Origin of the sequence: Bradyrhizobium sp. MOS001, from assembly GCF_004634465.1 — a bacterium.
In the GTDB taxonomy this organism is placed as follows: domain Bacteria; phylum Pseudomonadota; class Alphaproteobacteria; order Rhizobiales; family Xanthobacteraceae; genus Bradyrhizobium; species Bradyrhizobium barranii.
On the sequence record NZ_SPVJ01000057.1, the window covers coordinates 1 to 40,702 of the forward strand.

At 58.2% G+C, this 40,702-nt stretch carries 37 protein-coding genes and 2 pseudogenes; 7 read left to right on the plus strand and 32 right to left on the minus strand.

Going from position 1 to position 40,702, the window contains the following annotated elements:
• The 16 genes and pseudogenes from CT676_RS45635 to CT676_RS38160 form a co-directional block, all read right to left on the minus strand.
• Window positions 1–426, minus strand: a 426-nt coding sequence (locus tag CT676_RS45635) for a cupin domain-containing protein (RefSeq protein WP_275552141.1), incomplete at its 3' end; no start/stop codon positions are given.
• Between the two features lie 394 nt (window positions 427–820).
• Window positions 821–2,224, minus strand: coding sequence for an FAD-binding oxidoreductase (locus CT676_RS38100; protein WP_135216739.1), 1,404 nt, complete (start codon window positions 2,222–2,224; stop codon window positions 821–823).
• Window positions 2,225–2,444: 220 nt separating this feature from the next.
• Window positions 2,445–3,362: an NADP-dependent oxidoreductase gene (locus CT676_RS38105; protein ID WP_135216740.1), complete on the minus strand. Its 918-nt coding sequence runs from the start codon at window positions 3,360–3,362 to the stop codon at window positions 2,445–2,447.
• A 355-nt stretch (window positions 3,363–3,717) separates the two neighbouring features.
• Window positions 3,718–4,047, minus strand: a complete 330-nt coding sequence (locus CT676_RS38110) for a cytochrome c (protein ID WP_135216741.1) — start codon at window positions 4,045–4,047, stop codon at window positions 3,718–3,720.
• A gap of 9 nt (window positions 4,048–4,056) precedes the next feature.
• Window positions 4,057–5,292: pseudogene (locus tag CT676_RS38115) on the minus strand (molybdopterin-dependent oxidoreductase).
• Between the two features lie 158 nt (window positions 5,293–5,450).
• A complete protein-coding gene (locus CT676_RS38120; RefSeq protein ID WP_135216742.1) occupies window positions 5,451–6,416 on the minus strand; it encodes an MBL fold metallo-hydrolase in 966 nt (321 codons plus the stop codon).
• A gap of 355 nt (window positions 6,417–6,771) precedes the next feature.
• Window positions 6,772–6,921 (minus strand): multicopper oxidase domain-containing protein, encoded by a 150-nt coding sequence (locus CT676_RS46160; protein ID WP_275552142.1) that lies wholly within the window; start codon window positions 6,919–6,921, stop codon window positions 6,772–6,774.
• A gap of 19 nt (window positions 6,922–6,940) precedes the next feature.
• Window positions 6,941–7,111, minus strand: a complete 171-nt coding sequence (locus tag CT676_RS46165; protein ID WP_275552143.1) for a multicopper oxidase domain-containing protein — start codon at window positions 7,109–7,111, stop codon at window positions 6,941–6,943.
• 181 nt (window positions 7,112–7,292) lie between these two features.
• Entirely contained in the window at window positions 7,293–7,562 is a 270-nt protein-coding gene (locus CT676_RS45645) for a hypothetical protein (RefSeq protein ID WP_244623421.1), read from the minus strand.
• Between the two features lie 534 nt (window positions 7,563–8,096).
• A complete protein-coding gene (locus CT676_RS38130; RefSeq protein WP_135216743.1) occupies window positions 8,097–8,441 on the minus strand; it encodes a hypothetical protein in 345 nt (114 codons plus the stop codon).
• A gap of 123 nt (window positions 8,442–8,564) precedes the next feature.
• Window positions 8,565–9,356 carry a transcriptional initiation protein Tat gene (locus tag CT676_RS38135; RefSeq protein WP_135216744.1) on the minus strand — a complete coding sequence of 264 codons (792 nt, stop codon included), beginning with the start codon at window positions 9,354–9,356 and terminating at the stop codon, window positions 8,565–8,567.
• 149 nt (window positions 9,357–9,505) lie between these two features.
• Window positions 9,506–9,880, minus strand: coding sequence for a DUF302 domain-containing protein (locus CT676_RS38140; RefSeq protein ID WP_135216745.1), 375 nt, complete (start codon window positions 9,878–9,880; stop codon window positions 9,506–9,508).
• Between the two features lie 209 nt (window positions 9,881–10,089).
• A complete protein-coding gene (gene trpC / locus CT676_RS38145) occupies window positions 10,090–10,914 on the minus strand; it encodes an indole-3-glycerol phosphate synthase TrpC (RefSeq protein ID WP_135216767.1) in 825 nt (274 codons plus the stop codon).
• A gap of 70 nt (window positions 10,915–10,984) precedes the next feature.
• Window positions 10,985–12,157 carry an MFS transporter gene (locus tag CT676_RS38150; RefSeq protein ID WP_135216746.1) on the minus strand — a complete coding sequence of 391 codons (1,173 nt, stop codon included), beginning with the start codon at window positions 12,155–12,157 and terminating at the stop codon, window positions 10,985–10,987.
• A 95-nt stretch (window positions 12,158–12,252) separates the two neighbouring features.
• Window positions 12,253–12,894, minus strand: coding sequence for an HD domain-containing protein (locus CT676_RS38155; RefSeq protein ID WP_135216747.1), 642 nt, complete (start codon window positions 12,892–12,894; stop codon window positions 12,253–12,255).
• Window positions 12,895–12,923: 29 nt separating this feature from the next.
• Window positions 12,924–14,015, minus strand: coding sequence for an RES domain-containing protein (locus CT676_RS38160; RefSeq protein ID WP_167768304.1), 1,092 nt, complete (start codon window positions 14,013–14,015; stop codon window positions 12,924–12,926).
• Window positions 14,016–14,355: 340 nt separating this feature from the next.
• Between CT676_RS38160 and CT676_RS38165 the strand changes: the two genes are divergently transcribed.
• On the plus strand, window positions 14,356–14,772 hold the full coding sequence (locus CT676_RS38165) for a cupin domain-containing protein (RefSeq protein ID WP_135216749.1): 417 nt from the start codon (window positions 14,356–14,358) through the stop codon (window positions 14,770–14,772).
• 123 nt (window positions 14,773–14,895) lie between these two features.
• On the opposite strand, the gene CT676_RS38170 is transcribed toward CT676_RS38165, so the two are convergent.
• From CT676_RS38170 to CT676_RS38185, 4 genes are all read right to left on the minus strand, one after another.
• Window positions 14,896–16,326 (minus strand): PLP-dependent aminotransferase family protein, encoded by a 1,431-nt coding sequence (locus CT676_RS38170; RefSeq protein ID WP_343287566.1) that lies wholly within the window; start codon window positions 16,324–16,326, stop codon window positions 14,896–14,898.
• 27 nt (window positions 16,327–16,353) lie between these two features.
• On the minus strand, window positions 16,354–17,322 hold the full coding sequence (locus tag CT676_RS38175; protein WP_244623424.1) for an NADP-dependent oxidoreductase: 969 nt from the start codon (window positions 17,320–17,322) through the stop codon (window positions 16,354–16,356).
• A 78-nt stretch (window positions 17,323–17,400) separates the two neighbouring features.
• A complete protein-coding gene (locus tag CT676_RS38180; protein ID WP_135216751.1) occupies window positions 17,401–17,580 on the minus strand; it encodes a hypothetical protein in 180 nt (59 codons plus the stop codon).
• A gap of 201 nt (window positions 17,581–17,781) precedes the next feature.
• Window positions 17,782–18,252 (minus strand): hypothetical protein, encoded by a 471-nt coding sequence (locus CT676_RS38185; protein ID WP_135216752.1) that lies wholly within the window; start codon window positions 18,250–18,252, stop codon window positions 17,782–17,784.
• Window positions 18,253–19,708: 1,456 nt separating this feature from the next.
• Between CT676_RS38185 and CT676_RS38190 the strand changes: the two genes are divergently transcribed.
• Window positions 19,709–19,981 carry a hypothetical protein gene (locus CT676_RS38190; RefSeq protein ID WP_135216753.1) on the plus strand — a complete coding sequence of 91 codons (273 nt, stop codon included), beginning with the start codon at window positions 19,709–19,711 and terminating at the stop codon, window positions 19,979–19,981.
• 1 nt (window position 19,982) lies between these two features.
• Here the strand turns inward: CT676_RS38190 and CT676_RS38195 are convergent, their stop codons facing one another.
• The 3 genes and pseudogenes from CT676_RS38195 to CT676_RS38205 all read right to left on the minus strand — a co-directional run bounded on the left by CT676_RS38195 (window position 19,983) and on the right by CT676_RS38205 (window position 22,552).
• Window positions 19,983–20,987: a hypothetical protein gene (locus CT676_RS38195; RefSeq protein WP_135216754.1), complete on the minus strand. Its 1,005-nt coding sequence runs from the start codon at window positions 20,985–20,987 to the stop codon at window positions 19,983–19,985.
• Between the two features lie 352 nt (window positions 20,988–21,339).
• Window positions 21,340–21,618: pseudogene (locus tag CT676_RS38200) on the minus strand (Ku protein); the annotation flags it as partial.
• Window positions 21,619–22,189: 571 nt separating this feature from the next.
• The gene (locus CT676_RS38205) at window positions 22,190–22,552 is read right to left on the minus strand and encodes a PRC-barrel domain-containing protein (protein ID WP_135216755.1); all 363 of its coding nucleotides are present in this window, start codon (window positions 22,550–22,552) and stop codon (window positions 22,190–22,192) included.
• A 137-nt stretch (window positions 22,553–22,689) separates the two neighbouring features.
• Between CT676_RS38205 and CT676_RS38210 the strand changes: the two genes are divergently transcribed.
• From CT676_RS38210 to CT676_RS38220, 3 genes are all read left to right on the plus strand, one after another.
• Entirely contained in the window at window positions 22,690–23,394 is a 705-nt protein-coding gene (locus tag CT676_RS38210; RefSeq protein ID WP_343287567.1) for an NUDIX domain-containing protein, read from the plus strand.
• A 472-nt stretch (window positions 23,395–23,866) separates the two neighbouring features.
• Window positions 23,867–24,883: an integrase core domain-containing protein gene (locus tag CT676_RS45650; RefSeq protein ID WP_135216756.1), complete on the plus strand. Its 1,017-nt coding sequence runs from the start codon at window positions 23,867–23,869 to the stop codon at window positions 24,881–24,883.
• 466 nt (window positions 24,884–25,349) lie between these two features.
• A complete protein-coding gene (locus tag CT676_RS38220; protein ID WP_135216757.1) occupies window positions 25,350–25,709 on the plus strand; it encodes a VOC family protein in 360 nt (119 codons plus the stop codon).
• A 287-nt stretch (window positions 25,710–25,996) separates the two neighbouring features.
• On the opposite strand, the gene CT676_RS38225 is transcribed toward CT676_RS38220, so the two are convergent.
• From CT676_RS38225 to CT676_RS38265, 9 genes are all read right to left on the minus strand, one after another.
• On the minus strand, window positions 25,997–27,328 hold the full coding sequence (locus CT676_RS38225) for a calmodulin-binding protein (RefSeq protein ID WP_135216758.1): 1,332 nt from the start codon (window positions 27,326–27,328) through the stop codon (window positions 25,997–25,999).
• Window positions 27,325–29,820 carry an AAA family ATPase gene (locus tag CT676_RS45655; RefSeq protein WP_244623426.1) on the minus strand — a complete coding sequence of 832 codons (2,496 nt, stop codon included), beginning with the start codon at window positions 29,818–29,820 and terminating at the stop codon, window positions 27,325–27,327. Before CT676_RS45655 ends, CT676_RS38225 begins: the two co-directional genes overlap by 4 nt.
• Before the next feature lie 238 nt (window positions 29,821–30,058).
• The gene (locus tag CT676_RS38235) at window positions 30,059–33,469 is read right to left on the minus strand and encodes a hypothetical protein (RefSeq protein ID WP_135216759.1); all 3,411 of its coding nucleotides are present in this window, start codon (window positions 33,467–33,469) and stop codon (window positions 30,059–30,061) included.
• Between the two features lie 760 nt (window positions 33,470–34,229).
• The gene (locus tag CT676_RS38240; RefSeq protein ID WP_135216760.1) at window positions 34,230–34,574 is read right to left on the minus strand and encodes a KTSC domain-containing protein; all 345 of its coding nucleotides are present in this window, start codon (window positions 34,572–34,574) and stop codon (window positions 34,230–34,232) included.
• 39 nt (window positions 34,575–34,613) lie between these two features.
• Window positions 34,614–35,570 carry a hypothetical protein gene (locus CT676_RS38245; RefSeq protein ID WP_135216761.1) on the minus strand — a complete coding sequence of 319 codons (957 nt, stop codon included), beginning with the start codon at window positions 35,568–35,570 and terminating at the stop codon, window positions 34,614–34,616.
• Window positions 35,557–36,696, minus strand: a complete 1,140-nt coding sequence (gene hxsC, locus CT676_RS38250) for a His-Xaa-Ser system radical SAM maturase HxsC (protein ID WP_135216762.1) — start codon at window positions 36,694–36,696, stop codon at window positions 35,557–35,559. The genes CT676_RS38245 and hxsC overlap by 14 nt, the downstream gene beginning before the upstream one ends.
• A gap of 104 nt (window positions 36,697–36,800) precedes the next feature.
• Window positions 36,801–38,249, minus strand: coding sequence for a His-Xaa-Ser system radical SAM maturase HxsB (hxsB, locus tag CT676_RS38255; protein ID WP_135216763.1), 1,449 nt, complete (start codon window positions 38,247–38,249; stop codon window positions 36,801–36,803).
• Window positions 38,250–38,600: 351 nt separating this feature from the next.
• Window positions 38,601–38,879: a His-Xaa-Ser repeat protein HxsA2 gene (gene hxsA2, locus CT676_RS38260; protein ID WP_135216764.1), complete on the minus strand. Its 279-nt coding sequence runs from the start codon at window positions 38,877–38,879 to the stop codon at window positions 38,601–38,603.
• A gap of 808 nt (window positions 38,880–39,687) precedes the next feature.
• The gene (locus CT676_RS38265; protein ID WP_135216765.1) at window positions 39,688–40,023 is read right to left on the minus strand and encodes a hypothetical protein; all 336 of its coding nucleotides are present in this window, start codon (window positions 40,021–40,023) and stop codon (window positions 39,688–39,690) included.
• A 37-nt stretch (window positions 40,024–40,060) separates the two neighbouring features.
• Here CT676_RS38265 and CT676_RS38270 point away from each other — a divergent pair, with 37 nt between their 5' ends.
• A complete protein-coding gene (locus CT676_RS38270; protein ID WP_135216766.1) occupies window positions 40,061–40,282 on the plus strand; it encodes a hypothetical protein in 222 nt (73 codons plus the stop codon).
• A 234-nt stretch (window positions 40,283–40,516) separates the two neighbouring features.
• Window positions 40,517–40,702: hypothetical protein (locus CT676_RS44920; protein WP_205124625.1), on the plus strand; the 186-nt coding region annotated here is incomplete at its 3' end.

Consider the following 40,702-nt stretch of genomic DNA (forward strand, 5'->3'; position numbering starts at 1 on the left):
GACCGCCGTCACGCGAGCCTTGCCATAGAGCATGTAGGCCCATTCTGACGCCTTATGCCAATGCAGCTCACGCACACCGCCCGCGTTCAGGCGCATATTCACGCCGGCCATGGACTTGGCGATGCCCAGCTCACGCTGCGTGACCTGGCGGGTCCAGCCGCCCGGCTCAAGCCGCATATGGGCGTCCGAGAACGAGAAGCGCAGGTTCGGCAAGGTGCCATGATCTGTCGACGGCGGTACCAGCAGATCCGGGTTCTGCTGATCCCGCATGAGATTGCGCGGACCGGGATCGGTGCCGCCGTGACCCGGTCGCTGTGGCTGAGGAATCGCGCCGCCCACGGTTTGCGCGTGCGCCAGCCCAACGCTCGTTAGCAGACCTCCGGTAGCAGTCGCTGCCAACATATGGCGACGAGAAATGGAATCCATGCGCGGTTCTCCTGCAATTCCATAATGCTGCTGCGCACTAAGCCTGTGCCTGACGTCTCTGTCGTATGGACTTTGCGCTGCTCGTAAGGAAGTGAAACGATTTCACGCGCGAGATGACGACTGTTCACATCGACCGCTCCGGCGCACACGGGCGGGGGCGCGGAACATCTGCCGAGGAAGAACACGACGGGCCATCGCGTTCGACTGGAGCCTCGACTCATGCGGTATGAACTCACAGGCGGAGCTGGAAGCCAGGGACAAGTCGGTCGATTGCGAGCAACTGCTCCGGGTCGAGCCGCATTCCGGCACGACCAATATTCGTAACGCGAAGAGCAAACACTGAATGTCATTCGGCCTACAAATATTTGAATGCCGGTTGACAGCCAGCGTCTAATCAAGCTGCCGGCACCACGTTGTGGTTGAGCCGGAACATATTGGCTGGGTCGTAGGCCTTCTTGATAGACGCCAAGCGCTCGTAGCACTCCGGGCCGTAGATCGCCGCGGCGTCAGCCGCCTCATCTGGCGCGAGGTTGTTGACGTACCGCCGATCGGCCTTCCAGGGCTTCATGCCGTCGAGCAGCTCGGCGACCGATCTTTTGAGTTGCTGCTCCTGCGACAGCGGACCGGCTGCGACGGCTAGCAGGCTGTACGGCAAGCCCCTGGTCGCTACGGCATTGGGTGCCGCCGGCTCCCGGTCCCATCCCCCGCCCAGAGCACGCAGCTCGGCGAGCACCAAGGCGGTTTCGGCGTCCGGACCGACGAGTTCAATCAACTTGTCCTGCGCCTGTGCGGGGAACTCTCGCAGCATGATGCCCCGCTCGTAGTATGGCACCGGGTCGGTCGGCTCGTTGTGGATCGATGCGACCTCGGAGTACGGCATGTCCCGCACGGTATCTAAGACTGCCGGGGCTACCGCTCGCAGCGGCTCTACCATCCGCTCGCCGTCCGCAGTCGTGCCGTTGTAGGCGACCCGCACCGAGACAAGAAACTTCCCGCGCAGAGGCTCGGGCACTTCGAGCATTGATGGCATCCGCATCACAGCGATTGATGTGGTCATTGTCTCTGGTGTGCCTGGATGCCAAGTGGTCCAGGCTCGCAGAACCTCGGCCATCCGCTCACCGGGGAAGTAGATGCCGCCCGCGTAGAGGCGAGACACCGGGAACAGGTTGAATTCCAGGGCCGTGACCACTGCGAAGTTGCCCTTGCCGCCGCGAAGGGCCCAGAAAAGATCGGGTTCGGATGCCGCGTTGACGTGACGCAGTTTGCCGTCCGCGGTGACCACATCGATCGAGCACACGTGGTCGGCGGCGTAGCCGTGGGAGCGGCCGAGGGTCGGGCTGAGCCCGCCACCCAGGGTGTAACCAGCGACTCCTACAGTGGGATTCGTCCCGTTCAGCGGAGCTAGACCGGCTCCGGCCGCCTTCGCAATGACCTCTGACCACAGCACGCCAGCGCCGACTCGCGCCGTTCGGCGGGCCGCGTCGATTGTTATGTCGTTCATACGGTGAGTTGCGATCACAACGGCGCCGTGCGCCTTGCCGACCATCTGGTGACCGGTGTTCTTCACCAGAACCGGCCGATGCTGCCTCGCCGCGAAAGTAACGGCGGCCTGGATATCGGCCGCGTTCTCCGGCACCACGATCAGCGCTGGCGCCAGCTCGTGATTGAGGTTCCAGACGGCACGTTCGTCATCGTATCCCAGTTCGCCCGGGAGTAGAACCGAACCCTCGATTGCGGCCGTGAGAGACGCCGCATCCGTCGGCAACACCGGCGGCAGGCACGAATCGTTGAAAGTCATGACATGCATCCGAGACACGTCCGATGGGTTGAAAAAAACGTCGCTCTTCATGAACCTAAGGTACGATACTGCCTGTCGGTCTTGTCATGACATGCGACACCTGCCTCCGCTCACCGATGCGAGACTGGCCAGTCTGCTTGGGCGAAAGACGTCAAGGACGATCGTCACGATCTATTGCGCGATAATTCACGCGACAGAACCATTCACGCTCGCCAAGTCGTCAAGGAGAAACGTGGATGACGGTTTTACCCGCGCGTCGCTCGGTCGAGTTAAAGGCGGTAACAGCATCGTCGAGGGTTGAGACGTTGCCGATGTTCGTCCGCAGTCGTCGGTCCCGCACCCGCTGGACGATCTCACTCAATTGGGTCCGATCCGGCTCGACAACGAAGTCGACCGTCAGGCCATCGACGGGCCGCGCGTCGGATGGCCCGACGACAGATACCAGCGATCCCCCGGCTCGAATCAGACGTGCGGACCGCTTTCCGATATCGCCGCCGATGACATCGAACACAAGATCGACTCCGCCGACGTCTTCCAAAGCGTCGTTGCCAAGGTCGACAAACTCCTGCGCGCCGAAATCGAGCGCCTTTTGACGGTCGGCCGCGCGTCCGGTGCCGATGACGTAGGCGCCGGCCTCTCGTGCGAGTTGCGTCACCATCGACCCGACTGCGCCGGCCGCGCCGTGCGCGACGACGCTCTGCCCCGCACGAAGCCGCCCGTGCACGAACAATCCTTGCCACGCGGTCAGGCCCGAGATCGGCAGGCTCGCGCCCACCGTGAAGTTGACGTCCCCCGGCAACGGCGCGAGGTTGCGTGCCTCAACGGCTATATACTCAGCCAAGGTGCCGTCGCGATACCAGTCGGCGAGGCCGAACACCCGCTGTCCCACCGACAGCCCCGTCGTACCATATCCGACAGCGGTGACCACCCCGGCGAGTTCGTGGCCGGGGATCGACGGTGTTCGATCACGCTCGAGGCGATCAGTCCAAGTCGAGGGCCACTCCAGCTCCGTCGGGACGAAGCCCGACGCTTGAACTTGAACGATGACGTCGTTTATCGCTGCCTGCGGCTTGGGTCGCTCCACCAGCTTCATCCCGGCCGTTCCTGCTGCCTGGTCCGTCACAGCGATCGCCTTCATGATACTTTTCTCTCGGTCATTTGTCACCTTGGGTTCGGAAGCGCGGCGCGCCGGCGATTGACACAATGTCATCCATTGCGGCATTCCTCATCTCCGAGTCCGCGACCTGCTCGTCAGCATTGATCGAGGCTCCCACTAGTCGGATGGACCAGGATCGACGCGGCTCGCTAAGAGATGCGTCGTGCTTGGTCGTATAACAGTACCAAGATTGCGGATTTTGACTGTACCATCACGCGATGACTGCGCTCCCGATCAACACGAATCGTGCGGTCGGGGCTCCACCAAGCCGTAGGCCGGCCGCGATCGGTAAGCGTATGGATCCAGTCCATATATGACTGCTTCAGTCTGTCGTTCGTCAGTTGGTGCCCTTGGCTTTCGCGAGGAAGTCTACGATCACTGCCACGTCGGCTTCATCGATTGGAGCTTTGTAAACGTTGATCATCTTGTGAACCTCGGCTTCCCAAGTTGCGCGCGGCAGCGCCGGCTGGTTCAGCACCATGTCCGCGGAGTGACAGGCCAGGCAGTTGTTGGTGGTCGCCTCGGCCGTCGAACCGTCCGGAAACAGAGCATCATCCGCGGGAAGATCTACCGTCATCGATTTGATTTCGGCCTGCTCCTGAACCTGTGCCATAGTCGGGGACAGCAGCGCCATCGCCAAGCAGCCGGCTAACGTGCTTGGGCGCATTGATTGCTCCTACGTTGCGTTGACATGGATCGCTTCGATGACGTTGCGCATGAAGCCGCTATTGTTCCAGTTCGGCTGAGACGGCTGGACTTCACCGGCCGCGTTCGTGCAGCGAACCATCAGTCCGTAGCTGCCCTTCTCGGGCAGCAAGACATCAGTTTCCCACCGACGGAAGCTGTATTTGCCGTGATCCGCGCCGAGCGTGGTCGGTTGCCAGGATCGACCGCTATCGGCGGAAAGCTCGACCTTGGCTACGCCCGTATCGCCACCGAAGGCAATGCCGTGCAGCGGCACACGCGCTTTTGCAAGCAAAGAGGCGCCCTCCGTGAGATTGGTGATAAAAGAGCGCGGCGGCATGCGATTGATCGGAATCATCTTCACGCCGCTCTGGTCCGGCACGATGTTGGCATGTGGCGCGTCCGGAATAGTGTAGGCGACCGCCATCCAGTAATTGTCGTCGGGCTTGTCCAGCACCTCGATATCGTTGAGCATCTTGACCCAGTACGTCGAATACCAGCCGGGCACGACCAGCCGCAGCGGAAGGCCGTTCAGAAGTGGAAGCTGCTCTCCGTTCATGGCAAAGGCGATCATCACCTCGCCGTCTCGGGCATGATCGATGGCCAGCGATTTCCTGAATGTCGGTGCGTCCGGCACCGGCGGTTCGTCCAGTCCCTTAAAGCGCACATGGACGGCACCACTCTTGACGCCGGCCCGATCCAGACGTCCTTCAAACGGACGCCCGTCCATCTCGCGTTGCCCATCGCGCCATGAGCCCATTGTGCACCCGGAACGCGCGGCAAGAAGAAGCCCCGTGAATTACCCGAGCACTGGTTGACGGCGGCCAACTCGACGCGTGGCAAGTGGAGAATGTCTTCGATGGAAAGTGACAGCGCTCGGTCCACGTGCCTCCGTACCGACGGCCTGAAACTGCTCACGTCGACCGAATTTGGGATCGCCGACCAATGCCAGCGCACGTAGAACAGATCGTTCGGCGTGAACACGCCCTGATCGAATACCTCAATCGGAGTTTCAAGCAGCGGCGGGCGGCTCCGCTGCAGAATCATGCCCGACTTCTCCGGGAACCGCATGGGTGAGTGGTCGTTGACGCGGTTCGCTCGGCAGCGGCAACTCGATCAATTCGCTCGCAAGAGCCGGTGCGGCCGCGAGCGAGGCCCCTGCGACTCCGAGTTGCCGAAGCAATGAACGCCGCGACAGAACGAGACCCGAGTCCACACTCAAGGGCATGCGACAGCCGACGCTAGGACCATTCGGCGTTCTCTTTGCAGGAAAGCTGTCACGGTGATACATCGATCCCCCTTCTGAACAGAATCACAGAATAACCGTCAGCTTTAATGGACAATCGAATTGAGATTGGACAATCGCGAATCTACGCGCCGCACCGTCTACAATCCTTCGTAGACAAGCTTGGTGAAGAACTTCGGATTGATCACAAATCGCCCCCACTTGTCATCGTAGGCCGCGGTCGGCTTCGCCGCGGTGATTTCTTCGAGGGATTTTCCCTGTGACTTCAGTGCAGCGATCTTGTCACGCACAGTGATCAGCATATCGCGAAATTCAATCAATTGAACTCGGTTGCCAATCGCCCCATGACCAGGAACTAGGATTGTCTTATCCGTGGTGCGTTCGATAACCGTGCTGGCCCAGTTGATCATAAAATTGACACTACCGCCGTCTTCGTTATCGATGAACGGATAGTATCCGTTCCAGAACGTATCGCCGAGGGCGACAATGTCCGCCTTCTCGAAGTACACCAACACATCGCCGTCGGTATGACCTGGGCCCAAATGCTCTATCTTTATCGATTCACCCGCAAAGGTGAGCTCCCTCTCATTGTCCACGATCATCGTCGGGCGTGCGCCGGCTGGAACGGGAGCGAACGTCCAATTCCAGTCGTCCAGGTGAGTGGTCTTCGAAAGATGATTCAGCGTATTACTCTGCGCAATGATCGAGGCGCCGGCTGCATGCATCCACTCGTTTCCGTCGGTATGATCCCAGTGCCAATGAGTATTTACGACGTATTTCAGCGGTGAAGAGCCGATCTTGTCGAGAGTCGCTTGCAACTTGTCTTTCGATGGTTTGATGCCAGAATCTACGAGGAACTTGCCTTCGCTTCCCGATAGAACAACGATATTCCCGCCGGATCCCACTAGGACATTGATGTTGCCGCGCAAGGGTACAGTGATGATATCGCTCTTGGCTCGCTCCAGATATCGCGCGCCGGCCCCGGTATGGAAATAATCTCCTTCCACCGGCGCATCGGCGGTTGCGGATGCAGCATATCCAATTGCAAGAAGGGCCGAACACAGAAATGCGGCGATCGATGGAGTCGCGGGCATGTTTATCCGCATGATCGGGATGTCCTTTGCTAGTGACGCAACCGCGTTGTTGACCAGGTTGTCGACATGATTTCCGCGGATGCATCCTGATGAACATTTAGCGATTACGGAAGTGAAACGAATACATTCTGCGATTGAACGGGCTGCACTCTCATCGGTGGGCGCGTGCGCAAGACGTGACCCGGCTGATCGCGCTGCTACTCCCAGCCCGAAATGCGAGAACGTCTGCGATGTGCCGCTTAAGGCTTTCCGCGCTTCGCCAACCCGTCGTTATTTTGAGAAAATGCAAAGGTTCGACTGGACCATGTCACCTATGGCACTGTCGAGGTTCGGACCGGCGATCGGACACTCGCGGCCTGCCGGCGTATCAGGCAACCACCTCAATGATTCCCATCATGCCTTTGTCTTCGTGATCGACTGCATGACAATGGTAAACGAACCTGCCGACGATCACGGGATCAGTGAACGGGATCACGATCTTGAGTACACTAGGCCACCCGTTTGTCGCGGGCGGCACCGAAAACGTGTCGCGCAGGCTATCGTCGCTCCAGTAAACGCCGCCGGACCTCAGTCACCAGGAACGGTGTTTGGTGAATGTGGAAGCTGTGATACTGTTGATCCTCGTTCACCACCGTCCATTCTTCTGTATCGCCGAGCCAGACGATTTGGTCGGTGCGCCCCTCGTCGACGACGTGGCCATCAATCATGAACGCCGTGCGGTCTTCGGTGCGTGACTAGAGAAGCGCCCGGCGTCGGGCGATCGGTGCCGCGCGAATCTCGTCGATCCATTGCGGACCAGTGACTCGCTGTCGAAGGATTTCGTCCTCGACGCGCGCCGTGCTCGGCAACGATCCACTGGATCTGACGAGCGCCAATAGTCGGACCGGTTCAGGGAGGCGCCAAGCCTCGTTCTGGAATGAGATGGTTCGCATCGGGTATTCCCCTGCCGCGGCCGGACCGCAATTGCGTCAATGCCTCGCCTGACCCGATGAAGAATTCAGTCGCTTTGCGCAACGTATCGCCCAGGCGCACGCGCAGCGTCGGCGGCACATAAGCGCCGTTGTAGAGCAGGCCGGAAAAGGCGCGACCGCCGCCGAGATGCACCGGCCCAGGTGCAGCTGTCATCGTCAAATCGAACGAACCGTTGGCGCTGCGCATTTCTGTTGGCTGGATGAGCGCCTCGGACGTTGGCGAATTGTGCTGCGAGCGCGCCCGCGCCCCAGGCGTGGACCGGCCAAGCGTTAGCAGGCCTCCAGCCGCAGTCGCTGCTCCGACAAGGCGACCGACGGCTTCGACGAACGAACGGCGGTCAAGCGTGGAGGACTGGCGCATTTGCATCGCTTATCACGTGCTTGACTACGGTCAGATTCGTCGGCTCTTCCATAGCGCTAGATTCCATGTGCCATCTACGGGACGGATGGCAGCGGCCGATCGGAACAAGCCGGCGAAGTGCAGCGGACGCGGGTAAGCCAGCTGGACAGTGCTCGGCTGTTCCGCAGTAAAGTCGTCAAAGCCTGCGCCGACGAGATCCATGTTCGCACCTTCGGCAAGAGGCGCCGCGATCGGGTACAAATGCGGAGAAATTCCATTTGTCGTATGTAGTGCGATCGCAAGCCAGATGTTTTGGCTATCGGCTTCCAAAATGCCGTGACTCCGCAAAAACGCGCGTGCCGCGTTTGCGCCATCCACCTCTTAGCGAAGGTGGCTATCCCCATAGTTTTCGGTCAGCCCATAATCATGGAACATAGCCGCGACGTAAAGAAGTTCGTGATCAAAGGCCATGCCCTTGCGCCCACCTGCCAATGCGGCCCACCAATAAAGCCGCATGGAGTGCTGAAACAGCAACTCGCCTTCACTATCACGAATGGTCTTAGCTGCGTCGCGAGCCAATGCGCTGTCAGGAACTTGTATCCCTAGAACAGAAACGATTTCAGCAACGCTCGACGTGCCGGTTTCGGCCCGCCCCTCTTGTGCTGTCGCTGACCCGGCAACCAAAAGCGCAAAGCAAGCACAGATGAGAGTGGCATGACTCTTCACGGCATTCTCCTTCGACGTTCGAGACTAAGGTGCTATTTCCTCTTGAGTACCGGCCTTGCGGCCCATGACCTGGGATTTGCCGTGACGCTGGGCGAATATTGGCGCGCCATCGGGGGGACGAGTCTAACTTGCCTTTGAATACGTGAAGCCGGCATGCTGCAGCTCGACGAGAAAGGCCACAACGCTTGGCACAAGCACAACGCCTGGAATCAGGTTTTTGGTGAGGTCAGCCGCTATCGCGTCGGGAGAGACGTCGGAGAATTCACCCGATTGATGAAGATATCGCGCGATGGCATGAATGGAATCATGACAGCCCAGAAATACCGCTCCTCGCCGCTGGAGTGAGACAATATTGCTGTTTTGCGGACCGTAAAACCCTGTCAGGTCCTGAAGATCATCTCTGGGTGACGCCCCCGGCTTCTCGACGATGAAACTGTTGAAGTCGCCCTGCCCGCCACCGACCTTGGCCAACTTGTACTTCTCCCACGCCGCTTGATTGAACAAAGCTGCGTGAGCGTTTCCGTGAACCGCAGCAACGGCCAGAAAGTCAACGTTCCCAAGCGAGAACACCTGCCCGTTAATGGCCTCACGCATCAGGTTGATCCATGGCGCTGCAAGATCGGTGCTCTCCCATACCTGCAACGCGTGGTACTTGTACGACAACAGCAGGTCAGCCGCTTCGTGGTCCCACGGTTCAGGCGAGGTGAGAATGAAAGGAACGCTCTTAAACCCGCGCCTGCAGGGTGAGTCGGCAAGGGCCTTGCTCAGGTGCAAAAGCTTTATACCGGAAAGCACATGCTCAGAGGACTCCTGTTCAGCAGCTGTCGCTGTGGACGGCGCCCCTAAGAACATGGCGGCTTGGCTAAACACCAAGAGAGCTGTTCTGCGGCTCGCAGATGCGACGATGCTATTCATGTTCGTGGTTCCATGAGCGGTCTGCGCTTCTTCAATTATTAGGGGACGTCGCTTTTACGGCGTTCGTGATAACCCGTTCTGGAGTCAGCTTTCCCGCCATACCCTTAGGCAACCCGTGCTTTCCTTCCAGGTTCGCCGGGGGGCGTAGGTTACGTAGACTTTCCATGCTCACCTTCTCGGACAAGCAACCGCAGCGGAAGCTCGAGCGCGAAGTCTGGAGCGGCTAGCATTAGAGCAGTGCCGCCCTTCGGATTACCGTAGATCAGCACGGTGGTCGGGGGCATATCCAGTCCGACCGATTGCGCTGCAGCATGGTGATCAATGGTCGCAAATATCTTTAAACCGTTCGCTTCAAGAGCCGTGCGCAAGCGAGCGAGCGTCTCGGAAAGCGAATAAATGCTCTCGAGCCTCACTACCTCCTCCTTCGACGTTTCAGTGGCAGCAGCGCTGCACCACGTCGCGGCGTTTGCGAGTACTGCCGCGTACGCGAGCGCAACAATTAAGGTGATCGAGTGCTTCCTCATTTGAGGTTTCCCTGAACTGGACGCTCAGCGCGGGTAGCTGCAGCCGTCACTTTGCGCCCTTTGCAGCGACAAGGAAGTGGAAGAATGTCAGCCGACAGATGAGCACGTTGCATGATGACCAGCACGGGCGGTCGCTGCGCGCAAATGACGGATTGACCAAGCGCTACGTGCCGGATCGCTGGGTGCCGGGATGAAGCCAGGACAAGAGATCAAAGTCCCAGAGGAGCTGGCCCCCCTCCCTCTTCGCGGGCGAGCAGCGCCCGCGTAGCGCTGATCACGTCATCCTGACGCATCAGGCTTTCTCCGACCAGGAATGTCGATATGCCGAGCAGGCCAAGCCGGGCCAAATCTGCTGGCGTGGATATGCCGCTTTCGCCGACGATCAGGCGATCTTTCGGAATCAACGGCGCCAACGCTTCGCTGGTTGCAAGCGTTGTCTGGAAGGTCCTCAAGTTCCGATGATTGATACCGATCATCGGCGAACGCAACCGCGAGGCTCGCTCGAGTTCGTCGTGGTCGTGGATTTCGATCAGCACGTCCATACCATGGTCGAGGGCCGCGGCCTCGATATCTTCGGCGGCGGAATCGTCAAGGGCCGCCATGATGAGCAGAATGCAGTCCGCCCCGTATGCCCGAGCCTCCACCACCTGATAGGTATCGAAGATAAAATCCTTGCGCAGCACGGGAAGGCTCGTTGCGGAGCGCGCCGTCGTCAGGAAGTCCAAGCTTCCCTGGAACGACGGTTTGTCGGTTAGCACAGACAAGCAAGCCGCACCGCCAGCTTCGTAGTCTCTGGCAAGTGCAGGTGGGTCGAAACTCTCGCGTATGAGCCCTTTCGACGGAGATGCCTTTTTGATTTCAGCGATCAGCGCGTACTCGCCCGTCGCCAGCTTGCTGCGGATTGCGGCGACGAACCCCCGCGGAGCCGAAGCGGCCCGGGCGAGCGACAGCATTTGCCCTTCCGAACGGATTTGCCTCGCAGCCTCGATCTCCCGACGCTTGTAGACTTCGATCTTCCTGAGAATATTTGGAATCATTCATCTGCTCCTTCGATACGATAGATCTACAACAGCCCTTAACGCGCGCGTAGGAGCAGGGCTCGCTTCAGCCTCGGCGTGATAAGGCGCGGCCGCTGACCGGCACCGCCAGCAGCGCTGCCAAGCTAAATCCCGTCGCCACCCAGCCGAGCCGCATTACGCCGCCATCCGCGAGAACCAGCGCACCGACCGCAGCGCCGGCCGCGCTGCCGAGATAGATGGCTGACGAATTGAGGGACAGGCCGACCGCAGCGAGATCCGGAATCAGCGCGACCAATCGCGCCTGCTGCGCCGTCATCACCCCCCAGCTGGACAGCCCCCAAAGCAGGATGGCCGGTAGCAGAACGAACATGGCCCGCGCAGGCCCGAGCGTCACACCCAGCGAGAGGACAAGGTAAGCCAGAACGGTGAAGCTGCCACTTACGATCACGGTAAAGTCCGGGCCCCTGTGGTCCGCCATGGCGCCGCCGAGCCGGGTACCGAACGCGCTGGCAAGCCCGAAGCCAAAGAGCACCAGCGCAAGGCCCTGTGGTCCAATCCCGGAAGCATGCGCGAGAAAGACGCCGAGATACGTATAGAGCGTGAATGTCCCGGCGACCGTCAAAACGCTGGTCGCCAAAATCGTCATCACGTCGGGGCGCTTGGCCAACGCCAGGCGTTCTCCCAGACTCGCCGTGATGCCCGGCCGCTGACTCGGCAGCCCGAAGAGGATGCCAAGCAGCGAGAGCGCCGCCATGCCCGCCACGCCGAGGAAAGTAGCGCGCCAACCAAACCGCTCACCAACCAATACCCCGAGCGGCACGCCGGCAACGATCGCTAAGGTCAGCCCATTGGTGACCATCGACAGAGCCCGGCCACGCCGCTCCGGTCCGCCCAGCGCCGCGGCATATCCGCTGGCCGCCGGCATGAAACTGGCGGCGGATAGGGCAAGTAGCAGCCGAGCTGCCAGTAACGCCGCATAACCCGGTGCCATTGCAGCGAGCAGATTCGCGACGCTGAAGCTCGCAATGGCGATCGCGAGCACGCGACGCCGCTCCAAGTGGGCCGTCAGCACCGCCATTATCGGAGCGCCCACGGCATAAGCGACAGAGAACGCGGTGACCAGGTGCCCGGTGGCGGACAAGCTGACGTTCAGGTCTTGCGCCAAGGCCGGCAGCAAACCGGCGATCATGAACCCTTCGGTGCCGATCGCGAACGCTCCGAGGGTTAGCCAGTGAAGTTCGTTTAGCGATCTAGACATCGGTCCTCGCACCAAGACACGGGCACGCTCACATCGGTAACGCGCTGCACGGATTCCCTCACCATGCGGCCCCAGAGACCAGCACCCACGACAGTTCAACTCCGCCAGGGCGCGTTTCGAATTCTACTGCACGCGTTGGGCCGGTGAAATGCGGGGTCGTGTTCCTGGATGTAATCGAAGTTGACGGTGCCGAACGTCGTCGCAGGCTTCTTGAGAGCAGAGCAGGTCTGCGCTTTGATGAAATCATTCTTGAAATTATCGCCGCGAGGAAACGCGGCGATGACTTGATCACGTTGCTCCGATGTGAACTCATCATACCCAATTCCGACGACGTCTACCAATACACCAGCGTTCGTGAGAGCGATCTCGGGCCGCATGAATTGCGGAATACCCGGGGTGGTGTGCAGGGCGATCGCTTCCCAAACCAAATCAGATTTCGGATCGGGAATACCATGACTGCGGAGAAATTCGCGCGCTGCGTCGGCGCCATCGACTTCAAACCGCCTTGTCTCGGTGTGAAAAGCGTCTACGAGACCCAGATCGTGAAACAACGCCGCGACATAGAGAAGCTCCGCGTCGACTTTCAGGTTCTGACGAATGCCTTTCATCGCGCCAAATACAAAGACGCGGACCGAGTGGTTGAACAATAACTCGGATTCATGTTGCCGCACGAGCTCAGCAGCTTCGCGCGCGATCTTGCTATCGGGAATCTTGATGCCAGAAACGATATTGGTCATTTGTCGAACTCCTAGCTCGATAGTTGCGATCAGCGCTGTTTGCGCTGACCGGCCTCCTCCACGGCTTGTTGCATCTGAATCGCCGTGATCACCGATATCGACAACCCGTCACGTCCTTTCTGACGGCACCGTTTCACCGCGAACTCATCCGCCTCGATTTCAACGCGCTTTACGTGATGTACTTTCACGCTTTCAGGCACGATGCGTAAGGCATGGTCGCGCCAATCGGCGTTGTGAGTGGAAACGGGCACTCCCACCTTAAAGATGCCTGAGTCCGGCCGCCCCGGCTGCTGCTCGCTTTTATCTATTTCACTGTGAAATTGCGGCATTTCCTCAAACACTTCGTAGTCTTCCACCCAGCCAGCCTCTGCCCACCGGCCCGTACTCACGCCAATCTCTGTTCCCTCCAGGAAGTTCATTGGCTCGACGCAGGATGCTCCGTGAAAAAGGACGACGCCAAGAGCGTCTCTGACGGAATGCCCCGATGGAAAGATGATGCCATCAATAGGCACCGAAGCCTCTGTTAGAAGAAAGTGAACCATGGCCTCAGCTGCAAGGTAGTCAGAAGGCTCGGCGTCAAACATGACTGACTGCGCGAGACGTTCACTTAGCGATCGTAGAAAAACGGCGACCTCGGTCCTCCCGGCCAATCCGAAGTCAGCGAGGCTTCCCGTGATGCGAACGTTATCAAGAACGGTCAGGTCGAGTAGTCGCAGCTTTCTGATGATCTCGAACTGACCCACAACAATCCGGCTACCAGTAGACGGCCGTGTGCCGGCTATAGCGGCCTTCAGATTGCTGGTAGCGCAAAACGCCAAGATGCCTTCTCCGCTCATGCGACCATCAATCGCCAAGCGCGAGCGCGGCGAGCCGAGGTGGATGTCTGGTCTGCCGAGCGCGGCTTTCAACTTGTCGTGAGATGGAAAGATCTGGGCGCGGAAAAGGGTGTGGAAATCCGCTCCGGGACCGGCGTCCACGACAAGCGAACGGCCTTCATTCGTTTTCAGTTCATCAATACCATCGAAGAGCGATGCGAGATTGCTTGCTGCTGTCGGACTAAAAAAGAGCGCCTCGGTTTTGAGTGAATTCGCTAATCCGGGCCAATCTATGCCTTGAGTCATCCGCGCGCTCCTGGGAAGCATCGAGCCTCAACCGAACAGCAACGGCCGTTCTCTCAGCTGAAGTGATCGCACCCGCCGCTCTCGACAGATTCGCCAAGACGGTTGGTCACGCGAATAGATGCGCCGCACTGCGCCGTGCAACAGTACCAAGATCGCCGATTCTCACTGTACCATAGCGTAGTGACCCGCTCTCAATCCGCTCAGCCGGCTGGATCCTTTCTTTGATAAAAGGGCAAACCGAGGCTGACTTGGCGTGCTTGGTGCACCACTTCGCGTGCATTCTTGGTGCTTTTATTCATCGGCCGACGATCCTATCTGCGTGTAAAAGGAGAAATGCACCATGAAGATGCGAATTTTATTCGGCGCGGCTTGCGCTGCCATGGCAATTGCTGTCGCAACGCCAGCCGCAGCCCATGACGGCGGCGAGACAGTCAAGCCCATCTTCCAGCAGACGATATCCAATATTCCCGGGAAGTCATTGATAGCCGTGGTTGTCGACTACAGGCCGCGAGGCGCGTCTCAGTCCCACACTCACGCCAAATCGGCTTTCATCCTCGGCTACGTCTTGTCGGGAGAAATCGAGTCGCAGGTGAATGACGGCCCCCGGCGCGTCTATCGTGCCGGCGAGAGCTTCTACGAACAGCCGGGCTCTCGGCATCCCGTCAGCCGCAATGCGAGCAAAAGCAAACCTGCAAAGCTCCTGGCGGTGTTCGTTGTCGACACTGACGACAAGGAACTGACCACTCCGGTCAAATGACGCGTCCTCCAGGAGGATATAACCAACATTAATGAGTTAACCAACGCTTTTCACTACGGCACTGTCCGACCCGAAGGGCTTAGGGAATGCCGATGTGTAGAGCTATGTTAAGCAGAGCGGTATTCATCGCGACAATTCCAACAGTCGACGACAATCCACCTTCAGTCGTCGTTCATTGAGATTGGTCACGCCGAGTAGCAGTCCCTGTCGTCTGGAAGGCCGCATGTACCATGGCGACAACGGAGTTGGCGCCATGCCGAGCTGCAGAGCGCGCGAAACGACGTCCAGGTCTGACATTGTGTCGGGAAGCAGGATCGCGACCGCCAGGCCGCCGGTTGCTTGCACCTTCATCGAGTCTGACACGGCATCTTTCAGGCAATTAAGCAAACTTTCCCGTCGGGTGGCGTAGAGCCGCTTCATGCGGCGTAGGTGACGAAAATAATGTCCTTGCCGAAGGAATTCCGCCACGGCGCGCTGCACGGCAGCGGCGGGCGCTGGTGCCAAGCAAGCAGCGAGCTCACCAAACCGCCGACTCAGGTCCGGCGGCGCCACCAGGAAACCCAGGCGCAGCGAAGGACTGATCGTTTTGCTGAAACTGCCAACGTGCAGAACCCGCCCGCCATGATCGAGTGATGCGAGCGCGGGAGCCACCCGTCCTGTCAATTGCAGTTCGCTCAGATAATCGTCCTCGATGATCCAAGCGTCGTTTTGTCGAGCCCAGGCGAGTAGCGCAAGCCGCCGCGACAGCGACATCGTCACACCGAGCGGCGCCTGTTGGCCTGCCGTCACGACCGCCAGCGACGCCCCGGCTGCGGCCCGCACACCGGCCATAACGTCCAACCCCTCCGCATCGACCGGAACCGCCGTAACAAGCATTCCAGCTAGGTTGAGCGCAGTACGGGTGAGCGGAAAGCATGGATCCTCTATCCAAGCTCCTTTCTTGCCAAGCTGAAGCCCTTGGATTACCAGACCGAGCGCCCCGGAAAACCCGCCGGTTACGATGACCTGAGAGGGGTCGCAGCGAATGCCTCGGGCCAGCCCCAAGTAAGCCGCGATCTCCTTTCGAAGCTGCGGATCGCCGCGCGGGTCCGGATAAGTTACCGGCAGCGCCGCAGCTCCCCGGGTCTCACGCACTAGGAGGCGTGACCACAGCTTGAATGGGAAGGCGTCCTGAGAGGGTACGCCCATCTGAAAGACCCGCGGCGCAATTCCGAAATCATAGAAGAGCTCTGGCAGAAGCGGTTCTTCCCGCGACCGATCGGACATTGAGGATCGTAATTGCCGGGCGGCCACACGAGTTCCAGCTGGCCCAAGACCAAGCGCTAACTGCTCCGCGACGAGACGCCCATAAGCTACACGTACGGTCCCGCGAGAGACGCCGAGCTGAGCGGCCAGATTCTGCCAAGAGGGCAGCCGCGAGCCCGAGGCGAGCCGTCCATTCTCGATGCCCTCTCGGATAGCTGAATAGATCTGGGTCGCCAGAGGGATCTTTCTGGCATGATCGAGTTGGATGGAAAGGCCAGCCATCACCGGGCGCCGCGACCGATCTGACATATGAAAGCTCAGCTTAGCGCGTCTATTTTACACACTTAGCACGATCTTTCCCTGCGGCTTCGGTCGTCGGCCATCCAACATCATATGTGCTTCTCGCGCATCAGCGAGAGGCATGATGGCGGATATTCTCGTCTTCAGATCGCCGCGATCGATAAGCGCTGAGATTCTGTCCAAATAAGCCGTCGTGACGTCTACCAAAAAGAAGGTCGCGGTGACGCCATGCTTTTCCGCCAAAGCTTGATCTGGTTGGGACACAGTCGATATCAGCTTTCCGCCCTGCCGCAGAGCCCGAAAAGAACGGGCTTGTGTTTCTCCTCCTATGAGGTCGAACACCACATCAGCGTTCCTTACTTCATCTTCAAACCGTTGCGTTTGATAGTCCACGACCTTGTCCGCACCAAGTGCTCGCACGTATTCGATGTCTTTCGTGCCCACGGTGACCACCGAGCGCACCTTGGCTCGACAAGCGAGTTGAACAGCGAACGCTCCAACGCTGCCGGCCGCGCCGTGGATGAGAACCGTCTGGCCGGCTTCGAGCCGCGCGTGGTCAGACAAGCCTTGCCAGGCGGTCACAGCGACGACGGGAACCGCGGCAGCTTCGACGTAGCTGAGCGAATTTGGCCTTCGGGAGAGCATCGCAGCTGACGCGATTGCATATTCGGCATACGCGCCAAGAAACTGGGTATTGGTTACCCCGAACACTTGATCGTTCACCGCCAAGGAGGAGACATCCGGACCAAGAGCCGTCACCTCGCCGGCCAGGTCCGAGCCGAGTGTGAGAGGAAGGGGCTGAGGTAAGGCGCTTTTCCCGGCCCTGATCCACGCGTCCCAGGGGCCAACGCCCGCCGCATGAACTTTGACAAGGACCTGGCCTGCGACCGGACGGGGTCGAGCGACCGTTTCAAAGACCATCTTTTCCGCAGGACCAAACTCGTGGACTCGCCACGCCTGCATTGAGGGTTGGTCCGCTTTCTCTCTGTAGGACGTGGTCGCCATGTAATTGCCTTTTCGCCGTCTTCGGGAGACCGCTCAACTCATCTGACCAAGAAGTGCTTCTTCAACCAGCTAACAGCCTCACTCACCCAATACCCGGCTAATCCATTCCGCAACGGCAATCGCGGGCCGCAATGCGATCAGGATTGCGGCGATCACCATCAGAAATCCCGCACCGTACACTGTGACGAATTCGTATCGCGCATGCCAACCTGAAGCGCGGCTGATGCGCTTCCGAGGGTTCGGGCGACCATTGATCATGGTGGACCTGTTGTAACGTCGATACCCCTCGCCTCACGACAAGAGGAGGGTTTGTAGACGTACCCGTGACTCGGGTGGGACTCGGCAACTAAGCCTCCCATCTCTCAATCACGTCTACCATCGAGACTAAAGAGCCTGTCTGCAGCAATCCGCCCGCCTAAAGCTGGAGTCGCGCCTAGCGAGCACGTCAACACTGACTACCTAATGCGGATAAGCGGGTGCTATCGCCACAAAGACGGCCAACATCGACGTTGTCGCTAGGGCGATGCCACCCGTCACGGTCGCGAGCTGGCAAAGCGAAGCGCGGCCTGAAATACGTCCGCTTTGAAGGTCGACATCGCCCTCGATGAAGTCGCGAAAGCTTCGAGTAGCCGCCCGATAGGGTTCCATGTTTCGGCTTGAATATCCGCACCCGGTCATTAGCCCTAGCATCATCATCAGAATGAGGCTGACCATCGTCAGAACCGCTGAAGCCTCGCCGCCCGCAAACGCGACCCAGAACGTCAAAACTGTATAGGCGGTGCCAACCAATGCTATTGCAATCGCGAACGGATGGACACAGGTCGCAGGCAACGAATTCGTGAAGACAACCTCTTCCCCACGAAATGACGATGCCTCACCGTCTTTGCGTTCGGTATAGGCAAACCGTTGTACGTCCGGATAACGTGCCATCGTCGATCTCCTGCTTTGCGGCCGTGTGCGGCAATGCCACAGAGCCAATTTGCGCGAATTTCAACGAGAAGGAAGTGAAAGACGATCAACCGACGAATGAGCACGCTGCATCATCGCCAGTTTTGATCGACAGCCCCTCCGAATCGCTTGATTGCGAGAACTCGACGATAAGGGAGCTTTCGTGCCCCGAGCGCTGACCGCAATTACGTCATCGTGTTCATGCAGGCCGAATGACAGTCCGGGCGTGATATACCTTGCCGGCCGTTGAGCGATCAGCTTGGCAAGCGTCGCCTCGGCCGAATTTATAACCGACCCGCAACGAAACGATGGCGGCGTCAATTTCGGCGTCGCTCATCCCGCCTTCTCCGCAAGCTGAAAAATCCGCCAACGGTGCCGGTGATGCCGCACCTCGACTTTGCCTTTTGCGATCAGGCGGCGAAGCGCCCGGCGGGTCGCGCTTAGTTCCGAAACCGTGCACCTGCGCCACCCCGGCCGGGCCAGGACGCGGCCGTCGCTGTAGACGCAACCCGGCGATCTCGCCCGACGTCTGCCCAGGTCTGCGCTCGAGGGCTTCGAGAACAGCCCGACACAGCGCCAGGGGTCTGTTGGCGAAACCCCTTCGGCGTCTAAACCCTGCTACCACCCTCGCCTCCGCTGACAACGAAACCGAGATTTCGAAAACCCGGAATTTGCAGAAATGCCGGACGCGTCGGGCGCGCACGGTCGATCCATGCTGAAAGATACTTTGGGATTTTTTCGCGCATTCGCATCTTCCCCGCCCTTGGCGTGGGCGCTGGTACGTTCAACGCACCGGACATCGGGGAACACTGGCCCGCGATCGAACGCGCATCGGTGGGCAGATCACGAGGCGGCCCACGGCTGATTAGAGCGGCGCTGGTGCGGCTGGTGCCCTGTGCGCTATCCCTGACTGCGCTAACCTCTATCGCTCCGGTTGGTCTTGGCTCTCTGCCTTGGGTATGGATCGAGTTAGGCGGGCAAGTGCACAGGTGTGTGTGGGGGGTGCCGATCATCTCGTCTGCCCGCGTTGGATGGTCCGGCAATATTGGGGTGGCGCGGATGCTCATGGTCATATCCGCGGGTCTACGTAGTCGGACCGATTCACCTCGGCTTCCCTGGCCTTCGCATTGATGTCGACCCGGCCACAGACCCACCAACCCCAGGCGTGGGTCCAGTCTACAAACCGACTGCCCTTCGATCGGTGGTGACATTCAAATTTCTTGAACATCCGCTCAGCTTGACCGACGTCGAAGCCGTCTTTGGCGGCAATGGCGACCAGTTCGCTATTGAACGTGAGGTCGACAGGCCAACTTGTTAGTTGGGTGGACTGTCCGCGGGCTCTTCTGAGGGGGCTGCCGCGAGCGAGGCCAGCCCTACTTCCCGAAAGACTTCCGCCACCTCGGACTCCACCGATCCGACATTCGCGCGGGATTTCGCGATGCACTTGATGCGGCGTGCGGCGGCGTTGGAGGAGGATCAGATCGACCGCGTCGTCAATTCCATGAAAAAGCGCCTGGCCCGGATGCTGCTGATGCTTGCCAGCCTCGATGCCGAGAACGCCGGCGGGCGGGTGCTGGAACGCATCACAGAAGGCACACTGGCCAAGATGCTGGCGGCGGACCCGCCATGTTCGGGCGAGGTAAGCGGAATCAATCAATCTCCCGCTGCCGTCACGTCTCGGACTCGAGAGGTAGTTTGTTCGCCGATCTGAATTAGTCGTCAGTGATTCTCTGAAAGACAGAATAAAGATGATTGGGGTCCTTCGTCAGCGCGCCGAGATGCTTGATGAAGTCAGCGACCTCGTTGCTTAGGTACTCCCGATCGCCGCGGGGGCCCAAGCTGGAAGCCGGCTTGGTTTGGGCAGATCGCTTGTTGAGCTCTACGAACGTCGCGTTGATCTCGTTTTCGTAAACTAGCAGCTCGATCTTCATACGCGATGCATCGGCGGGCTTTTGAAACGCATGATGTTCGACGATCCATTTGAATGGGTAGTGTCGCCACTGATCGCGACGGGCACCGTCCCAGCCCTCGCCATCGAAGGGCAACTTGCGACCTGTTGCCTCGGTCATCCGCGCGCGACCCTTTGGCCCCATCCACATGGGTGGCGTCGTATAGGCGAGCGTCAGTGTTCTGCTGTAGTACCAGAGCTCGAGTCCCTTGGGGCAATCGAGCCGATCGGCAAGCTCAATCATACCGCGGATACGCTTTCCCCTCTTCCCCGGGATTTCCTTGGCCACTAAGTGCATCCAGGGAAGAAGACGCTCGAGCTGCACGCATTTCGCCGATGCAACGCGCGTCCTGCTGGCCTTCACAACGACCGGCTCAGTTATGTCAATGAAGTCGGGAGCGAAAAACCTGATGCCCATCACCCACCTGTCGACGGCATGCGGGTCGACCCGTCGGAAAAGGATCGCTGTCAGTCGCACCTTGCCCTGAAACGGGGTGTCCATGGCCAATAGGGCGGTGTGGATCTTCTGAAGATCTCCAGACGCCCGCACCAGAGCCCTCGCGAAGCGACCGCCATCGCTGCGATAGACAATCCTGTGCCGCAGTTGATGGGCCACATCCGCTGCGAACTGGTCGAAGGCACCTATCTGGACGAGAATATTATCGACGGTGCCCAGGTAAGTATCGCCACGTTCGCGTGCATCGTTGGCGCGTTTTTCGAGCACCTCCATCGGAGTATGGTCGATTCCCCTAGGTCCCGGATCGCTCATGGTGCCCTCCGACTGCCTTCGACAGTGTCAGTATAGGCGTTCGGGCTTTCCGCGACCAAGGGACTGCCGAGGCTTTGCCCGCGGTGCAGGTGATCGATCTACAGCAGGGCCCAAAGCAGGCTGAAAAGCAAAGACCCCGAAGGATGCTCCTTCGAGGTCTTTGGGAGACTGGAAAAGGGGCGCCTACTTGTACAATGGCCATCTGGCCGGACACTGACACAGTATGGGCAAAACCTTGTATATCCGAGATGATGCCGATCGTGAAGGTCATCGAAGCGTCCGGTTGATGCACTTTATCGCGCGTTGGGCCGCAGCTTCCTGATGCACCGCCGGAACCCCGGACATCGGCCGCCTAAGCCGACTTCCGCCGCTGGCCCGTCGCGGGTTTCTTCGCCGCTGCTTCCTTCGCCGGCTTCTTGCCTCGGATCGGCATCAACATCTCTTTCTGGCCCGCAGCCGCCTTGCGCGGCTTCTTGACGGGCTTGCCCGCCTTCGCCGGTGCGGTTTCGCGTCCGACGCTCTTCCGCAGCGCCTCCATCAGATCGACCACATTTTCGCCTTTGGGTCGCTCCTTCGGGCGGATGGTCTTGCCTGCGCGCTTCTGGTTGATCAGGTCGACCAGCGCGGCTTCGGGCGCATAAATGATTTCCGCGCGATATCGCCGCGACGGTCCTAGACGAAAACAAGCGTTACTAGGCGGCCAACTCCGGACATCTGAAAATGAAGACCGTTGCCCCGTTTTGGCAGCGGCCTTTCCAGTCCGGGAGGAGACGCAGGCAAAGCCCGCCCCGTTGTTAGCGGTACCGCGCGAATTCTAAGTGGTACCAACGGCACTCGGGCGCGAGGGTCAGTCGCTCTTCCGTCCGGATCATGGGCGGCGCCATGGGGGTATCGTTGACTGGGTCGTTCGTAGTGCCGCGAAGAACGCGCAAGGTGGCGGATCTTGTACCTTTGACTACGCGATCGCAATGCGCGGCCCTCTAACACTCCTCGAAGGTGGAAGTGTGATTAGCAAGGTGCCAGTCCTACACCAAGCGCAAGGGCCTGCGCGCGGTCGAAAACTGGAACGCCGTCAAGAAGCTTTTCAGCCAACCCTAATCTGCGGACCGGGCAGTGCCGAAAGGTCGTGCCCGGCCTTTTTTACGCAGGCTTACTCCAATGAAAAAAGCCCGCCTTGCGGCGGGCTTTTTTAGAGATTTGCCTCAGATCGGGGCGAGTCCGTAATAGTCGTCTACCGCCCGCGTGCGGGTCTGGTCACCCCAGTTCCAGTCATTGTCGCTCGCGTATTTCGGGGCGCCCTCCAGCTGCTGCTGGGTGATGCCGGTACGGTAGCCGCCAAGGTTCGTGTCGTATTTGAGCGACTGCCAGGGGAGCGGATAGTGTTCGTCTCCCATGCCAAGGAAACCGCCGAAACTCAAGACCGCGTATGAAACCTTGCCGGACTGCTTGTCGATCATGACGCGTTCGATCGACCCGATCTTGCTCTCATCCGGTCCATAGACCGCCGTGCCCTCAACCTTGTCACTGCCGATCAAGGTGCCCGTTTCCCGTTCCTCAGTTGCCATGACGTCCTCCATTATCGAGCCCCTGGCGCCATAACCAGGAGCCCGGGACAACGTTCCGATGGCACTACTTATGGTCGTTTAGCCGCACCGCCGGTGCAAACCACCAGCCTGCGTCTCTAAATTAGCGGGACGCTGAAGTGTCATATCTTTCAAACTGGCTCTATCGTCTCGCCGGAACGGACGCGAAAGTTACGATGCGCATTTTGCAATCTCACGTAGAGTTATGGCAAACTGAGATTAGGGGAATTGTGAAGGATACAAGGTGTGCGCGGGTAGACCGCGCACACCTTGAGGGGAGCTCAAACGCCACCCCCGTTACACCCCCGTCGCGGTGGCAATACTTATCGCTCGAAGGCTTACTCACGCGCGGCGGACATTCTTCTCTTCCGCAGAGCGGCAAGAATGTCGAAGTCCTGCTTGGACACCCCGGAGGACCTTTCTGGAAGAAAAAGGATCACGGCGCCTGGACAATCCCCAAGGGTCTTATTGTTTTTGGCGAGGCTCCGCTGGGCGCAGCGAAACGAGAATTCGAGGAAGAAACGGGCTACAGGCCGGGCGGAGACTTCATTGCACTCGGGCACGCGAAGCAGCCGGGCGGCAAGTCCGTACATATATGGGCCACAGAGGATGACTGGAATCCTGAAGAGCTGAAGAGCAATACGTTTAAGATGGAATGGCCCCCTCGTTCGGGCAAGTACCAGAATTCTCCCGAGCTTGACCGCGCATCGTGGTTCGAAACAGGGGCGGCCCGCGGACGAATTCTGAAAGGTCAGTCCGTATTCCTCGACCGACTGAACGAAGTACTGTCGGCGTCGAACAGCGGGGATGCTCGCGCTAAATAAGGACCCGGACGCCGTTATCCAGCGGGAGACAGAAGCTGGTCAGGCCCTGACTGTCGTTGCTGCTTGGCCATCTTGGTGTAGATCGAGCCGACCGGACGTTTTAGTTTGCGGGCGATGAGGGAAGTCTTCATTCCAGCCTCCGCCATTTGCCTCAGCCGCCTCTCTTCATCTTCGGTCCAGGGCCGCGCCAAAAGCCGCCGCATAGTCAGGCTTCCTGCCTTATAAATTGTCTTCCATTCATCGTCGCGCCCAGGGCCGACGCGACCGCGATCAAGGCAATCTTCGCTACCTTCATCGCTGGTTTTTCTCCATACTGAACTTCGCTTGCAACCTGCTTTGAAACCAAGCGTTCCTACGTCTGCAGATGCGAGCCGCATGAGGGTGACATGAGCAAAGAACCCGCTTTGACCCCTGTGTGTACCGAAAACCCTATCCGTCTTGATGGAGCAATGGAATCACCTAAGCTGGCGGAATGATAGGGCTGCTCCTTTTCGTTTTGGCCGTCCTGGTCTCGCCATTCAAGTCGAGGTTGCGGCTTGAGGCTGAGAACGCGGTGCTTCGTCATCAGTTGAATGTCTTGAGGCGCAGGCTGCATGGTCGCGCCCGGCTGACGAACAGTGACCGCTGGTTCTTTATCCAGCTTTATCGCTGGTTTCCATCAATCCTTCAGGTTCTCACAATCATCCGGCCCGAGACGCTCGTGCGTTGGCACAGGGCCGGCTTTCGCCATTATTGGCGCTGGAAGTCGCGCTCTCCGGGAGGGCGGCCGCAGATCGAGACGGACCTGCGCGCATTGATCCGGCGGATGAGCGTCGAAAATCCGCTTTGGGGAGCACCGCGTATTCACGGCGAACTGCTCAAGCTCGGGTTCGCGGTCGCGCAGTCGAGCGTCGCCAAATACATGGTCAAACGGCGACGGCCACCCAGTCAGGGATGGCGCACCTTTCTGCGTAACCACGCGCCTGACGTTGCCGCTATGGACTTGTTTGTTGTCCCGACCATTGGCTTCGATCTGCTCTATGCCTTCGTCATCATGCGGCTCGATCGTAGAGACCTTGTCTGGATCAACGTCACAGCCAACCCGACAGCGGAGTGGGTTGCACGTCAGATAACCGAGGCCTTTCCTTGGGATGGGGCTCCGCGTTACATGATCCGAGACCGGGATCGCATCTACGGTACGGTCGTCACACGCCGACTGCGTGCTATGAGCATTCGGGACAAGCCTATTGCACCGGCCTCACCTTGGCAGAACAGCTTTGTCGAGCGGTTGATCGGATCAATCCGGCGCGAGTGTTCGGATCACCTCATTGTTTTGGGCGAGGCTCATCTGCGCCGGATTCTGAAAAACTATGCGGACTATTACAACGGCATGAGAACGCATCGATCTCTAAACAAAGATGCGCCGGTCTCACGCCCGGTTCGGCGATCCGGCTTCATAAGTTCAGACGCTCTCTTGGGCGGACTTCATCACCGCTACGTTCGGGTTTAAGTTTTCGGCACACACAGGTGAGCCTTCATGCCGGCCCCCGTCCCCCACTCGGCCACGCCTCTGGGATGGCTTCGTTCGACCGCACGCTCATCGGGGTAGATCGGGCACGGGCGCCAATCGCTTTGGAGCCAAGCGCCGAGCTGGTCGAAGTATCGGTTCTCGGCGGCGCTAGGCTTAGGCATTAAATCTGTATGCCCACCGCAACTCGCTGCCTTTGTCGTTTTGCTTCACGCAGACAACCTTGTTTCGCTCAATCCATTCCAGCCATATCCACTTTAGGCTGGATGGCGGATACCCCTGCTGCGGATGCATTGATTTCTCTTTGCTCGCATCGACAGCCAGAGTGGGCCACCATGTGAAGTATGGCCGCCAATCGTATTTGTCTTTGAACTCAAAGCGCACTCATCCTACCCTCCCTTGTTGAACAAATAGGACACCTCCGCGTTTAGTCGTTTTGGGGGCCTCCATGCTGAAGAACGTTCTCGCCTTTGCTGCCGTACGCGACATCAACGATGCGGTTCGCTGGTACAAGATGCTTCTCGGACGAGAACCCGACACCCGGCCCATGCAAGTTTTGGCGGAGTGGAAGTTCGAGGCCGGAGGCTGGTTGCAGGTCAACGAGAACATGCAGCTCGCCGGGCGATCCTCGATCACTCTGGTTGAGACAGACATGAGCGAGCGGATGAAGATGCTCACCCGGGCCGGCTTCAAGCCAAAGTCTTTCGTTAACGGTCCTGCGATCAGTATCATCACGATCACTGACCCGGACGGCAATCAGGTGGTGTTTGCCCAGGGGAAGGACGAGAACCATCGGTCGACGATGTAGCCATCATCTCGCGGATCTCTGCTTCTGACTTGCCGGGATGCTTCCTCATCAACTCGATGAAGCGGGTTCGGGCCGCAGCTTCCTGCCGTTCGACGTCGGTGGTTTACCTCCACACCCTGCTGCGCGTTTCGACTAACTGATAAGGTTTCGGCATTTTCCTTATCAGTCGGCCAACTGACTCCGTTTCGTATGAAAGCTTATCAGTCTGCCAACGGATATCTACGTACAGGAGCGGCAGGCATCGTAAAGACATCTAAATTGGCCACTGAAGCAGACGTTCGCCTCGATCAAGCTTTCTGTCGCCCGACCGTGTCGAGTACAATCTGGCGCAGCGCGGCCGATACAGCCGCACTTTCCTGACCAACGTCTACCGTGGCAATTTGCAATCGATCTGATCGTAGCTTGCCTGGCACGGCTATACCATAATTGGCTTGCACGCCCGCTGTGCTAAGACCCGCATGATGCGGGTACAACATTAGCAAACGATCGCAGTTGTAAAGCTGAGCATACGCCATTAACTGATAGACGTCTGATTGCGAAATCCCGCGCTTACTTTCATCGGCGTCATCGCGTAAGCATTTCCATTTGGTGTCAACGACTAGAACCACCTTTCCACGCGAACGAATAATGATATCCGGTCTTGTCCGGAATAAATTGCCGCTGCAGGGACCGTTCGGCAGCCACTCTCCGAGACAATATCGAAAACCGCCTTGGGTAACGACGTCGACGTCATAGGTCGACAAGGCTTTCCGCAACGCGGCTGCAATCGTGGCCTCAAACAGCTCGTTCATGGGGAAAAGCAAACTGAAGCCTCTTGCTCGACTTTCCGCATCGTAGTGGGTCGCTTGCCAATCTCTTACGAGCAGTAATCTGCCCAAATCGTAGAGTGTTCTCCAGCGACGATTCGAGCGGTCGATTTTGACCGACGCCCATGGAAGGCGACCTAAAGGCGCATCCGAGACCTCGCCCATTAGAATTCTGAGTTCAAACAGCCGACGATGCGTTTCCTGCGTACGAGCCAGCCGCGACAACAACACTACGCACGCGCGCATGATCTGCGCGAGTGGAGTATCGGCGGAAAGCTCATCGAACCGACACGCAAGACGATCCGGTCTCACGCTATGGATCGTGAACTGTCGGATTACATCCAAACGCCCGCGCATTACAGCGACATCGCGTGCTTTCTCGCGATAAGCTCGCGGAAGCCCCTGACGGACCTGCGCAAGAAGACGATCGGCAAAGATTCGAATCAGGCAATCGAGAAGGTTGGTATTCTGACGCGCGAGTGGCGCAATCTCTCCCTCCGAAAGACCGAGCTCCCAGGCAGCATCGAGCATCCGGACCAGCTGAGCTCTAACACTGCCAGGCTGAAGATCCGGTGCAGCAGGGTCTACCTTGGGCAATATCTCCAAAGTGACGTCAGTAGATGCCAGCACCCCGACACACTGGCCAACCCGAACATAGTGATGGTGATCAGAAATAATACTCGTTCCTTCGTCTCCGCCCAAACTGTGTGCCACAGCTGCTGCAATGAGCCGAGTGGCGTCTGCTCGCGTAAGACTGGACGGGTCCTGCCCTACATTGACCCGCCCCCATTCATGTACCGCGAGGTACTTCATTGCCCGGCATCGTCATTCAGAGCGGCCGAGCCTTCTTCCGGGACACTGGCGCCAATGAGGCGATCGTATGCGTCGTGCGCGAAACCTCCGTTGGCGTCATCTCGACGCACAGACCAACTCACGCGATCGGGGCCGCCATCAACCGTGGGATCTTTGAGGCGCCGGCATTCGAGGAAATGTCCCCTACGACTCGATCCAGGTGGCTCCGTCTGCTCGCCCAAAACTGCAGCGACGCGGCTCCAATCCTCGAAGAAATACTCCTGGAGGAGCGGGATTACTTTGTCGCGCATTGCATGGTCGACGTCATAACGTGTGTTGCAGTCGACAAAAAACGCGTGGCCTATCCTGTGCTCACGGTCGAGCAAATACTCGATCCGGTCGTTCAACGTTTGCAAGACTTTCATCAGGGGAATGCCCGTCCGAACAGCCGCCTCTTGAAGAAGCGCTGGTTCGGGTTCAACTTCAACGAACCTAAAACGTCGTCGGAGCGCAGTATCAAGAAGTGCAATGGAGCGGTCTGCGGTATTCATTGTTCCAATTATATGGAGATTGTCTGGCACTCCGAATGGCTTTCGTGAATAGGGAAGCAGCACTTCGAGCGCATTCGGCTGACCGAGCCGTTTGTCTGGCTCAATAAGCGTAATTAATTCGCCGAGCACTTTCGAAATATTAGCGCGATTTATCTCATCGATTATCAGGACAAATTGATCGAGACTCCCTGTAGGGACGGGCTCCTCGGCAGCTAGGAGGCGTCGCAGAGCAGCCTTGTTAAGCCGGCTCTCCGTTATCTGGTAGAGGGTTCGCATCGTAAACTTTCCCTCGACGATGGTATCGAGCGGAAGCGGCTCTGCGAGCTTCAGCAGCCAACGAACTGATCGGCGATGATTATAGTGACCATCCTCGCCGCGAACGTATTGATAGTCCCCGGTGACCTCAGCAACGGCGCGGAATGCGCTGTTGCCAAAAGGCACGATCACGATGTCGCCCTTTTTCATTTTGGCGCGGAACGGCCAAAGTTGGGTATAGTTACTTGGAGACGTATCTTCGCGGTTCTTTTCCTTCCAGACCTTCTCAACTTCGGCAGCGCTTTCAAACCGCGCATCGGACCAATCTTGGTCACCACCCCATCCAAGTACAATATAGCCGCCGGCGATCGCATCTTCATAAACGTCGTCGTCAGTTCCGATTGCCCCAAGCCCCATTTTCCAGAACGAATGGTTCTCTAAATCCACCAGGGCATTGCTGGATTTCGATGGCGCTAGCCGAGCCTGGTCCGCTAGAGCGCATATTTCCCTGAAAATTCCCGGCCGTGGCTCGAGGCGGAATCCTGCGCCACCCGTTTCCGATTCCTCGGTCTCTGGCCGCAGGCCCTCAACAAAATTTTCATAATCCATGCTTTGATGAAAGGTAACAAAGGCTATGCGCTTTTCTGCCTCTAGCGACGTGTAACGCGCCATAAGCGACATGCGATCGGCTGGCACAGAACCGTCGCACAACCTTACTGCCTCGCGAGCCGTTCTCCAGGTCTTCCCAGTGCCCGGCGGCCCGTGCAGTATAATATTCGAGGGCGCGCCAGTCCTCGGCTTTTCCGTCGCGAGCATTTGGTCGTCCCCAATTCCGGTAGCCGATTCCTTGCCCAGTGCATCGGCAAGGTCTGGCCGCAACCAGTAACCTTTAAACTTTTGGCCTGGATAGGTGAGATAGTTCGCTGCACTTCCACCATTCGCAATACGAACAGCAAGCTTGTCGATGAATAGTGCCCGCGCCAGCTCGACTAAATCGTTAGTCTCGATCGCGTCCTCGGTTCGATTGGACGCACCCGCAGGCTTATAGCGATATGCCCTGCGACTGCTGGCCGAATTAGTCTGGAGAATTGGCTCGTAGGGATGTCCGTCTTTGCTGAAAAGCAAGATCGCACCCCGCTTTACGATATCGAAACCAAGCGACGCCAGATGCTCGCGAGCCACGGTACCATCTGAATTCTTGCTGTCTAAAGGAGCGCCTGACCTGTATTGGTGCGCTACAGCAAAGATCGCCTTTGCAGGAAATAGGTCCGCGTCGCGACTGATGTAGTACTCGACGTTGCCCCAACTGAAGCCGTAAGTCTCCATGAATGTGAGCACGCCAACCTCCGCGCACTCGTCCATGGATCGCTCAACTGCTTGTCTATCGGGCAAGGGCGGCTTGTTACGGACGCGGGTAATGCCTTGCTTGAACCTTTTGTAGTAGCTGAGCGTGGAGCGCAGATGGCCCAGGTCCCGGTAGGTATCACCCCATAGTTTGAGTTTTGTTGGATTGGGCTTTCCAGAAGTTCTGTCAGCCGCAGAATAGGTGAATTCGGCGGTAAGACGGCTCAGCTCGTCTTGCTCGTACAGCTCATCCAAATCGCCATAAGCCTGTTCGATTGAACGCGCGTCGCTGATCTGTGTAGCGATGGTGGAGGCCGCGTAATCTTGGTCCTCAAACCACCGCCTGAACTCTTCTTCGCGCAAATCACGCGCTCCCTTGGCAGCTTACAGTGGTGCGCCAAGTAAACCTTCCGATCCTCAATTTCAGGTTAAGACGCCCTGTTACCACTACTTAACTGTAACTGGTAAGCTTTGCGACCAAACGTTATTAATCGCCGGACTCTGCAATTTCCTTATCAGTCCTAGAACTGCGCTATTCGGGAGCACACCTTCAGCCTCCGAATTCACTCCGCCATCAAGTGTCTGCGGGCTGCCTGTAATTTCAGTGCGCGAACCATTTGCTCGTGAAGCTGTGTGCAACCTTGTACCTGTTCACAGAGCTCTCGTCTTCGCAAGGGACTGCTATCGGATCGCGCTCGACGTCAAACTCATGGTCGGCAGTATAGCCGACGGAAAAGCATTTCTCCTGATACTCTCCCAACGCGCGCTGTTTCATCCTGAAGCGCACGGCGACAAATCCCGCGTCCAGCACTCGATTCTTCCATTCGACGACGCCAAAATCCTGGAGATCTCCACTCACGGATTCAAGCTCCCACTCTTGGCGTCTCTGATCACCAAACCACCTTGCCAAGGTAGGCCACTCTTGCGCGACCCGCGTTCCATCGCCGGTACCTGACGAAAACGTCTTTATCCTTGAGAGGATTGAGTCGGCCATGCCGCGAGCGAGGGACCCATTTTGTTGCCTCAGCTGCGCCTCGCGCTCAGTTTTCTCAGAGTCAGTTTGCTTCCTTTCGGCCTCGCGGCGCACCTGATCATCGCGCTTCTTTTGCTCTAGCGCCGCCTGCGCGCGCATCTCGCCGGCCACGCGATCCGCAATCTTAGTCTGCTCGGTGTCAACGTCTCCGGCTGAAAACCAAATCGGCACGACATGATAGCTGAGTTTGTCTCGTTGCAAACTCGTAATTAGCTCTCGTAGGTCTTTAGCTGCTCCATAGATCGCACCGCACTGACCTCTCTTCGCAGCCACGAATGCACTGTCGATCGAGGTCGAAATCGTCGACGTTGGCGCACCAAACTCCAATTGAAAGCGGTCCGCGTTGCGTGACAGTAATGATTCATGAGCCTTTTGCTGACTTGCAACCGTTTGGCAGACCACGGAGTTGCTGTTCTTCACGACGACCACGCCGAAGCCGTCAATAGCCTTGTTCAACAAGTCATTCTCTAACTGCAAGCTTCTAATGCTATCGCCGTTTCGGGCGACTTGAAGCTCTCGTTCGCTAATACTCGTGAGCAAGGTAAAGTCGCCCTTATCGGATGCGGCGAGGATCGAAGCAGCGATTTCGGGAGAGGCCGTAGCGAGGAGGCCTCGGTTAACCCCAATCAGATCATACTTGTCGAGATCAGCCGGCTGGCAAACTCCGGCGAGTACGTTAAGTGTTCGCGCACCCTGGTCAGCAATCTTCTTTTTCAGCTCTAAAGTGGCGAAAGCGTCAAGATTGTCGTCGTGTGCAAAGCACATCGCTGCCTTACCGTTGTCAAACACAAGGTCACCCCGCAGGTTGCGAACGACCCCTGCGCGTCCACTCTCGTTGACCAGGACGAGCGTTTCATCGAGCGGGCCCAGCACAAGATAGCGATTTCGGTCCGTCGCGGCAGGCAACTCCTTGCGGCTTTGTATTGGATGTTTTCCGCGATATTCGCGATATGCTACTTCGACGTGAAGCCTCTCGAGATCCTTTTCGGCTTGCGCAATGGCGGCCTTCAACGACTCAGCGTCAGGTTCAGCGAGCGCATCAAGCATTCGCGAACGGACTTTGAGCAAATCCTGTGCGGCATCCGACGTTATATTTGCTCGCACGTAGCTCGCGATGAACTCCGATATGGTCCGAGCGGTGTCTTGAAGTTGGTCCAGCTCGGATTTGGCGGCCTGCTGCCTAGCCTCCTCCCTGGACGTGCGGTACCGCTTGAACTCGGGAACTTCATCGAGGCGCTTTTGGAGATTGTCAAACGCACTCGATATTTTGTCGTTGTCCTGACCGGACAACGCCCCTTTCAACGTGGCAACAAGCGGACCGATCTCCAGCGGAACAAGGCTCGAATTTTTCTGCGCGAATTCAGTCAGGTCGGTGACTAGATGTTCCCCGTTCAGCCGCAATGCTGCAGCGGCCTGACTCCGCTCCTTCTGCCGAAGGTCGTCGGCCTTCTGATCGAGGGCGTCAATACCGGCTTTGATTTGTCTTATGCAGCTTTCAGCATCGTCCTTAGCGACGTCGATCTTCCTGATGTCGGCCAACGGCGCCGCCATCTCCGCTGCTCGTCGCTGAGCGTTCGAAACCGCTTCATCGCGGTCGCCGATTTTCCGGTGGAGCTCTCGCTCGGCATCTGCGCGGGCCGCGCGCAACTTTGCGAATGATTGCTGAAGTTCCTTCAATAGCGGCCTATTGCCCCCGGTTGCCTCGAGCAGATGCAACTTGTCTTCCTGTTCGGAAAACCGCTGTGCAACATCGTCGAATTTCGATTGGCTCTCTGCTACGGCCTCCGTCATTCGCTGGACATCGTTGAGCAACTTCTTGCGATCTTCTGCCGAACCCGCGAGAGCTTGCTGCTTTCGTTCGCCGGCGTCCTTGTCCCGCGACAACCGATCGACCTTGGCCTGCGAGCGAGTCAATTGCTCTCGATAATTTTGGACGACCGATGATATTTCTCTGATCGTCACGTCGAACTTTCGAAGTGGCGAGACATCAGATCCCGTGGCGGCCAAGTTGCCGTCTATTGGTGCCGTAAGGCACGGTTCGGCCGTCTGTGTCGCGGTATCCGGCGCCACTAAGCTCAGCAGGCCGTCTTTAGCGGCTTGGTTAGATGGTTCTATTAGCAGGGCGTATTGGTAGTCTTGGAGTGCCTCTTGAGTTGAACCCGCGGCAGCGCGAGCTTTAGCACGGCTAAGACGAGACCACACAAAGTTGCTCTTGAGGGCGATGGCCTTGTCCAGCGACGTCAGGGCATTCGCCGTGTCATTGAGACCTAGATAGCTGGCGCCGAGGTTGGCATACGCGTACGAATACCTCGGATTCGAATCAATCGCGGCTTTGCAGTCCGCTAGCGCAGACTGATACTGCTGTGTCTGATTGTAGGCGGAACAGCGGCCGTCGAAAGCATCAGCTAGTCGGACGCGGTCAAGGCCTTTCGCCCCAATTACCTTAGTACAGCCTGTAAGCCGCATTTCAGGTCTTGAAGACTGACAATCCTTCCACGGATCGGTTGGCGTCGCTGTTGATGCCTCCTGCGTGGCCTCTGAAGTTGGGCTATTCGAAAGGCTTGACGCGTCTATCGCAAAGAATCGCAGCCGGCCGCGCCCGTCGGAATCGTGGCTTTCGGCCCAAACAAAGCCCGCGCCGCCGGACACGCGATAGATCGGAAGCTTCTGACGGATTGATTGCTGGAAGTCGCCGACGAAGTCTATCAGAATTCCACCCGGGCTGCGGCCGCCTGCCAACGCAGCGATAGCACTCGCATCCAACGGTTCAAGCGAGGCTGCGCCCCAATACGCGATGACGCCCGATACATTGGGGATGTTTCGCGGCATCTCGATGGTTCGTGGTTGCTCTCCGAACGCGCGCGTCAACCGCTCAATGTCCCCACTGACCTCGCCAGGGTCGAAGAAAGCCGGCTCAAGATATCGATTTAGATATGAAAGGCGCCCATCTTGGCTATGCAAGAGGCTGTAGGACGACAAGTAATCCCCTCGCGGTGCTCGTTCGTTTCGTTGCTTCTGACACCACGTAAATCCCGAAAATTGGTCACTCGGCTTACACTGATACTCTCGATAGTTTGCCGACTCGAATTCTACAATGCTACCCAGGGCAACTTTGTCGACGCGGTATTTGGAAGGCTGCATGGATCGTGGCGCATCAGTCCGAACGGCATCGTTGGGCGGCTGAAGTCTAACGTTGGCAAATTGCTGCGCGTCTGCCTGAGATCGGCAATTCGTGACAATGTTCGCGATCCGGCTATCCGAAGGCGTTACGCCGTTGCTAACGAGTGTCTGAAGGTTGAGGCCTCGTTGTCGAAGAGTACCATCCACGCACGCTTGGCTCGCTGATCCAATCTTACGCCACTCTGCTTGCGTAGCCTCGACAATCGCAGACTGCATGATCGCACCGAAAACATTGATCATGTCTCGAGCCCCTTGGGCGTGACACGACGAAATTGCAGCCGCATACCCAAGACAGGAAACAAGACAAAACCCGAAGGCGCGGAGACTTCTGCGCATTTCGTTCACCCAAACTCATCAAAGAAGAAAACTAAAGCAAATTGCAGCACTTGTGCGGCACGTCAAGTACTAAAGATGCCCGATTAAACCTTTGGTTTATTCCTTGGCAAGGAGGCCCCCTACTGGTTCTGCTCGGGCTTCTTGCTGCCAAGCATTTTTGACGAGCAGCATTCGCGTATGCGTTGGTATGGAAAGAGTCGGCCTCTGGACCTCCAGAGAGCATCTAATATTTTGGAACGCGATGCGTCCGACAATCAAAAGGACCGTCTGAGCCAGAGCCTTTGATGTTGGCATTATAGTATTGCCCCATCGATGGGGCCGTCAGAAAGGCCTCAAAGGTCGCTGCGCGCATCTCGCAATAGGGGTAATAGATCGATCTTGGTTGCACGACCATAAACTGCTGGGTTTTGTCGTAGCATGCTCGGTTGATGAAGCTGCTCCGCGAGATATCGACGTAGGCGAAGGGCGCTAGATCCACCTTGCCATAATATTTTACGTCGATCGTTTCCGCAGCGGCCCAGCTTGCGCTAGCGAGACATGCGCTAACGAGAACAGCAAACCGAAACATGCAGGATGTCTCCCTGTGCAACCCCTTTTGGATTTCACCTCAGGGATGTTTCTCGGTCTTCGAGGCCCGATCTTCAGCGGCGATCGCTTCCTTTTCGCACATATAGGCGCCGCGCTTGGTGGCGCCGTAGCTCTTGGTTCCCGCGAAGTGATAGACCTTTGACGGCAGATTGACCCACACGACTGTGTCGGCCGGGCAGCGGGCCTTGGCAGACGCCTCGTCGGCAAACTGTCCCGCCTCCAGCGTTGCGTTGTCTCTGGATGGAGATGGTTGCTGTGCCGGAGACGGAACCGGTGCTGCAGTCGTCGTGGGCGCCGGCTTTTGCGGCGCTGGGGCTGGCGCAGCTTGCGTCGCGGTTGGTGCGGGGCGGCTCGCCGGCGGCGAGGGCGCAGCGGCGGTTGGCTTTGGCTCGGGAGCGGTCGCGCCCGGCATAGCGCCGCCAGCCCTGCACTGCTCGACATAGGCCTTTTCGGTGACGCCACGGGCTTGCATGCCCGCCTTGTCGGCCCGCCATTCGGCGATGCACTCGTTGGCAGTTTTTGAGGAAGACGAGGTGCTGGTTGACGGTGGCGGCGTTGCTGGGGTCGAAGGCGTTGCAGCGGTCGGCTTTGGCGGAGGGACGGAAGCCGCTGGCGTCGCACCCGCCTTGCATTGTTCAACGTACGCTTTCTCGGTCACGCCGCGGGCCTGCATGCTGCCTTTATCAGCGCGCCATTCGGCCGTGCAGTCTTTGGCGGTTTTCGAGCCAGTGGCCGTCGTCTGTCTGGGTGGCGGTGGCGGCGCGGTCTCCGCCGGTTTGGCCGCTGGCGCGGCTGGCTCCGCCCCGCCCTTGCATTGTTCAACGTACGCTTTTTCCGTTACGCCGCGGGCTTGCATCCCGGCCTTATCGGCACGCCATTCGGCAGTACACTCTTTTGCGGTCTTGGCGAGGGCCGGCGTTACGGAGATGCTGCATGCAGCAGCAACGGCGATAAGCAGACCATTATGAATCTTCATGCCAATTCTCCTGATTCCGTGCCTGCTGATCCGCTGCGGGGCTCAATTTATGCCTTCGTGAAATAATTGCGCGTACGCCGCGGCTGAACCGCGGACGTCCGGTCGTAAAGAAGCCGCTGCACGTACTTTTCTCGTCACACCGATCGCATTCGTCGACAAAGCCGTTCTTCCAGTCCGAGATCGACTGGAGTGCATGGGGCCATACTGACTTCGGAAGGACGCATTTCGGCAGGTTATAAACCGACACGTTGACGCCAGCGGCACTCAGGTGATCAACGGCCAGGGCGAGGCCGTCGCCGTAGTCCATAGGATCCATCCAAAGCATCGCATCGTTTGCAACGGCAAAGCCTGTGTTTTCGAGGCCCATCAATGCGACGTGATCGACAAACGGCAGATTGCGGGCAATCCACCGGCCCGTGTCCTCGATGATCGGCGCGGTCAGCGCATGCAGCACGACACGTATTTCGACGCGCTGGCCCCGGTCTTTGAGCTTGAGAATGCCTAGCACGGTTTCGTCGAAAGCGCCCTTGGCCTGCACAACGTGATCGTGGATACGATCGACCGAGGCATAGACTGGGATGGCGGCCATCAGTTTAGGGTGTCCAACGTCTTTCCAGGCATCTACAATCTCTGAGTTGGCGAACGCCCGGCCATTCGTCAACACCTGGATAGCGGTCGCCGGAAGCCGGTCGCGACACTCCTTCAGGATAGCGATGAAATCCTTCCAGTCCGACAGCGTCTCTCCGCCGGTGAACGTCAGGGCGGGAGTTTCCGGGTCGATGAGAGGCAGGCTTTCTTTGATTTCGTTGAGGATCCACCGGTCATCGACGTCTTTCGGCGGTTGCGAGCACATTAAGCAGTAATTGTTGCACCGCTCCGTGACCAAAAACGAATTGTGCGCCGAATTCCGCCGGTACATCGTACGAAATTTCTTCGACCCATGATCGAACCCGATGACGTCGCCGTCCGCGAAATAATCATATTTCGACGACACCGCGACTAACCGTCCTTTGAACGTGCCGGAGAAATCGATCGAGCCATCGGAAATGACAAGAATTGACGCCCAGTCCGCTTCTATCGCGTGACGAATTTCGTCTCGCGTTCTGGCAAGTGCGAAATCCGCCATGCCGCGCTCGCCGGTGCTGTCGATTGACCGGAGCCTAATGACCGAGCGAGCTTTATCTGAGCAAAACCCAGCGCTCCGCGAGGCTGTGCCATAGAGAGGGAGGGTCATGCGGTAGCCCACCGTCGCAAGATCGCCGCGTCTTCCGGAGAGTTTTCCAAAATTTCGAGCAGCAGGCCCATGATACCTTTCTGCCGGGCGCAAAAGGCCGAAAGGGGCTTGATACCCAGGGCGTCTCCCTGCGTGGCATGGTGGTAAACGGGATCCGCCCCGCAGTGGCTCTCATACACACATGTCGAGCATTCTGGTGCGCACTGCGTGAGCGATGACGATATTGCGGCGATCAGTTTGTCCGACAGGATGAGAGAATTGTAGCTGTCGTGATCGACGTGACCGAGTCGGAACGCGTCGTCTCCCGTTTCGGCGAGCATCCTGCCTTCATCCGACGCGAAAACGCTGCCGTCGTAATTGTAGACCAGTGCACCAAGCCCGGCGCCCGCCGGGCTGCGCAGGTCAACGTAGCCAATGGGGCGGTCCGAGAGCATTCGTGTGAGGAGGAGCGCCGCATAGAACTCCCGGAACGGGGTGCCCTGTCGGTTGATCTCTAGAACTCGGCGTAACCCGCGCTCGTAGAAGGCAAGCCACTTTTGCGCGTCGTACTTGGCGAACTGCTTTGTCTTAATGGCAAAACCAAACGGCGACAGCGGCCGCAGGAAAATCCCGTCCAGCCCCAACTGCAGATATTCCCCGATGATATCGTCGACGCGGTCGAGGCTCGCCTCGGTGGTGGTCATCAAGGCTCCAACCCTGTCAGGGCCTAAGATTTCCTTCGCCCGCTTGATTCCCGCCACGGCTAGTTCGTGGCTATTTGCACCGGATCTCGGGCGGTTCTTATTGTGTAGATCCGCAGGACCATCGAGGGAGGTCGAAAGCAAGATGTTGTTCGCCTTGCAAAATGCGAGAACGGCATCGTCCAAAAGCGCCAGATTTGACGCGATGACGAAATCGACCTTCTTGCTGGACCGCGCCTTTGCGGCGGCGACAATCGTCTTGATCATCGGAAAATTGAGAAGCGGCTCCCCGCCCTGGAACTCAATCTTGATTCGTGCCGCCGGGCTAGCGAAGGCTATGTCCAGCGCATGCATCGCCGTTGCTTCGCTCATGTCGAAGCGCGAGCGGTCGGTACTCTGACGCGAGACCTGGCAATAAGGGCAAGAGTGTTCGCACCGCAACGTTACGACAAAAATATGGAGTGGCGTTGTCTGCTGCAAGAACGACATCCGGCTTCTCAGCCGAGCCGCCAAAAGTTGCCGTTGACCTTTCTGGTCGATCCCGGTGACCAGATGAGCGGCATAGGCCTTTTCGTAAAGGCCGTCGCCGGGCCGTAGCCGAAGGTCGACCAGCCTATTTAGCTCATCTTCCGATAGGCGAATGAAATCACCCACCATGTTAGCGACGAGATACTGGCTTGTTCCGGTGCGCTCAAGATTGAACGGCAGCAACGAAATAGTTTCTGTTGCCGCACTGAAGGCTTCAGGAGGTAAAAAGCGCGCCATGATACTCCGGCCGGACTTTATTCAGCATCATTCTGGGTGGCGGCCAGACTTCCAAAAGCAAGAGCAAGAATGACGTTCCGAACGCCATCCGTTTTCTCAGCGACACGAGCCCGCAGATTTTCATCGGCGACCACATTCAGGAATCGTTCCTTCAGATCGTCCGAACTCAGCACAGCGCCCCTTTGTGGGCTGACGGAAGGAGTTAGGCAGCAGACGTAACGGTCTCCAGCCCGGTCAATCCGACAGGTCGCCGTTCCGATCAGACGATAGGCTGCCGCGTCCAAAGCACTGAGGCTTTGGACGCTTGAATCAAAATCGACAGCTACCTCGACGGGAGACGCCAGAGGAAGTTTAGCGGCTTGAGGCATGGGACGCATGTGAAGCATGCGACGCGTGGGAGGAATGCTGGGCGACAATGGTGCCGTCGGCCTGCTTCGTCATTACGAACCCAAGAAGGTCTTTGCCAACCTGATAGTGAGCGTTCGGCTCAGGCTTGATGGCGGTGTTTTCGGCCACAGCCGCGCTCGCGTCGTTGGCTACTGCTTTGGCCTCGGCCCCCTGAACCGACATTCCGGTTAGAGATGCGAGCGCTGCGCCAAGCGAAAGCACGATTTTTGATTTCTCAGCCATATCGACCCCCGTCAAATTTTGCCTAATCAATATGCACTACTACAACTTCTGAGGGCACTTAGTCCACAGCTCCATTGCGCCCAGGCACACTATTTTAGTCTAAATCTGCCAGGCCCCGGCAGCAGGGATGGATTTCTGTCAAGAAACCGTTGTTGCAGTGGCCGATTCCTCCGCATTCCCGGTTGGGCAGTCGCCGCTTTCCATCGAGAGCCTTGAAGACATTTTCGGCTACACGACGCCGAGGTGTGGCCAAAGCGTCGCTCCCTCCGTCCGTCGTATATGAGACGTTATGGAATTTTGCAGACTGATAAGCTTTGCGACCAAACCTTATCAGTTGGCAAACTGACTCCACTTTTGGCGAGACTTTCAGTGGCCTCTACGGTGTGATTAAGAGGGGCGGTAAGACCGCGCTTCATCCGGCCATAGGCGATCTTGGCTTGAGCAAATACCGGAGCTATCCACCAGAACTGCCGACTCGACTTGAGACCAGCGGCACGGCGGCGAACGTCAACTTGGAGGCTTCAATGCGGTAAAGTCGAGTTAATCGGTTGCACGACGACGCACGTCGCCATGTCGGAGGTGGGTTACGAGCGGCAGTGCTCTGACTGATCGTAAGATCGCTTGGTCATGCGAAGCTGACGTCCGCGACGCTGGGCAACCGCCTCGGCGACACTGCGCGTCACGGTCGCAGCCTGCGGCGTGACGAATTGCGCCAAGAGCTCGCCCTACAGGCGGAAGCGAGCACCGGCGTTCGCCTGCCCGACGGACCGCCACCTCTACGCGCTAGCACAGCAGATCAGCGAGACGCTCAGGCGTCAATTGGAGCAACGGTCTCCTTGAACAGCTCAACCTTGCCGCACGTGTTGTCTGTCACCGCAAAGACTTCGCAAAAATCGATCTGCGGCTTCATGCCGTAGCGCTTGATGATGCCCTCGAGCCACGGCCCGGCGTAGAACGCCTTGGCGTCCTCGATGCGCTCCCATTGGTACACGCCGCCGGCCCAGCCGCTTTCAGACCAGATGAAGTGCTTGCTGATCAGCCCCGTCACCTCGCGGAAGTTGGGTGCGATCTTGTGAAAGTGCTCACGACACGCAGCGCAGTCGATCTGCGGCGGCAGCTTGTATCGTACAACGGCGGTAATCATGCGACCTCCTTGTAAGTATGTCCCCGGCGCAACGTTGATGCTTTCCCGGATCAAGCAAGCGAAGCGGGAAGCCGATGGGGCAAATGCGCAAAGCCTAACCAGTAGCTTCGGTTCTGCTGCGACCAGCCAACTATTCCATAGCATGCTGGACTTCGCGCTGGGAGGTTCAGCCTTATCCTGCATGATCTTGATGTGGGCATCGTTCAATTCGCGCAACGCAAGCTCGATGCTGGAGCGTGCGCTCGACCCGAAATACTGATCATGTACTCGCGTAGCGAGACCAAATCGCGAGTGAGTAGGTCAACACGATTGACAAGAGCCTTAATCGCCGCACCGCTATCTCCTCGCAATTTTTTGGGTTAATGTGAACGCCTTCACACCTTTGTAGCAGGCGGGCTCGGATGATGCCCACGGAGAGGTGAGGTAGGGCCCCGCGAAGTGCACCCGTTCCAATGGATTTGTTCCACTCACACGCGAGTTTGGGAGCGACATCATGGAAAAGCGCGAAATTGGCAACAGCTTGACGAAAGGTCTGTCCGAAGCGAAGCGGGGCGCCTTCTCCCGCCGCTCGGTGTTGACTTTGGTTTGCACCCTCGGCGCCACGGCGCCGCTTGGAATGTTTGGAGCGGCTCGCGCGCTGACGGCATCCGGGACTGGATCGCTGTCTTATATTCCCGGC

Coding starts and splice junctions, on each gene's coding strand:
- CT676_RS46165 (WP_275552143.1), bottom strand. CDS start 7,111: ATGATTGATGGCCACGTCGTCGACGAGGGGCGCACCGACCAAATCGTC.
- CT676_RS38225 (WP_135216758.1), bottom strand. CDS start 27,328: ATGAAGTACCTCGCGGTACATGAATGGGGGCGGGTCAATGTAGGGCAG.
- CT676_RS38270 (WP_135216766.1), top strand. CDS start 40,061: ATGCTTTCCCGGATCAAGCAAGCGAAGCGGGAAGCCGATGGGGCAAAT.
- CT676_RS38110 (WP_135216741.1), bottom strand. CDS start 4,047: ATGCGCCCAAGCACGTTAGCCGGCTGCTTGGCGATGGCGCTGCTGTCC.
- CT676_RS38245 (WP_135216761.1), bottom strand. CDS start 35,570: ATGAAGATTCATAATGGTCTGCTTATCGCCGTTGCTGCTGCATGCAGC.
- CT676_RS38220 (WP_135216757.1), top strand. CDS start 25,350: ATGCTGAAGAACGTTCTCGCCTTTGCTGCCGTACGCGACATCAACGAT.
- CT676_RS38240 (WP_135216760.1), bottom strand. CDS start 34,574: ATGTTTCGGTTTGCTGTTCTCGTTAGCGCATGTCTCGCTAGCGCAAGC.
- hxsB (WP_135216763.1), bottom strand. CDS start 38,249: ATGGCGCGCTTTTTACCTCCTGAAGCCTTCAGTGCGGCAACAGAAACT.
- CT676_RS38160 (WP_167768304.1), bottom strand. CDS start 14,015: ATGACTCAAGGCATAGATTGGCCCGGATTAGCGAATTCACTCAAAACC.
- CT676_RS38100 (WP_135216739.1), bottom strand. CDS start 2,224: ATGACTTTCAACGATTCGTGCCTGCCGCCGGTGTTGCCGACGGATGCG.
- CT676_RS38175 (WP_244623424.1), bottom strand. CDS start 17,322: ATGGCGACCACGTCCTACAGAGAGAAAGCGGACCAACCCTCAATGCAG.
- CT676_RS38135 (WP_135216744.1), bottom strand. CDS start 9,356: ATGAATAGCATCGTCGCATCTGCGAGCCGCAGAACAGCTCTCTTGGTG.
- CT676_RS38180 (WP_135216751.1), bottom strand. CDS start 17,580: ATGATCAATGGTCGCCCGAACCCTCGGAAGCGCATCAGCCGCGCTTCA.
- CT676_RS38120 (WP_135216742.1), bottom strand. CDS start 6,416: ATGCGGATAAACATGCCCGCGACTCCATCGATCGCCGCATTTCTGTGT.
- CT676_RS45650 (WP_135216756.1), top strand. CDS start 23,867: ATGATAGGGCTGCTCCTTTTCGTTTTGGCCGTCCTGGTCTCGCCATTC.
- CT676_RS38185 (WP_135216752.1), bottom strand. CDS start 18,252: ATGGCACGTTATCCGGACGTACAACGGTTTGCCTATACCGAACGCAAA.
- CT676_RS38195 (WP_135216754.1), bottom strand. CDS start 20,987: ATGAGCGATCCGGGACCTAGGGGAATCGACCATACTCCGATGGAGGTG.
- CT676_RS38165 (WP_135216749.1), top strand. CDS start 14,356: ATGAAGATGCGAATTTTATTCGGCGCGGCTTGCGCTGCCATGGCAATT.
- CT676_RS38150 (WP_135216746.1), bottom strand. CDS start 12,157: ATGTCTAGATCGCTAAACGAACTTCACTGGCTAACCCTCGGAGCGTTC.
- CT676_RS38170 (WP_343287566.1), bottom strand. CDS start 16,326: ATGTCAGATCGGTCGCGGCGCCCGGTGATGGCTGGCCTTTCCATCCAA.
- CT676_RS38190 (WP_135216753.1), top strand. CDS start 19,709: ATGCACTTGATGCGGCGTGCGGCGGCGTTGGAGGAGGATCAGATCGAC.
- CT676_RS38155 (WP_135216747.1), bottom strand. CDS start 12,894: ATGACCAATATCGTTTCTGGCATCAAGATTCCCGATAGCAAGATCGCG.
- hxsA2 (WP_135216764.1), bottom strand. CDS start 38,879: ATGGCTGAGAAATCAAAAATCGTGCTTTCGCTTGGCGCAGCGCTCGCA.
- CT676_RS38205 (WP_135216755.1), bottom strand. CDS start 22,552: ATGGCAACTGAGGAACGGGAAACGGGCACCTTGATCGGCAGTGACAAG.
- CT676_RS38140 (WP_135216745.1), bottom strand. CDS start 9,880: ATGAGGAAGCACTCGATCACCTTAATTGTTGCGCTCGCGTACGCGGCA.
- CT676_RS45645 (WP_244623421.1), bottom strand. CDS start 7,562: ATGCGCAGCGCCAACGGTTCGTTCGATTTGACGATGACAGCTGCACCT.
- CT676_RS38105 (WP_135216740.1), bottom strand. CDS start 3,362: ATGAAGGCGATCGCTGTGACGGACCAGGCAGCAGGAACGGCCGGGATG.
- hxsC (WP_135216762.1), bottom strand. CDS start 36,696: ATGGCGGATTTCGCACTTGCCAGAACGCGAGACGAAATTCGTCACGCG.
- CT676_RS38265 (WP_135216765.1), bottom strand. CDS start 40,023: ATGATTACCGCCGTTGTACGATACAAGCTGCCGCCGCAGATCGACTGC.